This is a genomic window from Tatumella terrea (assembly GCF_039523755.1).
GTDB classification, from domain to species: domain Bacteria; phylum Pseudomonadota; class Gammaproteobacteria; order Enterobacterales; family Enterobacteriaceae; genus Tatumella; species Tatumella terrea.
The window spans coordinates 113929-171599 of record NZ_BAAAFX010000002.1; the positions used below are offsets into that span (position 1 = coordinate 113929).

At 51.2% G+C, this 57671-nt stretch carries 50 protein-coding genes and 4 tRNA genes (2 of these 54 only partly in view); 26 read left to right on the forward strand and 28 right to left on the reverse strand.

The window, feature by feature from the left end:
• Together ABD035_RS00570 and ABD035_RS00575 are read right to left on the reverse strand one after the other, a co-directional pair.
• Nucleotides 1–547, reverse strand: the 5' end (the start) of a protein-coding gene (locus ABD035_RS00570; RefSeq protein ID WP_343866840.1) for an MFS transporter. 863 nt of this gene lie to the left of the window's left edge; the window shows 547 of its 1410 coding nt (coding positions 1–547); its start codon is at nucleotides 545–547; the stop codon falls past the left edge of the window.
• Nucleotides 548–770: 223 nt separating this feature from the next.
• Nucleotides 771–1643 (reverse strand): nucleoside-specific channel-forming protein Tsx, encoded by an 873-nt coding sequence (locus tag ABD035_RS00575; RefSeq protein WP_212714113.1) that lies wholly within the window; start codon nucleotides 1641–1643, stop codon nucleotides 771–773.
• Between the two features lie 442 nt (nucleotides 1644–2085).
• On the opposite strand from ABD035_RS00575, the gene ABD035_RS00580 reads away from it, so the two are divergent.
• The 3 genes from ABD035_RS00580 (at nucleotide 2086) to ABD035_RS00590 (ending at nucleotide 4814) form a co-directional block, all read left to right on the forward strand.
• A complete protein-coding gene (locus ABD035_RS00580) occupies nucleotides 2086–2559 on the forward strand; it encodes an OsmC family protein (protein WP_343866843.1) in 474 nt (157 codons plus the stop codon).
• Between the two features lie 38 nt (nucleotides 2560–2597).
• On the forward strand, nucleotides 2598–3494 hold the full coding sequence (locus ABD035_RS00585; RefSeq protein ID WP_212714115.1) for a LysR family transcriptional regulator: 897 nt from the start codon (nucleotides 2598–2600) through the stop codon (nucleotides 3492–3494).
• Between the two features lie 114 nt (nucleotides 3495–3608).
• Nucleotides 3609–4814: an MFS transporter gene (locus tag ABD035_RS00590; protein WP_343866846.1), complete on the forward strand. Its 1206-nt coding sequence runs from the start codon at nucleotides 3609–3611 to the stop codon at nucleotides 4812–4814.
• A 35-nt stretch (nucleotides 4815–4849) separates the two neighbouring features.
• Here ABD035_RS00590 and ABD035_RS00595 read toward each other — a convergent pair whose 3' ends face one another.
• A complete protein-coding gene (locus ABD035_RS00595; RefSeq protein ID WP_343866848.1) occupies nucleotides 4850–6415 on the reverse strand; it encodes a peptide MFS transporter in 1566 nt (521 codons plus the stop codon).
• 393 nt (nucleotides 6416–6808) lie between these two features.
• Between ABD035_RS00595 and ABD035_RS00600 the strand changes: the two genes are divergently transcribed.
• Nucleotides 6809–7507 (forward strand): EAL domain-containing protein, encoded by a 699-nt coding sequence (locus ABD035_RS00600; RefSeq protein WP_343866850.1) that lies wholly within the window; start codon nucleotides 6809–6811, stop codon nucleotides 7505–7507.
• Nucleotides 7508–7648: 141 nt separating this feature from the next.
• Nucleotides 7649–8356, forward strand: coding sequence for a PilZ domain-containing protein (locus ABD035_RS00605; protein WP_212714119.1), 708 nt, complete (start codon nucleotides 7649–7651; stop codon nucleotides 8354–8356).
• A gap of 134 nt (nucleotides 8357–8490) precedes the next feature.
• On the opposite strand, the gene ABD035_RS00610 is transcribed toward ABD035_RS00605, so the two are convergent.
• From ABD035_RS00610 to ABD035_RS00655, 10 genes are all read right to left on the reverse strand, one after another.
• The gene (locus ABD035_RS00610) at nucleotides 8491–9552 is read right to left on the reverse strand and encodes a fimbrial protein (protein WP_212714120.1); all 1062 of its coding nucleotides are present in this window, start codon (nucleotides 9550–9552) and stop codon (nucleotides 8491–8493) included.
• A gap of 11 nt (nucleotides 9553–9563) precedes the next feature.
• Nucleotides 9564–12122 carry a fimbria/pilus outer membrane usher protein gene (locus ABD035_RS00615; RefSeq protein ID WP_343866853.1) on the reverse strand — a complete coding sequence of 853 codons (2559 nt, stop codon included), beginning with the start codon at nucleotides 12120–12122 and terminating at the stop codon, nucleotides 9564–9566.
• A gap of 23 nt (nucleotides 12123–12145) precedes the next feature.
• On the reverse strand, nucleotides 12146–12829 hold the full coding sequence (locus ABD035_RS00620) for a fimbrial biogenesis chaperone (RefSeq protein WP_343866855.1): 684 nt from the start codon (nucleotides 12827–12829) through the stop codon (nucleotides 12146–12148).
• Nucleotides 12830–12861: 32 nt separating this feature from the next.
• On the reverse strand, nucleotides 12862–13401 hold the full coding sequence (locus tag ABD035_RS00625) for a fimbrial protein (RefSeq protein WP_249213573.1): 540 nt from the start codon (nucleotides 13399–13401) through the stop codon (nucleotides 12862–12864).
• A 541-nt stretch (nucleotides 13402–13942) separates the two neighbouring features.
• Nucleotides 13943–14317 carry a copper homeostasis periplasmic binding protein CopC gene (gene copC / locus ABD035_RS00630; RefSeq protein ID WP_343866859.1) on the reverse strand — a complete coding sequence of 125 codons (375 nt, stop codon included), beginning with the start codon at nucleotides 14315–14317 and terminating at the stop codon, nucleotides 13943–13945.
• 250 nt (nucleotides 14318–14567) lie between these two features.
• The gene (locus ABD035_RS00635) at nucleotides 14568–14978 is read right to left on the reverse strand and encodes a DUF2946 domain-containing protein (RefSeq protein ID WP_343866861.1); all 411 of its coding nucleotides are present in this window, start codon (nucleotides 14976–14978) and stop codon (nucleotides 14568–14570) included.
• 603 nt (nucleotides 14979–15581) lie between these two features.
• Nucleotides 15582–16985, reverse strand: a complete 1404-nt coding sequence (locus ABD035_RS00640) for a uracil-xanthine permease family protein (RefSeq protein ID WP_343866863.1) — start codon at nucleotides 16983–16985, stop codon at nucleotides 15582–15584.
• A 591-nt stretch (nucleotides 16986–17576) separates the two neighbouring features.
• Entirely contained in the window at nucleotides 17577–18686 is a 1110-nt protein-coding gene (locus ABD035_RS00645; protein WP_212714126.1) for an S-(hydroxymethyl)glutathione dehydrogenase/class III alcohol dehydrogenase, read from the reverse strand.
• 32 nt (nucleotides 18687–18718) lie between these two features.
• Nucleotides 18719–18994: a formaldehyde-responsive transcriptional repressor FrmR gene (gene frmR, locus ABD035_RS00650; protein WP_212714163.1), complete on the reverse strand. Its 276-nt coding sequence runs from the start codon at nucleotides 18992–18994 to the stop codon at nucleotides 18719–18721.
• A gap of 434 nt (nucleotides 18995–19428) precedes the next feature.
• Nucleotides 19429–19695: a hypothetical protein gene (locus ABD035_RS00655; protein WP_343866865.1), complete on the reverse strand. Its 267-nt coding sequence runs from the start codon at nucleotides 19693–19695 to the stop codon at nucleotides 19429–19431.
• 436 nt (nucleotides 19696–20131) lie between these two features.
• Between ABD035_RS00655 and ABD035_RS00660 the strand changes: the two genes are divergently transcribed.
• The 8 genes from ABD035_RS00660 to ABD035_RS00695 all read left to right on the forward strand — a co-directional run bounded on the left by ABD035_RS00660 (nucleotide 20132) and on the right by ABD035_RS00695 (nucleotide 28005).
• Nucleotides 20132–21148, forward strand: a complete 1017-nt coding sequence (locus ABD035_RS00660) for an isopenicillin N synthase family dioxygenase (protein ID WP_343866867.1) — start codon at nucleotides 20132–20134, stop codon at nucleotides 21146–21148.
• A gap of 27 nt (nucleotides 21149–21175) precedes the next feature.
• Nucleotides 21176–21982, forward strand: coding sequence for a MetQ/NlpA family ABC transporter substrate-binding protein (locus ABD035_RS00665; RefSeq protein ID WP_212714129.1), 807 nt, complete (start codon nucleotides 21176–21178; stop codon nucleotides 21980–21982).
• On the forward strand, nucleotides 21975–22763 hold the full coding sequence (locus ABD035_RS00670) for a methionine ABC transporter ATP-binding protein (RefSeq protein ID WP_343866869.1): 789 nt from the start codon (nucleotides 21975–21977) through the stop codon (nucleotides 22761–22763). Before ABD035_RS00665 ends, ABD035_RS00670 begins: the two co-directional genes overlap by 8 nt.
• A complete protein-coding gene (locus ABD035_RS00675) occupies nucleotides 22751–23419 on the forward strand; it encodes a methionine ABC transporter permease (protein ID WP_343866871.1) in 669 nt (222 codons plus the stop codon). Before ABD035_RS00670 ends, ABD035_RS00675 begins: the two co-directional genes overlap by 13 nt.
• Nucleotides 23420–23700: 281 nt before the next feature.
• Nucleotides 23701–24000 carry a putative quinol monooxygenase gene (locus ABD035_RS00680; RefSeq protein ID WP_212714132.1) on the forward strand — a complete coding sequence of 100 codons (300 nt, stop codon included), beginning with the start codon at nucleotides 23701–23703 and terminating at the stop codon, nucleotides 23998–24000.
• A gap of 299 nt (nucleotides 24001–24299) precedes the next feature.
• Entirely contained in the window at nucleotides 24300–24827 is a 528-nt protein-coding gene (locus ABD035_RS00685; protein ID WP_343866874.1) for a GNAT family N-acetyltransferase, read from the forward strand.
• Nucleotides 24828–25834: 1007 nt separating this feature from the next.
• Nucleotides 25835–27085, forward strand: coding sequence for an O-antigen ligase family protein (locus tag ABD035_RS00690; protein WP_343866876.1), 1251 nt, complete (start codon nucleotides 25835–25837; stop codon nucleotides 27083–27085).
• On the forward strand, nucleotides 27085–28005 hold the full coding sequence (locus ABD035_RS00695) for a glycosyltransferase family 2 protein (RefSeq protein WP_343866878.1): 921 nt from the start codon (nucleotides 27085–27087) through the stop codon (nucleotides 28003–28005). Before ABD035_RS00690 ends, ABD035_RS00695 begins: the two co-directional genes overlap by 1 nt.
• A gap of 137 nt (nucleotides 28006–28142) precedes the next feature.
• Here ABD035_RS00695 and pgaD read toward each other — a convergent pair whose 3' ends face one another.
• The 4 genes from pgaD to pgaA are packed head-to-tail and all read right to left on the reverse strand — an operon-like array spanning nucleotide 28143 to nucleotide 34411.
• Nucleotides 28143–28628: a poly-beta-1,6-N-acetyl-D-glucosamine biosynthesis protein PgaD gene (gene pgaD / locus ABD035_RS00700; RefSeq protein ID WP_343866881.1), complete on the reverse strand. Its 486-nt coding sequence runs from the start codon at nucleotides 28626–28628 to the stop codon at nucleotides 28143–28145.
• Entirely contained in the window at nucleotides 28625–29959 is a 1335-nt protein-coding gene (pgaC, locus tag ABD035_RS00705) for a poly-beta-1,6-N-acetyl-D-glucosamine synthase (protein WP_343866883.1), read from the reverse strand. Before pgaC ends, pgaD begins: the two co-directional genes overlap by 4 nt.
• A complete protein-coding gene (pgaB, locus tag ABD035_RS00710; protein WP_343866885.1) occupies nucleotides 29952–31970 on the reverse strand; it encodes a poly-beta-1,6-N-acetyl-D-glucosamine N-deacetylase PgaB in 2019 nt (672 codons plus the stop codon). Before pgaB ends, pgaC begins: the two co-directional genes overlap by 8 nt.
• A gap of 2 nt (nucleotides 31971–31972) precedes the next feature.
• Nucleotides 31973–34411 (reverse strand): poly-beta-1,6 N-acetyl-D-glucosamine export porin PgaA, encoded by a 2439-nt coding sequence (pgaA, locus tag ABD035_RS00715; protein WP_343866887.1) that lies wholly within the window; start codon nucleotides 34409–34411, stop codon nucleotides 31973–31975.
• Between the two features lie 1102 nt (nucleotides 34412–35513).
• Here pgaA and ABD035_RS00720 point away from each other — a divergent pair.
• A complete protein-coding gene (locus tag ABD035_RS00720) occupies nucleotides 35514–35876 on the forward strand; it encodes a tautomerase family protein (RefSeq protein WP_343866889.1) in 363 nt (120 codons plus the stop codon).
• A 163-nt stretch (nucleotides 35877–36039) separates the two neighbouring features.
• On the opposite strand, the gene ABD035_RS00725 is transcribed toward ABD035_RS00720, so the two are convergent.
• The 5 genes from ABD035_RS00725 to aspA all read right to left on the reverse strand — a co-directional run bounded on the left by ABD035_RS00725 (nucleotide 36040) and on the right by aspA (nucleotide 40612).
• Nucleotides 36040–36115: transfer RNA gene (locus tag ABD035_RS00725), tRNA-Phe, on the reverse strand.
• Nucleotides 36116–36409: 294 nt separating this feature from the next.
• On the reverse strand, nucleotides 36410–36973 hold the full coding sequence (gene dicD, locus ABD035_RS00730; protein WP_212714145.1) for a division control transcriptional repressor DicD: 564 nt from the start codon (nucleotides 36971–36973) through the stop codon (nucleotides 36410–36412).
• A 50-nt stretch (nucleotides 36974–37023) separates the two neighbouring features.
• Nucleotides 37024–38763: a protein-disulfide reductase DsbD gene (locus tag ABD035_RS00735; protein ID WP_343866892.1), complete on the reverse strand. Its 1740-nt coding sequence runs from the start codon at nucleotides 38761–38763 to the stop codon at nucleotides 37024–37026.
• A complete protein-coding gene (gene cutA, locus ABD035_RS00740) occupies nucleotides 38739–39062 on the reverse strand; it encodes a divalent cation tolerance protein CutA (protein ID WP_343866894.1) in 324 nt (107 codons plus the stop codon). Before cutA ends, ABD035_RS00735 begins: the two co-directional genes overlap by 25 nt.
• A gap of 116 nt (nucleotides 39063–39178) precedes the next feature.
• Nucleotides 39179–40612 (reverse strand): aspartate ammonia-lyase, encoded by a 1434-nt coding sequence (gene aspA, locus ABD035_RS00745; RefSeq protein ID WP_212714148.1) that lies wholly within the window; start codon nucleotides 40610–40612, stop codon nucleotides 39179–39181.
• Nucleotides 40613–40983: 371 nt separating this feature from the next.
• Between aspA and ABD035_RS00750 the strand changes: the two genes are divergently transcribed.
• From ABD035_RS00750 to ABD035_RS00765, 4 genes are all read left to right on the forward strand, one after another.
• Nucleotides 40984–41448, forward strand: coding sequence for an FxsA family protein (locus tag ABD035_RS00750; protein WP_343866897.1), 465 nt, complete (start codon nucleotides 40984–40986; stop codon nucleotides 41446–41448).
• Nucleotides 41449–41744: 296 nt separating this feature from the next.
• Nucleotides 41745–42038 (forward strand): co-chaperone GroES, encoded by a 294-nt coding sequence (locus ABD035_RS00755; RefSeq protein WP_025901066.1) that lies wholly within the window; start codon nucleotides 41745–41747, stop codon nucleotides 42036–42038.
• A 48-nt stretch (nucleotides 42039–42086) separates the two neighbouring features.
• Nucleotides 42087–43733 carry a chaperonin GroEL gene (gene groL / locus ABD035_RS00760; RefSeq protein WP_212714150.1) on the forward strand — a complete coding sequence of 549 codons (1647 nt, stop codon included), beginning with the start codon at nucleotides 42087–42089 and terminating at the stop codon, nucleotides 43731–43733.
• A 274-nt stretch (nucleotides 43734–44007) separates the two neighbouring features.
• Nucleotides 44008–44361, forward strand: coding sequence for a DUF4156 domain-containing protein (locus ABD035_RS00765; protein ID WP_212714151.1), 354 nt, complete (start codon nucleotides 44008–44010; stop codon nucleotides 44359–44361).
• 73 nt (nucleotides 44362–44434) lie between these two features.
• Here ABD035_RS00765 and ABD035_RS00770 read toward each other — a convergent pair whose 3' ends face one another.
• Nucleotides 44435–44860 carry a DUF1090 domain-containing protein gene (locus tag ABD035_RS00770; RefSeq protein WP_343866902.1) on the reverse strand — a complete coding sequence of 142 codons (426 nt, stop codon included), beginning with the start codon at nucleotides 44858–44860 and terminating at the stop codon, nucleotides 44435–44437.
• Nucleotides 44861–45046: 186 nt separating this feature from the next.
• Nucleotides 45047–46075, reverse strand: a complete 1029-nt coding sequence (gene epmB / locus ABD035_RS00775) for an EF-P beta-lysylation protein EpmB (RefSeq protein WP_343866904.1) — start codon at nucleotides 46073–46075, stop codon at nucleotides 45047–45049.
• A 42-nt stretch (nucleotides 46076–46117) separates the two neighbouring features.
• On the opposite strand from epmB, the gene efp reads away from it, so the two are divergent.
• The 3 genes from efp (at nucleotide 46118) to epmA (ending at nucleotide 48333) form a co-directional block, all read left to right on the forward strand.
• Nucleotides 46118–46684, forward strand: coding sequence for an elongation factor P (gene efp, locus ABD035_RS00780; RefSeq protein WP_212714154.1), 567 nt, complete (start codon nucleotides 46118–46120; stop codon nucleotides 46682–46684).
• Between the two features lie 291 nt (nucleotides 46685–46975).
• The gene (locus ABD035_RS00785) at nucleotides 46976–47110 is read left to right on the forward strand and encodes an entericidin A/B family lipoprotein (protein ID WP_212714155.1); all 135 of its coding nucleotides are present in this window, start codon (nucleotides 46976–46978) and stop codon (nucleotides 47108–47110) included.
• Nucleotides 47111–47355: 245 nt separating this feature from the next.
• Nucleotides 47356–48333, forward strand: a complete 978-nt coding sequence (gene epmA / locus ABD035_RS00790; RefSeq protein ID WP_343866908.1) for an elongation factor P--(R)-beta-lysine ligase — start codon at nucleotides 47356–47358, stop codon at nucleotides 48331–48333.
• Nucleotides 48334–48379: 46 nt separating this feature from the next.
• Here epmA and mscM read toward each other — a convergent pair whose 3' ends face one another.
• The 3 genes from mscM to rsgA all read right to left on the reverse strand — a co-directional run bounded on the left by mscM (nucleotide 48380) and on the right by rsgA (nucleotide 53766).
• On the reverse strand, nucleotides 48380–51709 hold the full coding sequence (mscM, locus tag ABD035_RS00795; protein WP_343866910.1) for a miniconductance mechanosensitive channel MscM: 3330 nt from the start codon (nucleotides 51707–51709) through the stop codon (nucleotides 48380–48382).
• Nucleotides 51710–51726: 17 nt separating this feature from the next.
• A complete protein-coding gene (gene asd, locus ABD035_RS00800; RefSeq protein ID WP_212714158.1) occupies nucleotides 51727–52623 on the reverse strand; it encodes an archaetidylserine decarboxylase in 897 nt (298 codons plus the stop codon).
• A 90-nt stretch (nucleotides 52624–52713) separates the two neighbouring features.
• The gene (rsgA, locus tag ABD035_RS00805) at nucleotides 52714–53766 is read right to left on the reverse strand and encodes a small ribosomal subunit biogenesis GTPase RsgA (RefSeq protein ID WP_212714159.1); all 1053 of its coding nucleotides are present in this window, start codon (nucleotides 53764–53766) and stop codon (nucleotides 52714–52716) included.
• Nucleotides 53767–53867: 101 nt separating this feature from the next.
• On the opposite strand from rsgA, the gene orn reads away from it, so the two are divergent.
• The 4 genes from orn (at nucleotide 53868) to ABD035_RS00825 (ending at nucleotide 54862) form a co-directional block, all read left to right on the forward strand.
• Complete coding sequence (orn, locus tag ABD035_RS00810; RefSeq protein WP_212714160.1) at nucleotides 53868–54416, forward strand: oligoribonuclease; 549 nt, start codon at nucleotides 53868–53870, stop codon at nucleotides 54414–54416.
• Nucleotides 54417–54565: 149 nt separating this feature from the next.
• A tRNA-Gly gene (locus tag ABD035_RS00815) sits at nucleotides 54566–54641 on the forward strand.
• A gap of 34 nt (nucleotides 54642–54675) precedes the next feature.
• Nucleotides 54676–54751, forward strand: a tRNA-Gly gene (locus tag ABD035_RS00820).
• 35 nt (nucleotides 54752–54786) lie between these two features.
• Nucleotides 54787–54862, forward strand: a tRNA-Gly gene (locus ABD035_RS00825).
• Nucleotides 54863–55147: 285 nt separating this feature from the next.
• Here the strand turns inward: ABD035_RS00825 and ABD035_RS00830 are convergent.
• Nucleotides 55148–56005: a branched-chain amino acid aminotransferase gene (locus ABD035_RS00830; protein ID WP_212713208.1), complete on the reverse strand. Its 858-nt coding sequence runs from the start codon at nucleotides 56003–56005 to the stop codon at nucleotides 55148–55150.
• Between the two features lie 814 nt (nucleotides 56006–56819).
• Here ABD035_RS00830 and ABD035_RS00835 point away from each other — a divergent pair.
• Nucleotides 56820–57671: the 5' portion of an NAD(P)H-hydrate dehydratase gene (locus tag ABD035_RS00835; protein WP_343866915.1), read on the forward strand. The gene runs 657 nt beyond the window's last position; the window shows 852 of its 1509 coding nt (coding positions 1–852); the start codon lies at nucleotides 56820–56822; its stop codon lies off the right edge, out of view.

A 57671-nucleotide genomic window follows, 5' to 3' on the forward strand; every position in this document is an offset into this window, starting at 1 on the left:
CAGGGACAGAAAGAAACTGGATAAAGAAAGAGAAAGCAAAAGCCCGGCTGCGTAAATGTGCCGGCATCCATTCCGAGAGATAGGTATCAATCGTGACCAGTTCGACCCCCAGACCCACCCCGACCAGAAAACGGCAAAGAATGATGCCTTCTGCACTGTTCTGAAAGGCCATCAGCAGAGAAAACACCCCGTACCAGGCAAGTGCACACATAAAGGTCAGCCGGCGGCCAAATCTGTCTGCATATTTGGCCAGTAAACTGGCACCGAAAAATAAACCGAGGAAGGTGACCGAAGCGAAAGCTGCCTGATCAGAAATACCAAAAACACCTTCATTCCCCGTATGAAATATCTTAGCTGCCAGTAAACCTGAACTAATATATCCTGTTTCAAAGAGATCGTAGAGTTCAAAGAATCCGCCGAGGGCTAACAGAGAAATAAAACACCAGAGGCTTTTACTTGCCGGTAATGCATCAATGCGTCCGGCGATTGTCGTATTATTTCGATTGGGAGTAGCAGATATCTCTGCTGTAATACAAGACGATGACATAAATAACTTAACCCCGGGCTTACTGTATTTGCAATTCTGCTGATCCACAATTTTTATTGGAAAGGTAAGATAAGCAGTGAACGAGAATGCAGAATAGTCGAAGGAAATAAAAAAGACGAGGGTAAATTTTTAGTCATTAACCGTAATAATAGCGGGGGATGTTCCGCGAAATATTTTCCCGCGGAACAATACCGTTAATAATAATAACGGAGAGCGGAATTAATCAGAAACTATATCCGACCACCGCATAGTAGCCCCATCCGGTATTTCGGGTAGAAAAATCACCCTGACCAAAGTTAAGGGTTGATCCATCGGCCCACTGTCCGCCGTTATGGAAGTAACGGGCGACCAGAGAGTAATGCCAGTGATCATAGGACAGAGACAGGATATGGCTGGAGGCGATAGAGTTACCGGTACGCACAGGGCCAGCTTTCTCACCCAGATCAGAATCCCAGTCTACGTTAGTAAAACCAATATAGGCGAGGTTGCCGCCCCACAGGGTGGTCAGTGGTAACATATATTTAATTTTAAAACGGTAACCGTCCCAGCTATTTTCATTGGCGGCACCGTAGTTCTGCCATTGATATTTAGCGTAAACGTTCATGGATAATGCCAGTTTTGTGCCGGTATCAATATCGGTCCCCAGCCCCATATACCAGGTGTTCTGGCGGTTAGCATTATTCGGGCCCATATCGTAAATATAGTTATTGGCAAAATACCATTCTTTAAAAGGACCAAAGCCCAGGTCAGTGCCGGTCAGCTTATCAATCGAGAAGCGGGGTTCAATTTCCATAAACATGGGTGAACCTTTGTGTCTGTCCCAGATCCCGTTGTCATTCCCGTTTCCGGTCCCGAAGAATTTCGGTAAATCGAGGTACCCATAAAAATCAAACCAGTCTTTATGAGCAAAGGCTTCATATTCCAGGTAGAGATCATTATTTAACTGAGGTCCGAAACGGGTGTGATAACTGCCAACGACATTCACACTCTGATGCCACCAGTCAGAGACATACTCCGGGGAGGAGTCTGCCGCATAGGTATGGCCCGCCACAGAGCCTGCCAGAAGTGTTGCTGCCATCATTATTTTATATTTCATTTTATAGCCACCATTTGCTGAACACTGAAAGAGCGCATCTGAAGACAGACGCAAAGAAAATGGAGTCAAACCAGATGCATAAGACAGATAAACCGTTGCGTATCCGGAATGATCATGCCGGATATCATACGACAGGAAAGGGAGAATCCTCACAATTGTTATAATCTGTTTCATTTTTTAGCAAAACTAATGTGATCCAGATCATATTAGTATCATTTTTCTTAAGTCTGATGAGGTGGCCTGCGGGAATAGTTTGCCAGAAAACGCTATTTGCCGCGGGCGGGAGCCGGAGACGGATCCGCGGGAAAGCCTCCCGGGAATGCCTTAAAAGTGAACGCGGAGAAATGACTTCCCGGAAATATACATAACAAAGTATGATGATTTACTCCTGGCAGCGTCGATCAGAGGTTGTCGCCGGAAATAAAAACCTACGGGGAAGATTATGGCCGCAAGACAGCATCATTATCGTGTGACAGTTCGCTGGACGGGAAACCGTGGCGAAGGAACATCGTCTTATCAGGCCTATGGGCGTGAAGGGGAGTTGCAGGCTGAAGGGCGACAGCCGATTGCACTGAGTGCAGACCCTGCTTTCCGGGGCGACTATACCCGCTGGAATCCTGAACAGCTCCTGCTGGCATCGGTCTCTGCCTGCCATAAATTATGGTATCTGCATTTATGTGCAGATGCCGGTATCGTGGTGGAAGAGTATCAGGATGAGGCCGAAGGGACGATGGTGGAAGGGGTGAAAGGCCATTTTACCGGCATCATACTCAAGCCGCGTATCCGCCTGCAGAATGATCATGACAGGGATCGGGCCACGGCCCTCCATCACAACGCGCATGATGCCTGTTTTATCGCAAATTCGGTTAATTTCCCGGTGGAATGCCGGCCGGAATTTGTGACCAGCGGCGGGTAACGCCTTCCAGCACCGGACGACCGGTAACAGGATAACGAATGCAACAGGGTGAAAACCTGCAGGCGATGTATATTTTTGCCCGGGTGGTGGAACAACAAAGCTTCAGTCTGGCCGCGGGGTTACTGGGCGTATCCACCGCCACCGTCAGCCGTGAAATCGCCGCACTTGAAAACCGCCTGGCGATGAAATTATTGCACCGTACCACCCGCAAGGTGACCGTCACCGAATGCGGCCTGCTTTATTACCGCTATTGTGAAAGCCTTAGCCGGCAGGTGTCAGCGGCGGATGATTTTATTCACCGCATGCACAGTCAGCCGGCGGGTCAGGTCAGGCTGGTGGCTCCGGTCACTTACGGGTGTCAATGCATCGTCCCGCTACTGCAACCCTTTATGCAGCAAAATATTCATGTGCGTGTCGATCTTGACCTGAGCGACAGAGAACCGGATATGATGCATGATGATATTGATGTGGCGATCGTGGTTCGTCAGCGGCCCCCGGATCAGGGGATATCGCAGCCGCTCTCGGTGATCCATTGGGGACTGTATGCCGCGGAGAGTTATCTGGACAGGCACCCCGGGCTGACGTCACCGGAACAGCTTGGTCGTCACCAGCTACTCACCTTCCACGGACCGGCCCATCAGGCGGCCCTCAGTTTCCGGAAAGAAAAAAAACGCATAGAAGTGAATGCGGTCAGCCGGTTTCGTGCCAATAACAGCATGGCCTTACTTACCGCGGCCTGCGCCGGGGCGGGCATTGCCTGTCTGCCTTCCTATATGGTCCATCAGGCCCTGGCAGAGGGCACCTTACGTCCGGTATTACCTGACTGGCAGCTACCCGGTTATCGCAGCTACCTGCTGCGTAAGATGCAGGATACGCTCTCTTCGCCGGTTACACGGTTATGTGATTTACTGACAGAAAAACTCAGAGACGCCTGATTATTACACCTGCGTAATAATCAGGGAGCAGCCGGTAAATATCTTCCGGCTGCTATGTTTTCCCGCGGCCAGGCATTACGCTTTCTTTTTCTCTCAGCAAAGCAGGTGATTGAAATGGCAGATAACTCTGGGAATATTTCAGAAGAAAACCCCCACTGGCAACGTAATCTCTGGGTTTGTACTCTGGGGTCATTCAGCACATTGATTGCCATGAGTCTGCTGCTGCCTTTTCTTCCCCTTTATCTGCAGTCCTTAGGTGTTAAAGGCACGAGCAGTATTGCCCACTGGTCTGCCGTGGCCTACGGGGCAACCTTTCTGACGGCGGCCCTGACGGCACCGTTATGGGGACGGCTGGCAGATATCTATGGCCGTAAACTAATGCTGATCAGGGCCAGTCTGGGGATGGCTATTGCCATGTCACTGATGGGGATGGCAACAGCGCCGTGGCAGCTGGTCGCTTTACGCTTACTGGCCGGCTTACTGGGGGGTTATGCTTCCGGTTCAATGATTCTGGTGGCAGCACAAACCCCGAAAAAGAAAACAGGGTATGCCATCGGTATTCTGTCCGGCGGGATCATGGCCGGCAATATTGTCGGTCCGCTGGCCGGAGGCGTGCTTCCCGGTCTTATCGGGATCCGCGAAACTTTCCTGCTGACCGGGGGGATTATTTTTCTGGCTTTTCTGGGCACGCTGTTCTTTCTTAAAGAGGAACGCCAGCCGGCCAGACATTCCCCGTCGTCGTCTGCGGTACGACAACCGGCCCCTGTGGCGGTGAAGGTGATGTGGGTCTCTGCGATGTTACTGATTTTCGCCACGATGTCTGTCGAACCGATTATTACCCTGTATGTTGCCAGCCTGATGTCTGATCTGACGCAGGCGACGTTGTTTACCGGCATTATCATGGCATCCACAGCCTTAGGCAGCATTATCTCCGCTCCGCGTATCGGCGCACTGGCTGACCGGACAGGCCACTGGCGTGTGCTGTGCGTCGGTTTACTGGTCTGTGGTGTTTTACTGATCCCGCAGGCCTTTGTAACCGCGGTCTGGCAGTTGCTGGTATTACGTTTCCTGATGGGGCTGGCGTTAGGCGGGATGTTACCCTGTATCACGGCGATTATCCGGCATCATGCACCGGCCGGACACACCGGTCGCTTACTCGGGTATTCCACCTCGGCACAATATATCGGGCAGGTTTGCGGACCGCTGTTTGGCGGAGTGGTGGCTGGTCAGGCCGGGATGCCGGCAGTTTTCCTTGGCACGGCGATAATCATGCTGTCAGCCGCAGGGATCAACCGGGTCTGGTACAGGAAAATGGCATAAAAGAAGACCCCGGCGGACGCCGGGGCCGGAAACACTCAGGCCTCTGCACGGACCTGCGGGGTGATCATGCGACGCAATAACGGGATAAGCACGGCGATCACGACAGCGGTAATCACCGAACCCCAGCCCAGCAGATTAAAGATATGGCTGTAGCCCGGGTTGGTGGCGACAGGCGTTGTGTTACTGTTATCCGGCATCATGCCAGAGAAATAGTCTGCCAGTACCGAGGCCACTCCGGTCACCATCATCCAGCTACCCATCATCAATCCCTGATGCTGTTTCGGCGCCAGTTTCCCGATCATGGCATAGCCAATCGGCGAGATCAGCAGTTCACCGATACTCTGCAGAATATAACTGATGACTATCCATTTGAAGGCCATCAGACCATTACTGCCCGCCAGTGAGATCCCTACCGGTAAGACCAGCATGCCGAGACCGATAAACACCAGTGAAGAGGCGAACTGCATCGGAATATCAATCCGGTAACCTTTTTTACGCAGGTGGTTAAAGTACATCGCCATTAACGGACCACCGATCACAATGACGATGGTATTAATATTCTGGATCCACTGCGGGGCAACCTGCCAGCCATACACATTCAGGTCGATATTATGTTCGGAGAACAGCATCAGACCCATAGGTGCCAGCTGATAGAGTGACCAGAAGACCAGAGAACCCAGCATCAGGATCAGGTAGGCACCCATACGTGAACGTTCATCTGCCACCGGGTGTTTCAGTGTCATCAGGCACAGCAGGATAAAGATCAGGCTACCGATAGCGATAACAAAATAGCTACTGATGGCGGCATAGGTCAGCATCACACGAATGATCGGTAGCAGCACAAGCAGGATTGCAATCCCGGCCACCAGACGCTGACGGTAGGTCGACGGGCTGACCTGAGTCAGCGGCGTGTTTTTATCTTTCAGGTGACCCCAGAACATGAACGCTGCGATGATAGCGATGATGTTGCCCAGAGAAGCAAACATAAACAGAGCTTTATAATTTTCGCTAAGCTGGTAATAACCCGCGACAGTAAACCCGATAAAAAAGCCCAGGTTCATCCCGGCATAATTCCACAGGAAAGCGCTTTCACGGCGGTCATCTTCCGGTGCGAAACGCTGAGTCAGCATCATATTGAGGCAGGTAACATTCAGCCCGCTTCCGGTCAGGAACATGGCGAGTCCCCAATAGAGCCCGGTGACTCCGGCGCTGGCAATCAGGTAACAACCGATAACCTGCAATACCATCCCGAGGACAAACAGGTTACGGTTACTCAGATAGCGCCCGCCCAGGTATCCGCCAAACAGGTGGAGCCCATAGTTAAACGCGCCAAATACGCCCATGATGGCATTCGCTGAATCTTCGCTGAAGCCCAGTTTTTTGGTGGCGTACAGTACCAGTGTGGAATAAAGCACGGCAAAGCCGAGTGTGGAAAAGGTCTGGATGAAAAACAGAATGGCTGAGCCACTGATTTTCTCCGGTGTGGTTTTGACTGAAGCGTTCAACGCTTTCCCCTTATTATGCGGATGTTGTGTAAATCTCTGACCGACACCGTCGTCGCGATGCATTGGCGTTTTGTCAGGATTGTTAAAAAATGCCATCTTTCTGTAAAACTAACAACTGTTAAATCTGATTATTTATGCATTAAATCCGGTCTGATGTTCAAAAAGCCCTTGCCTGAGACGGTTATTGATAAATAACCAGAATAAAATTCCGCTGATTTTTCCTCCGTTTTTTATGCAGGGCGTCAGGGCCAGGCGTGACGATACCGGACGTCGGGGGCGAAAGTTTCTGCCTGAAGAAGATGAAAAAATTTAATTGTTTTTACCTATCTGAATGATGTTTTTGATAGTTTACTCCTCGAATAAAGGGCGAGGACCCGGCCAATTCAGCGTTATACTTTCCTGAGTAAACAAAGAGTTGAGTCTTTCATCTATGCCTGGCATGCCGTGCTGGAGATTCTGACCGCTAACCATTTTCATCTCAGGTGTGTTATGTCCCCTTTACAGCTTGCTAATTTTTCAATCAATTTTGTTTTCCAGCCGATGTTTGGTAAAACCGGAGAGTTGCTAGCGGTTGAATGTTTATCGAGGATCACCGCCAACCACCAGGGGACAGCAATCTCTCCGGAATTTTTTTTCCGGAACGTCACACCTGCGATGAGCATTGACATACTTAAAGCACAGATTGCTTTGATTGAGTCTTACCGTGACTGGTTTATCCGCCACAATGTGATTGTGACGGTGAATATCGATGATAAGTCACTGGACTTTGTGAATGCACATTACCTGTCAGAAGGTCGCTCCTTTGCCGGTTTCATCCATTTTGAAGTGAATGAGTCTTCAGACAGTCTGGTGCCTGAGCCAAACCATACTCCGGTATTCCATAAGCAGCGGACATTCTGGCTGGATGATTTTGGTTCCGGGCTTTCCGGATTCTCAGCTTTTTTCGATAATCAATTTCGCTATATCAAAATAGACCGATTTTTGTTCTGGAACTTTATGAGTAAGCCTGGCGGAAGCCAGTTGATGGGAGCGTTACTGAACTTCTTTTCATTAAATAATTGTAATGTTGTCGTCGAAGGTATCGAAACCGATCAGCATGAAAAATGGCTGTCTGAAATGCCTTATTATGCGTTACAAGGGAAGCTCTGGAAGGAGCTGACCATTGAAGAGTTGTGCTGTGCCGCCTGATACCGCAGTGTTATGTCGTCTGTGGCGCCACAGGCGGTGGAGCCCTGTCTGCTATGCCATAAAGAGAGCAAGCCTTGTGAACATTTCCCTATTTTTATATGTTATTTTACAGGTTCTCTTAAGTAAGAAGGCTTATCTGCTATGGCTGGTGTTAATACTGATCTGCGGACGCTCAGAAATGATCGTTTTGAACTGGTCGCTATCCTGCGTACTCTGCTGAAAGAAAAACATCGTTTGAGCCTCAGTTCGGAAGAGGGACACGATTTCGAATTGTTACGTGTTGAATCCAGCCGTGTTTATCTGAGCCTGCCACAGGCTGACTTTACGTTACCCGCAACACTTGAGCTCAGTGCAGAAGGGCGTGAAGCAAAAATTATTTTTACCCTGAATGCCGTGCGTGAGGAACAGACCGCCGCGGGGACGATACTGACCGGTGACCTCGGTGATGAGTTTAATTATTTTCAACGGCGCATTAACCTGCGGGTGCCACTGCCACTCTGGAAGAATTTTACCCTGACGTTGCCGTTATCAGGATTCAGTGCCCCCCAGCCGTTCATCATCTATGACTTTTCGGTGGGCGGATTAGGCGTCTATACCCCGAATCCGTTGTCACAAAAAATCAAAGTCGGGTCGGTATTTAAGAAAGCATTATTGTCACTGGGTGAATACGGTGAATTTAAAGCCAATATAGAGATCATCGCCCTCAACGAACTGGAAGAAGAACTGCCGGAATATCCGGGATATCAGCAACGTATGTCGGTCAGGTTTACCAATCTGTCACTGATAAATCAGCGTAACTTCCAGAAAATTGCGTATGCGTTTGAAGTTAACTTCAAGCGTAAGCGATAACACAGTCCTGACTTCCTTCCTGTGGCCGGCGTTTTCTTCGGTACTCTTACACCCTGCTGATTCACGATATTCCGCGTGGTTCCTGTCTCAGATGACAGGCTGCGAACGGCCCCGTTACGGGGCCGCGGAAAGGCTTATTTGAACGTAATATTGACGGTGGCAGTGGTACTGAAGGTGCCTACCGTTGGCGTATTGGTAAGCCATTTCAGATATGCGTTGTAACCCACCGGGATGGTTGTCGTAGAGCTGCTGGTAATGGCGGTGGTGGTAAAGGGATTCACCTGACCAAAGACAATCGGTGTACTGGTATTACTCTGAGTCGTCAGATAAATGCCGATGCCGGGTTTGGTGGACGGGATAAGCAGTGTGGAATCACTGGTACTCACATCATTACTGCTGAAACTGGCCACCAGCTGCTGACCGACACAGCCACCGCCAGCGACATTCGCGGTAACCGTAAAGGGTATGGTTTTGGCTATTTTTCCGACCGCAGAGGTTTCACGCATTACACTACCGAAATTAATATTCGACGGCGAAATGGTGACGGTCGGAGTACACTGTATTACATTGATATTATTGAAGTTGGTCAGGTTGGCGACATAGTTACTGTTGGGGGTGCTGTTAATGCCTAACTCACCATCCACCTGGAAAACTCTGGCCGTACCGATATCAGTAAAGCTGGTCGGCGGGGCAACCCCGGTCGCTTTCAGATAAATAGAGAAGGTAAAACTGATGGTCAGCGGTCTGGCTTGCCCGTAACGACTGTAATACTGAGAATCAGCCACCGTTCCCCGCCCGACATCCAGTGCTTTGGAGGCGACCGCGGTATTGATCGAATCATAATCTTTACCGTTAATTGTCACCCCGACACTCAGGGATGAGTTTACTTTACTCAGGTCGCCCTGAGGGTTCCAGTAGAGCCAGGCATCTTCCCCCTGGGGGTGGCTTTGCATATCCCAGCAGGTAAAAGTGGCGGTATAGGTGGAGGAACGCCACAGTACTCTGCCAGCGGTGAAGTCGGATTTAGCGAACGAGACCGAACCAATGGGAAAGTTTTGTGAAATAGAGCCGGTCGGTGAAGGCGTTCCGGCATTACTGCCCTGACGGCAGGAAAGCGCGTAGCTTTGCTGGCTGACGAAGATCGCGCAGAGCACCAGCAGAGAGCCCAATAGTTTTTTTAGGGTGTGCAATGTCATTGCCTGGCTCCTCAGGGGCGTTGGCAGGTCAGTGTAATTTCCTGATATCCGATCGTTTTGGTCTGTTTAGCCAGATTATCGGGAATGAGTAATGAACATTTATCTGTCGGGCCTTCACCCCATTTGACGGTCAGTTTCTCTCCGGAGGCAACACCGGAAACAAAGAGATCACCATTCGTACCCACCGTACCACTATTGCGTCCCTGAGCGTTAAAGACTCCGGCACCAATCTGCGGATAGCTGTGATCCGGCAGGGAAGAGTGGATCAACAGGCTGTGGCCATAGAAGGTATTAAAGTTAACCCGTACAATGGCTTTCTGCGTCGGGACGGTCTGGATGATCGATTGCGGGATATCCAGTCCCGGGCGCATATCTTCGGTATTCAGTGCGATAGTATTGTATCTGTACGGCGTCACGTTATTGATAATGGCGTAACCAAAACGGTCAATTTTAACGCCCGGCGCATTCAGAATGCCGACGCCTTCAGCGTTTTTCGCTTTGACAATAGCAAAGGTATCTCCCAGCGGTTGCGACAGCGTGACGCCGCCGGAGTGAACCACAACCCCGCCACTGGCACCCAATGAAGTCTGGGTATAATTGTTACTGTAGCTATAGCTACCGTTAAGATTACCCATACTGCCCTGATAACCCATGTTAGCGCCGCTGTTTTGTCCGCCGGATTCGGTATGTCCGGTGCTGACGCCGTAGCTCAGACGGTTATCATCCAGCAAGGTTCCGGAAACGCCGGTGTTATAACTGTCACCCGATTTCTGATCATGGGCCAGCTGAGTGGTAGAGACAATCACGTTGTTATGGTTGTTCCAGACCAGCGGGATAGAAAGCGTCATGTTGACGCTGTTGTCCGAATAACCGTACTGGGATCGGGTCGATTGCCAGTAGACACCATAGCTGACACCCTTCCAGGAGTTTGAGTACCCCAATTGCACGGTGCGGGTTTTCTCGCTGGTGCCCCAGTAACGTTGCTGGTTAGCGTTGATGTAGACACTGCCATAACCTTTAAGGTTCTGGTTAATCGACAGTTCCATGCGCTCACGTTTGTTGGCATAGATGTTCGAGTAATAGGTAGCGTTGTTAGTCTGAGCCCAGCCGGGGGTACCGATAGCCGTATCATTCGGGTCGATATAGTCGCTTTCGTACTGTCCGTCTCTCCAGTCGCGTCGTTCCTGCACGGCATCACTGAAATCATAATATCCGGAGGTCGAATACCGGTAACCGGCCAGCCTGAAATCGGTCCCCATGCTATCCAGTGATTTAGCATACAGAATACGATAGCTTTGACCTTGTTTAGTATCACCAGAGGCCAGATTGGTTTTGGCATAACTGCCATCCAGGGAGACGGCCCCCAGGTTTCCGAGGCCGGTTCCCATGCCCATCACGGCCGACTGATAGTTATCAGCGACGATGACGCCACCGTAAGGGGTCAGGTTATGGCTGATCCCGCGGGCCACGGTGCCCTGAATAAATTGCGGCTGATATCCACTGATGCCATCGTGATAGCGACCGGCGGTGACTTCATAATTCCACAGTCCGTCACGCAACATATTGGTGACAGACGAATAGGCCACGGTAAAGTTTTTCTGTGTCCCGTCGGCTTCCGTCACGGTGACATACAACGTACCGCTGGTATTCGGGTAGAGATCATGGATTGCAAACGGGCCCGGTGGCACCGTTGTACTGTAGACCAGATAACCGTTCTGACGGATAGTCACCCGCGCATTGGAGGAGGCCACCCCACGGACGACAGGCGCATAGTTACGCATACTGTCCGGAAGCATGTCATCAACACTACTGAGTTTTACGCCGCGAAACTGGATGCTATCAAAAACACTGTTGCTGGTGGAGGACTGCCCTATCAGCAACCGGCTACGCATGGCGATAATATCGGTCTCTGCCCAGCTGGAGATATTATTCCAGTGGGAACCGCTGACATTATCGTGGGTATAGTTACCGTTCTGACGTAAACGCCAGCGTCCCAGGTTAATTCCGTTATTCAGCGACAAGAAACTGTACTCACTGTCTTCAGAGGAGTAGTTTCCATGATAATTATTTTTATCATAGTTCGCTGTGTAATTAATAAAACCGGCATTCACCCCCTGATCCCAGATACGGGTCGGGATGGTTCCTAACGGCACGGTTTTCAGATGGGTTTGCGGGACGGTCAGATCGATACGCTGTTGGGTAATATCCGGGTCAACCTTACCGTCGGGGATATATTTCCTGAGGTCGACGCATTGCTGACCCGCCAGGGGGGCCGGCAGAATAATGCCATAGCCGTATAGCTGCTCAGTACTGAAACAGGGACGGACACCGTCCGGTGAACGAATAAAGGTCACCGGCAGGCTATCGACTTTCTGTGAATTAAGGTAAATATCAAACGGATAGGTGCCAGGCTGAATACTGTCACCGACCGATACCTCGCGTGCAGAATTGAGGTTAGCCGCACCATGAACAAATTGCATATTAAACTCTTCAGCGCTTGCGCCTGACACTGCCAGCAGACCCGGTAATGCAACGACAAGCGTCAGAGTGTAATTTGTCTTTTTTTTCATGGTAAGCCGTTTCCGAAGTCTATTTATTTTACCGGAAAGTCATTCACTTCAGAGGTACCACCAAAATCATTGACATAACTGAATGAGACGGTAGATCCGATCTGAGTATTTGCCGGAAGAGTGAACGTTCTGTCAGAAAATGGCGATACCATATCCAGATAAATATCCTGAGTGCTGCCCTTTTTCAGGTGCAGGCGGTTCAATGAGATATACATCGGACCTTTATTGGTCACCACTAATTTATTCCCGGTTTGTTTCCACACCAGTTTCAGGACTTCCTTATCCAGCGTCGTATTCAGCCCCTGTGGGCGATAAAAAAGTTTTAAACGACTGTGGACTGCAATTTGCAAGGTATTTGCTTCTTTTGCCGCGGGAGGAATTTCCTGAAGATTAATCCAGAATAATGACTCGCGGTCTGCCGGTAATCCATGACCGGCATAAATAAAGCGGAGTGTCGCTTCTTTACCCGCATCAATACGCATGATGGGTGGGATCACCTGCATCGGAATCGTTGCGGTACTGCTACGATCTTCATTTTCCAGCCAGCTTTGCAACATGTAATTCTGGTCGCTCTCGTTTTTCAAAGAGAGTGAAGCAGAACTGCTGTCTGAATTATAAATGACTCTGGTAGCTTCCAGTTGTATTGCTGCAAACGATGAGACTGAAAACAGCTGGATCAGTGCAAAAAAGATAAATTTCTTCATCATTACTTCCTGTTTTGCCACCAGAGTCTTGGCGATTACTGATATTCAATAGAGAAGTCAGTGGTCGCGTTAGCTGCACCGCTTGGCGTAGCGGTGGCGAATGCGTGGTATCTGGCCGCCAGTTTGATATTTAATGCGCCGGTAGAGTCAGTTGCCTGGAATGGGACTGCGCTACTGGTATCACCGATAGTATAAGCTGCGCCGCTTGCTAAATCTGTAATTTTAATACCTACAGAAGACGATGGATCGGTAGTGGTACCGGTCGGAGTCAGTTTCAGTAAGGTAGGGAAGCCAGAGACGGCGGTACCATCAAAACGGACTTTGATTGAACCGGTCGCGCACTTGGTCAGGTCGATTTCAAAAGGACGTGGACCCGCTTCCTGGTTAGCCGTGGAAAGTGCTGAACTTGAATAGTTCCCCATGGCAACGGTAATCGTTTTGTTTGTGGCGTTAGTTACAGAACAGCCTGACTGCGTGATGTTTCCGGTAAAGGAAACGGTTCCATCCGCAGCAAATGTCTGAACTGATGCCAGAGTTAAGGTCAGAGCTGCAATTGGTAACAGAACTTTTTTCATTTTACTACCCCATGACTGATTAAAAATAATTATGAAATGTAAGGCGGAGTTCCTCAGAGAACCGATAAAGGCTCTGCCATTCTGATAACCAGCCTTGAGGGCAAACACATCAGGGAGCATCTCCGTGAAAAAAATATATCACTTCAGATGTTCTTCATTGATAGATGGTGGTAATGGATAAATGTTCTTTGATAGTTAAAGATGCGTTTACTTTTAGCTGTGAATGAACGTTAATTTTTTAACATATGTCGCTAAATATTTTTACAATTTGCAGGGCATAGCACCGCAGGCAAATATCTTGCTGAAATACTGAATGTTATTGCTTTTCCTCTGCCGGCATCCGTCCGGAGATCATTTCCCTCCCGCTTCGGGGGGAAAAGATGAAATAAAACGAGGGGCGACAGTGAGATCTGAAAAAAAAAATCAGATTGAGGTGAAAATTTTTATCAGAGAAGGGAAAAGGGAGAGAAATGCTTCACGAGTATAAGGCGTGGAGACGTAAATTCACCTGAAACAGCCCCCGGTAACGGGGGCTGTAAAATCACTTCAGGGTAAAGGTATAAGACCCGGTAGTTCTGTGACCATCGACAGACAGTGCATGCCAGGCTACCTGATATTTTCCCGCGGACAGCGGCGTATCAAGCGGGAGCACCAGCGTATTTTTCCCCTGGCTGCTGAGTGAAGCCTTACCGGTACTGACCGTTTTATCGCCCTGATGTGTCAAAGTGGCGCCACTGAAGGACGGCTCCAGATCTTCCGAAAAATGCAGGGTTAACTGTGCAGGTGCGACGGTGATCTGGCTCTGTGGTGCCGGTTCGGCGGAAGTCAGGTGCGCATGGGCCAGTACGGCCGTGCTGGTCAACGCAGAGACAAGCAGGGTTGCTGCGACGGTCAACGTTTTTACTGAAAAAGACATGGTTAATTTCCTTGTAATAATCTCAGCGTGTTCCGGAGCCTGATGACGGGAGCGACATCAAAGGGGTGACTCCGGAACCCGTATGCTGCTTTTGCAGGGAAAATCCCTGGTCTGCCGGTAGTCCCTGAACAAGCGCAGGGCATCTGGCTGTGAAGGGGTTTCCGGCAGGCAAACACTTCCCCCGACGCCGGAACCCGGCCTTAACGGTGACCGGTCCCGGAGATTTTTCGGGGGATGGCGTATCAGCCTGCTACTGACAAGAAGGAGGCGCCCGTGGCTGCAGTTCACCGGCAAAAAAAAGACCGGCAGGCATCGGTAACGTCCGGCGCACTCTGGCCGGTGGTCGTAACAAGGCTAACCCGCAGAGACTGAACTGAACGACTAACAGCAGTGGCATGTGCACAAGCAGAGCGCAATACCCACAAACGGCGGTCTCCATTCCGTTGCCCTGTGTATGAGGCGTTACCGTGGCTGCCGTAGCGGAAGTGATATCTCCGTCCGGCATAGTGTGCATATTTCCGCTGGCGAGGGCGGGCGGCAGATGAGCTGGCTGAGACTGCAGATGACGGGACAGATCGGGCGCAATAAACATCATCAGTATTGCCAGTAAGGCAATCACTGCAGGAGATTTAGCCTGTGAGAAGCGGATAATAAATGCCAAAAGAAGTCATCCATCATTGACCAGTCGCGCTATTGTAATAACTTTTCCGCAGGCATGTTAATTATTATTCCTTTTAATTTACATTATCTTAGCACTTGCATTGCACGAAAAGTCATTAGGGGCATCCCTGTCCTGCCTCCGGCTGAGATCCTCCCGATAACCTGATGTCCCGGTAGCGGGGGACGCACTGTCTGGTCTGGTCCGTGACGCTTTCCCGGGGTTCCCTGCACTCTGGCGTAAACGTTGCAGATAACCGTCTGACGGACGTCGTACATTATATTTCAGGTATCGTCAGACACAGAGCCAGCGGCTTTGGCGTGCCGCGGCCTGCATCATCCCGGTTGTGACAGAAAACAGGGTCCAGGGCTGGCCGACTCTTTACCCTTCCTGCCGCTGGGGATAACGGGCAATCAGATGTGCTCTGTCCTGCAAAATGGTGGCAGCAGATAACTCGCTTACTCAGGCAGCCGCCGGAACCTCGCTGATCACCTCACTTTCAATGACTCACCGTCCGCGCGGGGTATCGCTGCCGCCTTCGGAAAAACGGAGGCGCGGTGGCTTTATCCGCAGCGGTCCCCGGCTATTTTCTGCTGGCAAAACGAATCAGATATGGGATTCTCCTGAATAAGCCGCGCTTTCGTCCGTCGGCGCAGGCGCAGGCGCAGCGACGGGGCGGGTCCGGCGGGGCAGGATCAGGTTAAGCAGAATCGCCAGCATACCTCCGCTGGTAACCGCACTCTGGAACATATTGCGTATCATCGCAGGGAAGGCCTTCAGCACCTCCGGTTGCGATTCAATCCCCAGCCCGACGCCAAAAGCAATGGCAATAATTAACATGCCCCGGCTATCAATGGGTTCACGGGTCATGATCCGGATCCCGGCAGCAACGACATTACCGAACATGACCAGCGTGGCACCGCCGAGGACAGGTTTGGGTAACTGCTCCAGTACATGGCTGAACATAGGAAAGAGCCCCAGCAGCACAAAAATACCGCCAATCCAGAAACCGGCATAGCGACTGGCGACCTGGGTCATCTGGATGACACCGTTGTTCTGGGCAAAGGTGGTGTTCGGAAACGATGAAAATGTCGCCGCCAGCAGACAGCTCACGCCATCCCCCAGGATGCCGCCTTGAATACGTTTTTCGAATTCCGGACCTTCAACCGGTTGTTTTGACAACATACAGTTCGCCGTCAGATCCCCGACGGCCTCGATAATAGAGATAAGCGAGACCAGAGCCACCGGAATAAACAGAGACGGTGTAAAGTCCAGACCGAACCGGAAAGGGATCGGCTGGGTCATCAGTGATCCCGGAGTGCTGAATTGCGGGTGAAAAGTGCCGGTAAGCCAGGCTACCAGACTGCCGGCCACAATACCGGTGACAATGCCGGAAAGCCGCAGCCAGGGGGAGCGACTGCAATTCATCAGTACAATCACCAGCACCGTCAGGGCACCGAGCCCCAGGTTTGCGGGGGAACCAAAGTCGGCCGCACCGAAACCGCCGCCCCAGTCACTGATACTGACGTTAATCAGACTGATACCGATCAGGACAATGACACTGCCGGTGACCAGCGGGGTCAGTAAACGTGAAAACGTATGAATAAACCGGCTGACAATCAGCGGGATGATCGCCGCCGCCAGATTGCAGCCAAAGATCATCGCTAACATCTGTTCAGGGCTGGCCCCCTGGCCCTTGAGCATTAATCCGCCAGAGATAATGACTCCCAGAAAGGCAAAGCTGGTGCCCTGCAGGCAGATCATACCGGCACCTATCGAGAAAAAGCGACCTGCCTGCACCAGGGTGCCCAGGCCTGAGGCGAAGAGCGACATACTGATAAGCCAGGGCAGGTATGAATTCAGCCCGAGTGTGGAGCCGATGATCAATGGCGGAGTAATGACACCCACAATGCTGGCCAGCATATGCTGGATGGCAGCAAACAGTGCAGGCACTGCCGGGATCTTCTCATTCAGGCCATACAACAGCTCGGTATCATGCTTATCATTCATCGGGTGCACTCCGGGAAGAAACAAAAGTTTTATTTCTCAAGCAATATTCAGGCCATATCACGGGGGAGTGAGCCTCTCCGCTCAGGGGATTCCTTTCAACGTATCGAAATTAAAGGGAATTAACCCGCAGAGGTTGAACAGGAAGGTAACAGGATGCCCACGAGACTCTGGAACGATTGTCTCAGGATCCTCCGCCGGATGACCCTTTTTTGTGCAACCACCGTGGTAACTTAACGCCGCAGTGCATGAGGGGAAACGGAAATCGCCGTTCTGACGGACAGGAGAAAGCGATCAGACCGATGACTGACCGCAGTACAGAAATATTGCTTCTGCTGAATGTAAATTTGCCAGAGGAAAATCTGTGACGGTCAGCGGCAGGAAAACCCTGGCAGCAGTATCGAAGGGAAATCCTTCAGAGCGTTGTGCTATGCACTTGGCGGTCTGGCTGGCAGTGGCGGGTGAGTCAGGCAGGGGAGTATCGTGCTCAGACTGCGGGGGAGGCTCTGTTGACAGGGCGGCCGGGGGGAAGGTGCCCGGAGAAAGCACGACACTGACGAAAAAACACCCCCTCCGGACGAGGGGGCAGAGGGATTAGTAATGAATAACCGTACGGATAGATTTGCCTTCGTGCATCAGGTCAAAGGCTTCATTAATCTTGTTCAGTCCCATGGTATGAGTGACAAACGGTGCCAGTTCAATATCACCTTTCATCGCGTCTTCTACCATACCCGGTAACTGAGAGCGGCCTTTCACGCCACCGAACGCTGAGCCTTTCCAGACACGACCGGTCACCAGCTGGAACGGACGGGTAGAAATTTCCTGACCGGCTCCGGCAACCCCGATAATGACCGACTGACCCCAGCCACGGTGCGCACTTTCCAGCGCAGCGCGCATCACATTGACATTACCGATACATTCAAAGGTGTGATCAACACCCCATTTGGTCAGTTCAACGATGACCTGCTGGATAGGTTTATCGTAGTCGTTCGGGTTCAGGAAGTCCGTCGCACCAAACTGTTTAGCCAGTTCGAATTTTTCCGGGTTGGTATCAATGGCAAAGATGCGGCCGGCTTTTGCCTGACGGGCCCCCTGAACCACTGCAAGACCAATGCCTCCCAGTCCGAAAACGGCGACAGAATCGCCAGGCTGAACTTTTGCTGTGTTATGAACGGCACCGATACCGGTAGTCACGCCGCAGCCTAACAGACAGACCTGTTCAGGGTTCGCTTCCGGGTTAATTTTTGCCAGTGAGACTTCTGATACTACCGTGTATTCACTGAAGGTTGAGCAGCCCATATAGTGGTAGAGAGGCTGTCCCTGATAGGAAAAACGGGATGTGCCGTCCGGCATGACACCTTTCCCCTGCGTTTCACGGACAGCGACGCACAGGTTAGTTTTGCCGGACTTACAGAAGTCACACTCCCCGCATTCCGCCGTGTACAGTGGGATCACATGGTCACCCACCTCGACACTGGTCACACCTTCTCCCAGTTCGACGACCACACCCGCCCCTTCATGGCCCAGTACCACAGGGAACAGCCCTTCAGGGTCATTACCGGACAGGGTAAATGCATCGGTATGGCAGACACCGCTATGGGTAATTTTAATCAGCACTTCACCTTTTTTGGGGGGAGCGACATCGATTTCTACAATTTCCAGGGGTTTGCCCGGGCCAAAGGCGACGGCAGCACGTGATTTCATAACATTATTCCTGTGACTGAGGGCAGATACGGCTATTTAAGGTAAGCGCGAACCAGCCCGATGGTATCGTTAACTGACGTATTGAGTGACCGGCTATCGGTCTCAGTACCGTCAAAGGTTTCTCTGATATGGCTTTCCAGCACTTCGGCCATCAGTCCATTGACTGCGCCCCGCACGGCGGCGATTTGCTGCAGAATAGCCCGACACTCTTCCCCTTCATCCAGTGCTCTTTCCAGGGCATCGATTTGCCCGCGGATACGCCGGACCCGGGTCAGGGTCTTCTTTTTTGCTTCCGGAGTGGATGGCATGTTGAATACTCTCACTGAGATTACCGGCACAAATATACTATATGGGAGTATAGTATGTGAAGTGTGATCCGTAATTTTTCCTTCTGTTTTGGTCCCTGAAAGTGTAGGTGTCTGATAAATCAGGAATGAAAAATAATCTTTACCAGGATGCTTCGTCAGTCGACCTGCACCGGATTCATCCGGAAAAACTCAGTAAAATGATATATGATTTTTAACTGGGCGGGGCGGGGGGATCACAGGAATAAAAATTTAAGGAAGTCGTCCGAAGCAGCGTTGATACCGTGAACGTTTAAATAATAATTTTATTTTTTATGATGCTGTTGTCTGCATATTATTAAAGCAAAGCCCGGTGGGGGATTACGGGCTTTACCTGAATTATCGTAGCTCTTTAGAAAAGGCCATTAAATTACAGAATAAACATCCTGTTCTGAAAATTAACTTTCCTGCTCAGTATGATTTACGGAGATTTCAATATCCTGAATAACCGATTCCAGTTCATCAAGCAGTTTGCCTTGCTGGTTTAATAACGTGTCAATACGTTGTGCAAATTTCTTATTCTTATACTCACCGGCATCGAAGGCCAGCCATTGTGCTGACAAGGTTTCACTGTTTGTCTGTGCATAATGACGCATTTCTTTTAGCTGTGACGTAACGTCCTGCAGAAATTCCACCTGTGTTTTCTGAACCTGATGATCACTCATTGATGCACCTCTGTTTTAATGATGAATAATGATTCACTATTAAGCGTAGCAGGGAGTTTTTCGTTATCATTAAGAATATTCGTATAACCCGAAAAATATAATAAATCACGTGATCATTAGTGCTTGATAATATCTTAACGTTAAGCGTGGCATCATTATTATTGGATGGGGGGTGGTGAGGCTAATCAGCAGTGCTGATGCCGGGGATGTGATATTTCCTGGCGACTCACAGGTAATGGCAGCGTGTAAATCAATAGTCTCTGTTTAATATGTTCTGACGTTTATTCTTCTGCTGTGGACATGATATGGCAAAAGGGTACCAGAGGCCGGGCACAGACTTATTATCTTTTTTGCATATGGTCAGAAATATTAGTTGGTAGAGCCAGTAGATCGGCAATGGCATGATGCTCTGAGTTCCCAGTGGCAGGCCAGGCTTATGACATCTACAGACAAAATACGGTTACCGGTGATCGATCTCTCTCTGCTGCAGGGTGACCCCTGCCAGCAGAAACAGTTGTCTGAGCAATTACGAAAAGCAGCACGGGACATCGGTTTCTTCTATCTCCGCGGACACGGAATTTCTGACGATCTCATCCGGACTGTACAGCAAATAGCACGGCGTTTTTTTGAGTTACCTGAAGCCGATAAACTGACGGTCAGGATGGCGAATTCCCCTCATTTTCGCGGATATAACCGTGCCGGAGTAGAAATCACCCGTGGACACCCCGATTACCGTGAACAATTTGATATCGGCGCTGAACGGGTTGCCGTAAATACTCCCGACGGACCGGCATGGCAGCGACTGCAGGGGCCAAACCAGTGGCCAGTGATGTTACCGGCCTTAAGAGATGTGCTGACCCGCTGGCAGCATGAAATGACCGCAGTCGCCCTGAAATTATTACGCGCTCTGGCCGTGTCGTTATCGCTGCCGGAGCAGGCATTTGATGCGTTGTACGGTTCCCTGCCGAACGAGCATATTAAGCTCATCCGTTACCCCGGACAGCCGGTAACCGCTTCCGGACAGGGAGTGGGCGCACACAAGGATTCCGGATTTCTGACCTTATTGTTACAGGATCAGCAGGGGGGATTACAGGTTGAAGTCTCTCCGGGGGCCTGGACGGACGTCACCCCTATGGCCGGGACCTTTGTGGTCAATATCGGCGAATTACTCGAACTGGCCACTAACGGGTATCTGCGTGCCACCGTACATCGTGTTGTTTCACCCGCAGAGGCCCGGGAAAGGTTGTCGGTCGCCTTTTTCCTGGGAGCACAACTGGATACCACGGTACCGGTTTACCCGCTTCCCGATGCGCTGGCACAACAGGCCAGGGGAGCTGCCAGTGACCCTCTGAACCCACTGTTACGGGATGTCGGCTGGAATTACCTGAAAGGTCGTCTGCGCTCACATCCGGAAGTCGCTAAACGCTTTTATCCCGAATTTAACACTGAATAACTTTTGTCTGTCAGGAGAGTGCCAACAATGATCAAAAAAACCAGTATCACGCTTGCCGGGTTAGCTTTACTGCTGTCCCAAAACCTGTACGCCGCGCCTTTACGGGTGGCTGCGGATCCGGTTCCTCACGCCGAAATACTGGCTTATGTGAAAAAAATTGATCCGAAATTAGATCTGAGCATTGTTCAGATGAGTGGCGGAGGGATTAACCCGAATGAATTACTGGCCTCCGGCGATGTGGATGCTAACTATTTTCAGCACCTTCCTTATCTGAAAGATCAGGAAAAAGCACTGGGGAAAAAATTTGCGGTGGTGGCGGCTGTTCATATCGAACCGCTGGGGATCTACTCTCATAAGTATAAATCCCTGGCGGAACTTCCGGTCGGCGCCACCATCGCTGTTCCTGATAACGCTTCTAACCTCAGCCGTGCGCTGCGGTTGTTGCAGGATAAGGGAGTGCTGAAACTTAACGCCACCGGTGACAGCACATCAACCCTGCTGACACAGGCCGATATTATTGATAACACGAAGAAAATTAAAATTATCCCGGTAGACTCACCGCAGATCCCTCGCTCACTGGATGACGTGGATGCGGCGGTCATCAATGGTAATTATGCGCTGGAAGCCGGGCTTGTACCTGCCCGGGATGCGCTGGGATTGGAATCGGCGAAAAATAATCCCTATGCCAATCTGCTGGTCACCCGTCCGGAACTGGTGAATGACCCGCGAATTCAGGAACTGGCAAAAGATCTGACCTCACCTCAGGTCGCCGAATTTATCAGAAAAACGTACCAGGGATCGGTGATCCCGGTGGCGGGTCCATCGCATGATTAGTTTTCAACAGGTCACCAAACACTATCCCGGTGCAGACCAGCCTGCGCTGAATAATGTGTCGCTGGAGATCGGCAAGGGGACGATTTTTGGCATTCTCGGACGCAGTGGTGCCGGTAAAAGCACACTATTGCGGTGTATCAATCGCCTGGAATCTCCCGGCTCGGGACGTGTGCTGATTGACGGGCAGGATATTGCGGCGTTCAGCCCGACCGCCCTGCGGCAGTATCGGCAGCAGACGGGGATGGTGTTTCAGCATTTTAATCTGCTTCATTCTCGTACGGTCAGTCAGAATATTGAACTGGCTCTGAAGATTGCCGGGATGGATAAGGTGAGGCGGAAACAGCGGGTCACAGAGTTATTGCAACTGGTAGGGTTGGAAGACTTTGCCGGCAGCTGGCCTGCGCGTCTTTCCGGGGGACAAAAACAGCGGGTGGGGATTGCCCGTGCGCTGGCCGCCAACCCCGGATATCTGCTGTGTGACGAGGCAACCAGTGCGCTCGATCAGGAAACTACCTGCTCGGTACTGGATCTGCTGGCGGAAATTCATCGAAAACTGAATATCACTATCGTGCTGATCACCCATGAATTAATGGTCGTTAAACGCATCTGTCACGAGGTGGCGTTACTGGAACAGGGGGTATTGCAGGAGAGCGGTTCGCTGCCGCAGATCATGGCGCGCCCTGACGGAAAACTCCGTCACCTGTTATTGCAGGACGGTGAAACGGATCGGGCATTCCGTGCCAGATACCTCAGTGAGGGAGAAACGAGATGCGTAGCGTAGACTGGCAGCAGTTTCAGGCGCTGATGCTTAGCGGTACCTGGGAAACGGTCTATATGGTGATGGTGGCTGCGCTGTTTACGGTCGCGATCGGCTTACCGGTCGGGGTCCTGCTGTTTCTGACCCGTCAGCACGGGCTGCTGGCGAATCGTTTTATTTCTCTGCTGCTTAACTGGATAGTCAATATTGGCCGGGCCTTACCGTTTATTATTTTACTTATTGCAGTGATACCGGTGACACGCTTTATTGTCGGAACCACTCTGGGGACGACTGCCGCGATCGTGCCGGTAACCCTGGGGGCTTTTCCTTTTTTTGCGCGGATTGTGGAAAATGCCTTAGCCGACGTCGATGCCGGGCCTGTTGAAGCGGTCGAATCGATGGGCGGAAATCTCTGGCATATTGTCAGCCGTGTTCTGTTGCCTGAGGCGCTGCCTGCGCTGGTTGCAGGGATCACACTGACCATCGTGATGCTGATCGGTTTTTCAGCCATGGCAGGGGTTGTCGGAGGCGGGGGACTCGGTGATCTTGCTATCCGGTATGGGTATCAGCGTTTCGATCATAATATCATGGCAGGGACGGTTGTTATGCTGCTGCTGATGGTCCTGGGAGTGCAGAAAGTCGGAGATTCCGCGGTACGGTTTCTGGCTCGCTGGCGCTGATGCCTGACTCAGTGACCAGGGCATGCTGGTTCTGCCGGGCAGCAGGATAGGGTGCCAGGTACACGTTGGTCCCGTTCCGATCACCACAAGGTAAAATGATGCCCGGCGCCTGAAGACCACCGGTTGACTGACGGTAACAGCCCATGGCTGAGTCTGCCTGTCTCCTGACTCGCGCCGATGTATATCATCGCGAGCGACAGAATAAAGACTGTCCTGCAATAAGCGTTCTGTTGTACAGTGGTATCAGGAGTAACACTACGTAAATAACTCACGGGGAACTTATGATCAGACTGACAGGCCGGCTGATAGCGAAAACAGCGGAGGATTCTGCGATTATTCGTCGTTATCTTCCGGAACATCAACGATTATCACGTGCAGAGGATGGATGTCTGCTGTTTGAAGTGGTTGAAAGTGACGATCCGTTGATCTGGCAGGTGGAAGAGCTGTATACGGATCAGCGGTCGTTCGACGGTCATCAGACCAGAACACGCAACTCTGAGTGGTGGGAGAAAACAGCTGCTATTTCAAGAGAATACAGTATCCATGAAGAATCTGACATCCCGGTGACTCCGGCGCTCTGATATAACGGTGTCACTGCCTCTCATCTGACAGGCCATTGGCCTCTCAGATGAGCTTACCCCGCTGTGCTGTATTACTGCCATTCCCCTTACGCCCCGCAGTTGTTGTCCGTCAGGCGATTTCTCCCGTTACCAGAGGGGCTGCGGGCAGACAAAACCGTGACATCTTCGTCGTATCTGCTTTACAAAACAGTGGGTTGCATAGCATATTGGTGTAAAGCATCAACGTAAATCGGGGCGGACGGTGCAAAGTATCGGCCCGTCTGACGGTATTATTGGCTGCAAAACGTCGCAAAATCACTATGAATATAAAAATCAGAAGTACAGAGGCAGGAGATGCGGCGCGGTACCTGACGATCGCTTGTCAGCAAAGTGTTCAGGAAAATACCCTGGCGATGCCCTGTCAGTCACTGAATGACTGGAATGAACGATTAGCCGGTAACGGCCGTGATGGGATTTATCATTTTGCTGCCGAAGCGGACGGAGAATTAGCCGGCATTATTACTGTGCGTAATCCTCAGCATCCCCGGCTCAGGCACACCACGAATCTGGGCATGTTTGTTGATGAAAAGCATACAGGTAAAGGCGTAGGTTCTGCATTAATTGAATTTGCTCTCCGGTATTCTTTTCACTGGCTGGGGGCGGTCAAAGTTGAACTGGAAGTTTTTACCGATAACCAGCCGGCCATCGGGTTATATAAAAAATATGGATTCCGGGAAGAAGGGGTCAGAACGAAGTCTGCGCTGAGAAACGGCCAGTATGTCAATGTCCTGATGATGGGACTGGAAGTTCAGGAGGCCGGGGGCCTGTCGGTAAGTGGTCACGAGTGATCTGTCAGTAAGCTGTTTCATCGGGCGGTTATGCCATGCGGGGAAGAGCCGTACACCCAACCATAGACACAGGATTCGACATTACAGCGGGTGCGCCAGGGTGATAAGGCTGCATGCCTCAGGGGGCCGGGACGGACCCGGCTTCAAATCATCTGCTGGTCTCCCTGCTTACAGCTTATCCTGCGGGCGCCGCTTTACCGATGTGCCTTCTAAGACCTTTCTGCCGGGGCTGTAGCAAAACAGACGTTATGCCCTGACGATAAACGATGCCGGGGCAGGGCGGATCCCTCTGAGGTACAGGCCGGTACGACAACCGAAAATACCGGAAACCCCTGTCCGCCGGGAGATCCATGTTCGGCTCCGCCTGTTTTCTTTTGCCGGCGCCGGCTGAGCAGACAACTTCTGACGGCTAACTTCTTACGGCTAACCCCTAACCCCTAACCCCTAACCCCTAACCCCTAACTCCTAACTCCTAACTCCTAACTCCTAACTCCTAACTCCTAACTCCTAACTCCTAACCCCTAACCCCTAACCCCTTCAGTGTTGCTGGCACTACGAAAGAGGATGATGTTCTGTGTCACGCTGAACATAAATGGCCCTGTGTTATGATCCTGTTTACTGTCAAAGGGATAATATCATTATGGGGTGGGTTTTCAGGGCCGCCCTCAGGTGAACACGAAGTGTCATAGATAATGATTATTATTTTACCTGGTAAAGGTATCTTATTGAAAAATCGCAGCACGCTGGTTTACTTTTTTCGGTCAATAATGTTGCAGTGATCTGCAGATATTGGGTAAATCATCCCATTATTGTAACAGAAGATTCAGGATGTTTGCTTTACGCAGTAATACTGCGGGTGTTATGATTCTGTTTTTCCTGGTATTTGTTTCCGGTAACGAGAGCGGGAACTTTCCATTCTGACCTGATGTCAAATCCTCATCTTAATAACTATTTTTAGTACCAGGGGTGTGAGGATTACTCGATGTTTCTACAGGAACTTATTGAAAATGAGATGTAATTCAGCAGTGATGACTAAGATGTCTTTAGCCGCTTTCCTGTTACTGTTATTAACCAGCGTCACTTTTTTTGTTGATGGAAAGTTAAGCAGGTATTTTTTTTATTTTTGTGGCTATGTTTCTGTTCCGGGGTTTATCTTATTTACTTTCAGTCAGGGAATAAAGAAAAGTCTTAATAATCTTTCTCTGCCTTTCCTGATCATGGGAGTCTTATTTCTTCTCTGGTCATTGTGGTGCGCTGTTTCCGGTGAGGGCGATTATCTGCTTTATACGCCGGCAAAAAGAATGATTCTTTCCTTCTTTATTATCAGCTTTATCTTATCGACCTACCGAAACGCATTATTCTCAAAAGAGAAGCTGCAACGTTATGCCTTAGTTGCCCTATGGATAACTTTCCTGGCAGCGTCACTGTCAGGTATTCATCAGGCGCTGAACTCCAGCGACAGAGTTCTGTTAGGGATTGACCGGCCTACAATGAGTGCTTATGCCTATTCTTTTGTTTCTCTGACGTTAATGATGGCGCTGGCCTATGATAAAAACCGGTTGAGAAAAAATATTACTTTTTTCTGTACGATTATTATTTCTACTTACGTTATTTTCCATACCCAGACCCGCGCGGCGATGGGGATTCATACTTTTCTTATCGCAGTGATTACTTTTCATCTTTTCCAGGTAAAGAAGGAACCCCTGTCCTGTCTGGCTTCGTTACTGCTTCTTGCTATTTCTGTCTCATCTAACCACCATATTATTGATCATCGCACCGATGAAGCTATCAGGGATGTTCAGTTCTATAAAAACGATAATGACCGTACATCGCTCGGCGCCCGATTCAGTATGTGGAAAGTCGGATTACTCTCGTTTGAGCAACGTCCGTTTGGTGAGACACTCCATCAAAGAAACGATTTTATACGCGGCTACCTGCGCTCATCCGGAGAGGAAGACTCGGATGTGAACAGATATCTGGATGTGCATTTGCATAATGAAGTGATTCAGTATTTATCAGTGTTTGGGATTTTCGGACTCCTGGTGCTGTTATATTTTTATTATGTATTTACCCTCGGGGTCAGAAAACAATTCGGTTTAATGAATGGTATCTCTGTACCAATGGTTGCAATGATATTTTACGGATTAACAGACGTACTCTTTATTGCTGATGAAATAATTTTACTCTCTTCAGTCGTCATAGTACTAAGTGCTGTCATTATGTCAGGTAAAGAGATATCCCGGATGAGGGGGGACTAATGAACCCTGTATTAAGTATTGTTGTCACTGCACACAATGCAGAAAAGACATTAGAGCGCACGCTGGACAGTATCGTGAAGGCTATCTCTCCGGGGGAGGACGCCTGCGAGATTGTTATTATCAATGATGCCTCTGAAGATGGGACATCCCGTATTATCAGCGAGTTCGCGGCTAAAAATGTCGCATCCACCCGCTACTATGAAGTCAGTTTCCGCAATATCGGGCTGGTCAGGAATTTTGCGGTCCGCCATTGTCTCGGTGATTATATTACCATGGTCGATTCCGATGATATCGTCTCCGGACAGGCATTTTTTAACGCGCTGACGCTGTTAAAAGAAGAAGCACCGGATGTCTTTCTGACCCGCCTGCTGGAGTTGTATGAGGGGGATGAACCCCCGGCCGGGCCGGTTGTGTTCGAACCAAAAAGGATCAGCAGAGAGAAACTGATCAAAAAGTATCTGGTTCACAAAGAAATCCAGGCCCATTTTATTGGTCAGTTTATCCGTCGGGATCTCCTGTCAGCGATCCACTTCCCGGATTTCACCTGTTATGAGGATTCATTTACCTTTCCGGAGGTGATGGCAAATGCAGAGAAGATCCTGTATTCCCGTGTGGGCTTCTATCAGTACCTGAAGAACCATAACAGTCTGTCTAATTCCATGAGTGCAGAGAAGCTGGGCTGTCTGATTGAGGCCACAAAAAAACTCGATACGCTGTTTTATAAAGCCTATAAAAATCTGGTGATATGTCACTGGATAGACATCCTTGTCAGATACGGCGACCGGATTAAAGACACCGATACCCTGACATTGCTCAGAAAGCATATTGCACGGGTGAGCTATTTTTCATTTATTACCGACCCCGGGATTCGGGTGAGCTATAAACGAAAACTACTGACCCTCGACAGGGTCAGGCAGTAACGTGGCGGTCACAGAGTCTGTACTTTGTGGCCCTCACTGTATTCAGAGTGCCACGGGCGTCACGCTATGGCTGCCGGAAGCCAGCCCGCGGCACAGATAAGGCTCCGCGTGGCCGGATACCGTCAGCGGCCTCTGCGTCAATGATAAAGCGACGCACTGTGGCTGCAATGATTCTCAGCCTGAGGAGCTGACCCTGATTGCCGTGCCGCCTGACTGAGCTTATCAATACGGGCAATACCTCCCCGCGGATCATGGTGTACCCGCAACATCCTGTGATGATTCAATATTTCAAGTTCGTTAACCGTAATACTAAAACTCTGTGCCAGGGTTCGTTCATCCGGAACCTTCTTTCTCTGACGGCGTTCTTTAGTGAAAAAATGCTGGTTATATTTCGCCCACAGAATAAATATCGCGATATAGAGAAACGCAAAAAAACCGTAATACAGCAGGATCACCGGACCGGACGATGCCGGGGATGAACCGTCACTGATGTCCGGGAATAAGACGTAATATTCCCGATAAATCAGATAGATAAATCCTACCCAGGCGAGCAGGGTCAGTAAGGCATCCATCATACGCAGAACCGGCCGGGGTTCTGTAATAATAACAGGTTGTGGATTCATTTTGATGACCTCTCCAGTCCACGATCTGAGCCATTCCAGCGGGCGCGCTGGCGTTGACGTCTGAGCATCACTTTCGGGAAAGCGACAAGCGTGGTAAACAGGCTCAGCATCCAGTAAATCACCGGGAACCAGATCACCCAGAAAAGTGAGCGAAAGATATTCTTCTCATAACGGTGCTCAATCATCACACTGACCATAAACTGGATCAGGCATACGATAGCCAGTGTGAGTCCGGTAAAGTGCGGGGGAAAAATACTTTCTACCTGTAAGTTTTTCGGTAACGTAAAGACGAGCCCGAGCAGGAACAACAGAACGCTCATGGCGTAGGAAAAAGCCCACAAGGTGGAAAGCATAAACTCGGCGAAGAGTACCCACATCCGCTTATACTCCAGTGACCAGATATGCTTCATATTTTTAACAAAGACTTCCGCGCCCCCCTGAGCCCAGCGCAGACGCTGTCGCCATAAGCCCTTGATCGTCTCCGGCATCAGGATCCAGCATACCGCGCGGGGTTCAAAAAACACCGACCAGTGCTGTAGCTGTAACTTCCAGCTGATATCAATATCTTCGGTGATCATATCCGGACTCCAGTAACCCACCTCTTCCAGTGCGGTACGACGGAATGCGGTGATCACCCCGGAAACAGTGAAGACATGGCCATAGATCCGCTGGGTCCGTTTAATAAGCCCGATAATGGAAGAGAATTCACCGACCTGAATACGGCCGACCAAAGTGGAACGCGTTCTGATCCTGGGGTTACCGGTGACAGCGCCGACTCTGGGGTAGCGGATAAGCGGAGCCACCAGAAACGCGGCCATATCGGGCGCGGGCAACGCATCTCCGTCAATACAGACCAGAAAGTCGCTCCTTGCCGCTGCGGCGCCGGTCCGTAATGCGATAGCTTTTCCCTGGTTTTCTGCCAGATGGATGACCCTGAGTTGCAGATACTCAGAAGCGAGCTCATCCAGCACCTCCGCGGTATCATCGGATGAACCATCATTAATAGCGATAACCTCAATGTTCTGATAGTTCTGCTGCAGGGCGGCGGTAATGGTTTCTCTGACATTCGGACCCTCGTTATAGCAAGGGATCAGCATCGAGATAAGCGGCGGAGGCTCCTGACCGTTGCTGAGATCTTCCGGTATCGCGGACCAATGCCTTTCACGATGCAGCCAGAAATAGATCCCTCCGGTTATCCAGAGTGCTGCCATAAAAAGCGGCCACAGAAAAACAAAATTCAGCATGATTTCGCCGGTAAATGTGGCAGCAAATCCCAGCGGAAAACTCAGCACCAGGCAAAGAATAACGAAAGTAATAATGCGATCAGTCATGAGCAGGGTACCAGGCCGAGGAAATATAAGGTCGAATCACTGACATCCCGGGTTGATTACGCAAAAAGTTGTCCGGGTAATAGCCATAATTTTTTACGCCCAAAAGCTGTAGCTGTTTCATCCAGTCCGCCAGGGTCTGATCAGTGAGCGTTTGTTTCTGCGGAGGCTGACGCCAGTCAACGCTTTGCAACTCGATAATCGTTTTATCTTTAGCCCCGGGAATGGACTGGACTTTTTCCACCAGTCGCTGCAACCAGAGTGATTGCTGGTCAACCGGAATATTTTCCATCGCCGGCATGGCCATCGGTACCGTCCAGCGATAAGCCGCTAAAAATTGAGATAAATTTTGTGCATACCAGCTTTCACTTTGCGGATTCAGTACCGGTTCCGCGTAAATATTACGGGCAGATTCAATTTGCGGCCCGCGTATTGCTCTGACGGCCTGAAGCAGAGATAAGGTAAAGTCGGTCAGCGTGCGGCTTTTATATTCAGTCCAGCGTTGGAATTCGACCGGAGACTGACGGATGGCCGGAATATCCCGACCAAAACCAGCGTTCTGATAGGCGGCAAGTGCGGGCGGGCTGGCATCTTCATAATCTGAGAGCAGGGCATCATCGTGGAATAAAATACCGCTGAAAGAGGCATGTGCAGCGAGGTCCTGATAAATTTCGGTGATCTGTTGCCGTGCGGCCGGACTCCACGGAGACAGGCGCTGGTACTGATCCGCCTCCGTTTTTGCCAGTCCTTTTTTATCGGACCAGGCAGTGACCCGCGGGATCGTTTTATCTAAATCAAAGGACAGTACCGGCATCCAGGCATACACTTTGACATTCGCCCGGTTCTGAAGCTGCCATGAGACAAAATTAAATAAATCCGCACGGACCGGCAGGTGGCGGTTGGGGAAATAAAGGGAGCGGACCAGACCATCCCCTTTGGGGTCGGCGAAGGCCTGCAAAAAAACATGACTGACCCGCATGTCGTAGATCCGCTGGATCAATTGATCGATATTCTTTTGCTGCTGGGCCGGGTTCGGATCATAAATATAATCAAGATCGACCTGCACCATCCGGACGGCGGACTGGTTGCGGGTTTCCGAGATAGCCGATACAAAGCTTTGCAGTGAAGGGTTACCGGAGATCAGCACCCGCGGGATACTGTTCAGTCTGGCAGCATTCCCCAGCCCCTCAGACAGGGTAAAAGCCATTTTATAACCTTGCTGCTGAGCCAGACGAAAGCTCATGCCGCTTTCAGCCCCGTAAGGCCAGACCAGCACTTCGGGAGTCTTACCGGTTACCTGACGAATCTTACGGGTCACTTTATCAATATCGAGACTGATACGCTGTTGAAACTGAGCTTCAGTTTCATAGGTTTTAGTTTGCGGATGATAACGGCGGGTCGTCATGGCCGGCTCAAGGCTGCCTTCAGGATTGGCGGTTAACCCGAAATGTGCATCCCAGGTATGGGACCCGATGTCTACCAGTCCGGAGTCGCTGACTTCTTTCACCATCTGCCAGGTGGCGAATTTCTCCCGGGGTGTTTTCAGTCCGCCAAAGTCGATGGCTTTATCCGCAGGCGTACTGATCCAGCTCCCTACCGGAGCCCATAACGCCGGCCAGTTCCAGGCCTTAAGGAGTGGCCAGACGCGATCATAGAAACTCCGGTAACCGTCATCGAAACTCAGGAGTACAGCTTTCGGAGGAAGGGGGCGCTTATTGTCATGGGCATCAAGGATCTGCCGGATACTGACCGGATGGTAACCGTTATCGTGTAACCAGTTCATCTGTTCAATCAGTGCGCTGGTTCTGACGGCCAGATAGCGCTGATCCGCCCCGCCATCCTCCACATCATGGTAGGCAATCGTCAGAAAACTATTGGCAGGCCAGGGCTGTTGTGATTCGGGATGGCTACGTTCTGACGGTGGGGTAAATTGCACCGGCGCGGCAGTCGCACTACCGCCGAAGAGAGCACTGCTCACGGTGAGTAATAACAAAAACTTTTTAACGTTAATCATCCTTAAAACCTCAGAGTCATATCAAACTGTGCAGAAAGCGTATTTTCATACTGACCGTCCCAGGGCTGACGTCCCCAGGTCAGCATGGCACCTGTTTCAAAACGCTGATTCCATTGCACACGCTGCCCGTAGCCCAGACGGAGCAGGGTTCCGCGGCCGTAGTGGTCTTGCTGATAAACGCCGGCCCCGGCGACGATCTGCTGGGTCCATTCGGTGTCGTAGTGCTGATAAATCTGATGGTTTAAACTCAGTCCGGGAAGTACGGCCAGGTCTGCATCAGGGCTGTAATAGGCAACCTCCTGTTGACTGTTCCGGCTGGCGCTTACCTCCGGCGTAAAATCCAGACTGAAACGGGGGGCGGTCCATAACCGTTCTTTCCCTGCCAGCTGAAACTCCAGACGACGGTTGCCGTCAGAGAATTCGGAGGGCTGTAGTGAAAACTGATATTCACGTCGTTCATTCTGGTACCAGCGCAGGGCGAGGCCGGCACTGTTGGCAGTCACGTTATTCCGTCGGGCGCGCAGAGGAGCTTCGGTGGAGAAACGGGCGGCCTGTGCAGACAAACGCCAGTGATCATCAAAATCATGCCAGCCATACAGGCGAAAGCCGGTGCGCGACGGGACTTTTCCGGTCTGATGGTTTAGTTCCGCCTCCAGGTGATTATCCCGTCCCCGCCACTCCAGCCCCAGTAGCGGGGTTTGCGCGCGACCTTTTCCTTCTTCAAAACGGCTCTGTTCCGTCTGCACGCCGGTAAAGAGACGGTAGTTGGTGGCGATGGGCGGCGTATAGAGCCGTGCGCTGACGGTAAGGTCATGACTGCCGGTCACAGGGTTATCAGAATGCAAACCTTTCCCTGCCTCTGCCCGCAATTCCCAGAGGTGGTGCAACTGACGATACTGATCCAGCTGCCGGACGGCTGTGGCGCGTGGGGCACGGGAAAGGACATCATCGGTCAGGCTTTCCATCTGTGACCACTCCTGAAGGCTGCCGGCGTTGTAAGCCTGCGCGGTTTCCAGAGAAAGATTATCCGGGCTTAAACTTTCTGCCCGCTTAAGCACCTGTTCGGCATGACGATCCAGGCCGCGTGCAGAGAGGACTGTGGCATAACGGATGGCTAAATCCTGATTCCCCGGGGCACTTTCCGCCCTGCGGCGACTGGTGTTCAGAGCCGCGGGATAATCGCCGGTGGCTAACAGATAATCGATATTGAGCGCCTGCAGACTCAGCCAGGCATCGTTGGGCTCCTGCACGGGCAGTCCCCAGACATTTTTTTTCCATGGCGTATGGGCTGACTGCCTGGCCAGTAATTGTTCTGCGGCCGGATAATCGCGGTTTTCTGTCATCGAATAAAACAGTGTTTCTACCTGATCATCCGCGACCGGGTCCGGTAATATCCGCGGATATAAGGCCCTGGCATGGGCAGGTTGCTGGCGGGCAAGCAGGGCAGAAGCGACCCAGGGCTTCGCGTAATCCGGAATGGTGTGGCCCTGGCCGATGATTTCGCGGTAGTCGCGGATCACCTCGTCATATTGCTCCCGGGCCAGAAACGCACCCAGCCGGTCGATCCTGGCCCGTAATCGCTGCTCCCTCGCGGCGGGCAGGTCACGCCATGCGGTCAGTCGTTGGTGATAATACTGCAGTGCATAGTCTGCAGTCCGGAAACGTTTTTTTTCGTCAGAGGCAGGGATTAATGCATTACGCACCAGGCCGGCGGCATAATCGAGTTCTTTCTCCCGTAGGACTGCCGGCGGTAACGCGAGTTGTTCAGCATTTTGTAACGCAGGGAGCGCAAGGCGAGTCGCAGAGTACAGACCGGTCAGGTTTTTTTTGATCTCCGGATCCTCCGGCGCCAGTTGTTCTGCTTGAGTTGTGTAGAACAACGCATCATAAGGTTTTTGTTCACGGGTCCGGAGATACGCTAAGGCTAACGGGTACGGTATCTGAGAGGGCTGATGACGTAACAGCGAAGCGGTCTCTGCTGCTGAACGGTACTGACCGGCATCCGCTTCTGTCATTGATTTTGCTTTAAGGTAATCGGCATTACCCGGGGATTGACGCAGGGCGAGATCCCAGTAGTGAATTGCCCTCGCCCACTGTTTCCTGTTACGTTCGGCCGAAGCGATAGCCGCATAGGCACGGGCAGGGAGATCGCTGCGTAAAGAATATTTATCACGTATCTGTTGTACCAGAAGATCATTATTATTCCATCCGGCGACCTGCAGCCAGTCTGCAATTTCATTGGCCGTCAGTGTCCCTTGTGTGGAATATTCAGCCAGGTAGTTCAGGAGTTCGGTGGAATTACCTTCCCGGGCCTGAATGACCATTCTGTCATAATTATCAGCCTGGCCGGTCAGCGGAAAAAATAGCGGTAAAGAGCAAAGGTAAATCACCCGTTTTTTATTTTTTATCATCAGCAGTGCTGTTCGGATTTGACTATCCATCCTGGCTTTTTTCCCTGAAGTCGGCATACTCAGGTTGTCTCCGGATTATTTGTGAATGGCTATTAAAAGCCAGTCATATTCTCTTTTTATGCAGGCTGTCTGATTAGAAATAGTTTTATTGATAGGTGAAAACGATTATTTAATGTTTTTATAAATCCGGAAATACTTTTTTACTTTTGTAAAACAGTCGCTTATTCGGATTTTTTCAAACAGTAAATAAAGACATGACACTCCCTTCACCCGTCGGTTTCATTCCGGAAATTAAGACAACTCTTATCTGATGGCAGATAAATGATGTCATCGTAAATATTAAGCTGGCTATGTAGTTTTATTTAATATTGATCGGAGGTTAATCGTAAGAATAATACGTTCCGGTCAGGAGATAACAGAACGAAGGCGATAGGGGACTTTCAGCAGACAGAGCGTAATGACATCGCATAATAACAGGTTGCTATGGCGGTTGAACCGGAAATTCAGACCAGAGAGTCTTATTTTTTCCTGAACGTCATACCGGCGAATATCCCGGAAAAGGAAGGAAGATTGATAAATATTAATTACAGATACCAGAATTACTTACTGAATAATAAGACCGGGGGAATTCACGACTGTCGTACAAAACGGAAGCCCGAAAAACCGTATGTGACGCGGTCATTTATCGCCTGCCTGGCCCGCGCGGATCACTATCCGGCCGACAGACGGGGCCGGGTGAGGAGCCTGACAGGGGAACGCCTAAGTACCATGCTCCTGCGGAGAGACCTGTGAAGGGCGGACGGTTGCTTATCCTGCCCCACTTACCCCACGGGTATCCGCAGCGACCCCCGGGGATTCAGGATGCTCTGTCTATGCTCCCTGGCGTATAACGCTCCCTGACGTATAACGTATTGCCATTCGTCACAGAAGATTTTTTCTGGCATAGAGGGCGTATCACAAAATGATCAATAGACTCTCTGTCGTATAGAGCAGTGACAGTGAGGACGGCGCAGGTAAAAAATTAAAAAACACACATAAACAATTCCCCGGAAGATTACCCGTGGTTAATTATTGATCATTTGTAAACAATGTGTATTGTGTATGTAAAACATGATTTGCTTAAGGAGGGGTTATGCGCTTTCCGGTAAGTGTCAGAGAGTGGGAAGGGGTTGCACAAAGAAAACTCACCGCCGATGTTTACGACTTTTTCACCGGCGCAGCAGGTGACGAAGCAGGAAAACAAGCTAACTCCGACGCTTTAAGCGCAATTAAGCGATTAAACACTCTCCGCGAGGGAAATATTATGCCTGTGATTACTATTCAGCAGTCACCCCGTTCCGTTGATTTAAAAAGAAGGTTAGCGAAAGAACTCACCGGGATTTTTGTCTCGGTCTATGAAATCCCCCCGGAGGCGGTGCAAATATTTTTTTCCGAAGCGAGCCATGAAAACTGGGCTAAGGGTGGGGTCCTCGCCGCAGATAATCACAAGAAATAACACCTGTCGGGCGACGCATGTCGGAGGGGAATTATGACCCGGCGCAGGGGCAACACCGAAGAAAAGGACAACAGGGAGCTGGCGTCAAAAGGGGCGTTATCCACCCGCATAGCGAAGGGCAGAAACGAAAAAGCCCCGCTTTTCAGCGAGGCCTTAGAAAGAGTGGTGCCCGAACTCGGAATCGAACCAAGGACACGGGGATTTTCAATCCCCTGCTCTACCGACTGAGCTATTCGGGCAACGGGGCGCATTAAACCGTAATGGCCCTGAGACGTCAACTCTTTTTACCTGACAAACACAGAAAAAGGCACTGACTGTCTGCTTAATAGACAAAATGCACAGGGTTGCTGTTTTTTACGCCGGGTCGCGGGTCTGCTCACCCGCTACCGCTATCAATTTATGCCCGGCCGGTCATCGCGTTGATACGGCGTCAACGCTTGCTGTCTTTCAGCGATGAGCTGCCTGAAAAGATCACCTCATCAACGTCAGCCGGGGCAGGGGCTGGCTACCATCAGCTTCTGCCGGTCACGCTGTTATCCCAGCGCGCCGTTTTTACGGCACAGCGCGACCTGCAAAATATCCTCAGCCAGACGGCGGGCGATGGCGATGTCCTGTAAATTTCGTTTCACCAGAAGTTTGCTCAGACAACCTTCCAGTATCAGTTCCAGCTGGTCGGTGACCATGGTCGGGTTATCGGTTTCCAGAGACAAAAGGTACTGATGCGTATACTGCCATGATGCCTGTTTTTGTTTTTCGGCCTCCTGATGGATAGGATGGTGAGGCGCAGGAAAAGCACTGCAAGCCGCAATAAACAGGCATCCCGGGAAGCGACCGCGCTGGACGTGTTCTGATAACAGATCGTAACGCTTAAGTATTTTTTGGCCGGTGGTCAGTGAACTGTCCTGGCGGATGCTCTGACGCCACCCGCTAATTTGCTGCCCGTGGAATGCGAGGGCATCGCGCATCAGCTGCTCCTCATCGGTATCCCCGACTGTTATCCCGCGTTCACTCAGTTGCTGCTTCAGAGTCCCTGCGGCAGCGAAGCCCTGCTGTTCGAGCAAATGTAATACCTGTTCAGATATGTTTTCCGGTGACACACGAACCTCCAAAAAAGCGATACCGGCTTGTGCCGGTATCGTCAGAGTAATCAGGGTTGAAGTTTTTGTAAATGCGCCGCGAACTCCCGGCCATTCATATATCCGGTGACGCGTGAGCCCGGGATTTCCTGACCTTCGGCATCGAAAAAGAGCAATGTGGGCAGCCCCAGCACCTTCAGATGGCTGAGCAGGGCATTATCCTGTGCGCTGTTAGCCGTCACATTGGCCCGCAGCAGTTGATACTGTGTCAGGCGCTGCGCTACCTCCGGGGCAGTGAAGGTATATTTGGCAAACTCTTTACAGGCTACACACCAGTCAGCATAGAGATCCACCATAGTGATCTTCCCCTGAGACTGCTGCAGACGCTGGTCGAGTCGGGCAATCGTGCTGACATCGTCGAAAGGCAGTTCACGGCTGTCTGCGCTCAGGGCCCCCGGCGATGCAGAGGGGAATACCCAGTCCTGAAGCGGACGTGCGGCGATTATCGCCACCCCTAACCAGACTATCTGCAGGACACGCATACCCTTCTTGTGACTTTTGAGGCTCAGACTAAAGGCCCAGCCACAAAATGCGACAGCGAGCAGACTCCAGAGACGCAGTCCCCATAAATCCCCAGCCACACGTTCAATAAGAAACACCGGCAGTGCCAGGATGACAAACCCGAACCCCTCTTTGACGGCCTGCATCCAGGGACCACTTTTCGGCAGTAACCGGTTGCCGAACAGTGTGACCAGTATAAGCGGCAGGCCCATCCCCAGAGCGTACAGATAGAGCGTTCCACCGCCGGCCAGCAGATTACCGCTTTGGGCAATATAGAGCAGGATGGCACTCAGCGGCGCCGTGGTGCAGGGGGAGCAGATTAATCCGGCCACCGCTCCCATCAGAAAGACCCCGGCCAGCGAGCCGCTTTTTTGCCGGTTGCTCCACAGAGTGAGCCGGGTTTGTAACGCGGACGGCAATTGCAGTGTAAACGCCCCAAACATGGAGAGCGCCAGCAGGATAAAAACCCCGGCCAGCGTCAGCAAAACTGCAGGGCTTTGCAGGGCGGCCTGAAAACGTAAACCCGCGGCCGCCACGACCATGCCCATCAGCGTATAGGTCAGCGCCATCCCCTGGACGTAAATAAACGCCAGCAGAAAGATACGTGAGCTGCGAATAGTACGCCGGTCCCCCAGAATAATCGCCGAGATCAGCGGATACATAGGGAGGACACAAGGAGTAAAGGCCACGCCGATACCAATCAGCAGCGCCCAGAGGGGGGAAAAGGGCAGATGTGTTGCCTGTCGGGCCGGTTCACTCAGTGTGCCGGCCGCGACGGCTGGCGTAACTGTCGTGGCGACGGCACCGGAAGGGCTGGTCTGAGAGAGCGGGACATTCCGGGTTTCCGGAGGATAACAGAATCCTGCCGCCGCGCATCCCTGGTAAGTGACGGTCAGGCTGGCTGCAGGCCCGATATCATGCAGTGAAACCGGCACCCGGAGATCCTGAGTGTAAATCTGGCTTTTACCAAAAAATTCATCTTCGTGGGGCTGACCGGCGGGCATCGCGATATGAGTGATATCGGCCTGGCTGGCGGTCAGAGTGATTTTTTGCTGATAAAGATAGTACCCGGGTTTGATATTCCATTTCAGCAGTAACTGATTGCCGTTCTGACTGAAGTCGAAACCGAAGGCCTGATCCACCGTCACAAAATGGGGGGATGTGGCGGGGCCACTGAATAATGAAGCCTGAGTTTGCAGACTGAATAATGTCAGTGCCAGAACAATCAGGCGAGCGATGTGTGCAACCATGACAGGTACTCATTCTCTCCGTGTTGGACAGGGATCACCAGCAATTCAGGGACATCATAGGGATGAGCCTGTTTGAGCAGTGACAGTAAGGCGTGTTGATGTTCGGTATTACTTTTCAGGATAAGCTGGCACTCTTCGGCGCATTCGAGCTTATCCTGCCAGAGATAATAAGATGTCATCCCGGGGAGGATATTCACGCAGGCCGCCAACTGGCTACGGATAGCGCATTCAGCCAGAGTGGTTGCGGAAGCTTTATCGGGTGTGGTGCATAACACAATGACAGCGTCTGATGTTTTCATGACTCACTCCTGAAACGGTCAGGCATGATAGCACTATTTTTCATCAGTACAGAACCGCGTAGCCACAGAATGGCACGGGCAGGGAAAAGACAGGGCCTGTGCAGGCCCTGATAGTATTACTCGCTATCTTCGGTATAGCGTTTTGCTTTGTAAACCGGATGCATCAGGTTTTCAACCGAGAAAATATCATCCAGCTGGGCTTCGCTGAGCAGTCCCCGTTCCAGAACGACTTCCCGGACACTTTTACCCGTTTCAGCACAGATTTTACCGACGATATCGCCATTATGGTGGCCGATATACGGGTTCAGGTAGGTCACGATCCCGATAGAGTTAAAGACATAGGATTCACAAATTTGCTGGTTTGCGGTGATCCCGCCGACACATTTTTCCAGCAGATTAAAGCAGGCATTACTGAGGATAGAGACCGATTCAAACAGTGCCTGTCCAATCACCGGTTCCATCACGTTGAGCTGCAATTGCCCGGCTTCTGCCGCCATCGTGACGGTAATATCATTACCAATGACTTTAAAACAGACCTGGTTGACGACTTCAGGGACTACCGGGTTGACCTTGGCGGGCATAATGGAAGAACCGGCCTGAAGCTGGGGCAGGTTAATTTCGTTTAATCCCGCGCGGGGGCCGGAAGAGAGCAGACGCAGATCATTACAGATCTTCGACATCTTAACCGCCAGCCGCTTAAGGGAAGAATGTACCATCACGTAAGCGCCACAGTCGGAGGTCGCTTCAATCAGATCTTCAGCGGCAACGACCGGCAGGCGACTGACCTGGGCCAGATACTTTACTGCCAGCGGCTGATAGCCGTCCGGGGTATTCAGCCGGGTCCCGATAGCGGTCGCCCCGAGGTTAACCTCAAGCAGCAGTTCAGCGGTACGCAGAATGCTGCGGGTTTCTTCTTTCAGCAGAATACTGAAGGCATTAAATTCCTGACCGAGGGTCATCGGAACGGCATCCTGAAGCTGCGTGCGCCCCATTTTCAGGATACTTTTAAATTCAATCGCTTTACGTTGAAAGCCGTCAGCCAGTGCGTTAATGGCATCGACCAGTTTCAGCACAGAGTTGTAGACGGCAATACGAAATCCGGTCGGATAGGCATCGTTGGTTGACTGACACATATTGACGTGGTCATTAGGGTTAAGATACTGATATTCCCCTTTATTATGCCCCATCAGCTCAAGGCCGATATTCGCCAGTACCTCATTCGTATTCATATTCACCGAGGTCCCGGCCCCTCCCTGATAGACATCGACAGGGAACTGATCCATACAGGTTCCGTTATTCAGGACCTCATCACAGGCCTGGATAATGTGGTCGGCAATGTGGCGTGGAATGGTTTGCAGCTCTTTGTTGGCCAGGGCCGCGGCTTTTTTCACCATCACCATTCCGCGAACAAACTCGGGGATGTCACTGATTTTACTGCTGCTGATATAAAAATTTTCTATCGCCCGTAGCGTATGAATTCCGTAATAAGCATCCGCAGGAACTTCACGCATGCCGAGCAGGTCTTCTTCGATACGAATGTTGTTAACCATGGTAACCTTCTTAGAGTGACTGTCTTGCCGGAGGCAATGAACACAGGTGACGTGATCGTGTGTGTTAAGAGTGCCTGGTCCCGGAATTTTATCCGTATATGATCCGTGCTGCACGATCATATCCGGTTTATGTTATAAATAAGCAACACAGGTCACTTATTTTTTACATGGTGGCAAAAAAATGTTCTGCATTATACGCAAACTTTAACGTTAATGACGTTCCGGCAGAATCAGGGGTTAGTTATAACGAATTTCTGCCTGCTGGTTGAAATCACTTTTTATTATACCCATCTTCATTATTCCATCTTTGTGATGTTATCTATTTTCGTCGTCCTGCCCGGGAGCAGGAGGCCAACTGACAGGAGACCGCCGTGCGCTGGTTACCGTTTATTGCTTTTTTCTTACTCGCCTGGATTGAAATTTCATTATTTATTCAGGTCGCTCACGTGGTGGGCGTGTTAATGACCATGGTACTGGTGATTTTTACTTCCGCTATCGGTATTTCGCTGGTGAAGCATCAGGGGATGAAGAATTTCAGATTATTACAGGAAAAAATGTTGCGGCAGGAAAATCCGGCGGCTGAAATGACGAAAAGTGTTTCGTTGCTGATTGCCGGTATCCTGTTAGTTCTGCCTGGCTTTTTTACTGACTTCCTCGGTCTGCTGCTGTTATTGCCTCCGGTACAAAAGCATCTGACCCTGAAGCTAATGCCTTACCTGAAGGTCAGACGTGGCGGAACTGCTGAACCGAATGGCTTTACCGTGGAAGGGGAATTTGAACGTAAAGAGTACGACGTTATCGAACATAAAGACGATTCATCCTCTCACCCCCGTTAAGTCCCGGAAAGCAGGGGGCTGTGTGTCTGCATAGCCCCCGTATCCACCCCTTACATCTTCTTTCGTTTTCCGCCCTCTGCTCAGTGTTTTGTTTTATGTAACTGGCTGAAAATCCGGATATCCTGCTGCTGTACACCCGGAATGTGGCGACTGCCGACAAAATAAAAAATATTTTTTTTTACCACTTGAAAGCCCTTCTTTAAGGCCTTATCTCTGAATGCACGAAGCCGATGCCCCCGGGCCGGTATTCAACCCTAAACAACCTGTGACTGAGCATTTCGAAGGAGAGCTATCAAATGACTATTCGTCCATTGCATGATCGCGTTATCGTCAAGCGTAAAGAAGTAGAAGCTAAATCTGCTGGCGGCATCGTTCTGACCGGTTCTGCTGCGGGTAAATCTACGCGTGGTGAAGTTCTGGCCGTAGGCAATGGCCGCATCCTTGAAAGCGGTGAAGTGAAACCTTTGGATGTGAAAGTGGGTGATGTTGTCATTTTTAACGAAGGCTACGGCGCTAAAACTGAGAAGATTGATAATCAGGAAGTCCTGATCATTTCAGAAAACGATATCCTGGCCGTTGTTACTGAGTAACCGGGCAACCCATTCCACTAACTTAAATAAATTTAAGGGAAATCTCAAATGGCAGCTAAAGACGTAAAATTTGGTAATGACGCGCGCGTAAAAATGCTGCGCGGTGTTAACGTACTGGCAGATGCAGTAAAAGTTACCCTGGGCCCGAAAGGCCGTAACGTGGTCCTGGATAAATCTTTTGGTGCACCGACTATCACTAAAGACGGTGTTTCTGTTGCCCGCGAAATCGAACTGGAAGATAAGTTCGAAAACATGGGTGCGCAGATGGTAAAAGAAGTTGCCTCTAAAGCAAACGATGCTGCCGGTGATGGCACAACCACTGCGACCGTTCTGGCTCAGGCTATCGTTAATGAAGGTCTGAAAGCTGTTGCCGCGGGTATGAACCCGATGGACCTGAAGCGCGGTATCGATAAAGCAGTTATCTCTGCAGTCGAAAAACTGAAAGCGCTGTCTGTGCCTTGTTCAGATTCTAAAGCGGTTGCTCAGGTAGGGACTATCTCTGCGAACTCTGATGAAAGCGTCGGTACCCTGATCGCACAGGCGATGGAAAAAGTGGGTAAAGAAGGCGTTATCACCGTTGAAGAAGGTACCGGTCTGCAGGACGAACTGGACGTGGTTGAAGGTATGCAGTTCGACCGTGGTTACCTGTCTCCTTACTTCATCAACAAGCCGGAAACCGGTGCCGTTGAACTGGAAAGCCCGTTCATCCTGTTAGCTGATAAGAAAATCTCTAACATCCGTGAACTGCTGCCGGTACTGGAAGCCGTTGCTAAAGCCGGTAAGCCTCTGCTGATCATCGCTGAAGATGTCGAAGGTGAAGCACTGGCAACGCTGGTGGTTAACACCATGCGTGGTATCGTGAAAGTGGCTGCGGTTAAAGCCCCTGGTTTTGGTGACCGTCGTAAAGCCATGCTGCAGGATATCGCTATCCTGACCGGAGGTACTGTTATCTCCGAAGAAATCGGTATGGAACTGGAAAAAGCTGTCCTGGAAGACATGGGTCAGGCTAAGCGTGTTGTTATCAATAAAGATACCACCACCATTATCGATGGTGTAGGCGAAGAAACCGCTATCGGCGGTCGTGTTTCCCAGATCCGTCAGCAGATCGAAGAAGCCACTTCTGACTACGATAAAGAAAAACTTCAGGAACGTGTGGCTAAACTGGCAGGCGGTGTTGCCGTACTGAAAGTCGGAGCCGCGACTGAAGTTGAAATGAAAGAGAAAAAAGCACGCGTTGAAGATGCGCTGCACGCGACCCGTGCTGCTGTAGAAGAAGGCGTTGTTGCTGGTGGTGGTGTGGCTCTGGTACGTGTAGCTGCACAGATCGCTGACCTGACCGGGCAGAACGAAGACCAGAACGTAGGTATCCGTGTTGCACTGCGTGCGATGGAAGCTCCTCTGCGTCAGATCGTCGCCAACGCCGGTGAAGAGCCATCAGTTATCGCTGATAAAGTGAAACACGGTGAAGGTAACTTTGGTTACAACGCTGCGACTGAAGAATACGGCAACATGATCGACTTCGGTATCCTGGACCCAACCAAAGTCACCCGTTCAGCGCTGCAGTTCGCTGCATCTGTTGCTGGTCTGATGATCACCACCGAATGTATGGTGACTGACCTGCCAAAAGAAGAAAAAGCTGACTTAGGTGCTGCCGGCGGTATGGGTGGCATGGGCGGAATGGGCGGAATGATGTAATTCCCCCGGACGGCAGGATTAACCTCTGCCGTTCGCTCGTAGTCTGCAGACCCGGCTCTAAGGAGCCGGGTTTTTTTTTAGTCTGCAGACAGTAAATACGAAGAGAAATCCCGGGGATGGGTACACTTCCGGCAGAGCGCATCTGCCGCCAGGTTTTTTAATTTAGCCGATGCTATGGTGTAATATGTCTTTGCAGATTATATTTCACTCTCTTCGGACAGATGGTTGCCACCCGAGCGGTGACTGGCATGATGAATAATAATGAGGAAGAATAATGCGTTTACAAATCTCTGCGGCACTCTTTTTTGCGGCTGCAATACTGACGGGATGCAGTACTGCCGGTAATCAATTGACATCAGGCGGCCAGGATGTGCGGTTTGTTGATGAACAACCTGCCGCGCAGTGTCAGTTCCTGGGCACCTTAACCGGTGAACAAAGTAACTGGTTATCGAATCAGGGAACGGAAGGAGGGAGTTCTATGCGGGGTGCCGCGAACGATCTCCGTAACAGAGCGGCGGCAATGGGCGGTAACGTGATCTATGGTGCCAGCACACCGGGCCTTTCAGTGATCTCTAATTTTGTCCCTCTGGCGACGAAAATGTCGGGTCAGATCTACAAATGCCCTTAATCCCTTCCTGAGGTCTCCGGACAGAAGCCAAAGGATCAGGCAGAGCTATCAGGCTCTGCCTGCGGGAGAAGGCTTATTTCAGTGCCGATAAGTCAGTACGGCTTTGGTCCAGCTGGCGGTTAAGGGTGCGGAGATCCTGTTTTTTCTCAGCCACTTTATCCTGATATTTCATGATCTTATCTTTATTACCCCGGCTGACCGCCTGCTGTAATTTCTGTTCTGCCTGTTTGAGATCATCCTGCTTTTCAGACTGCTTTTTCTGCAGCTTTTCGATCTGTGCATGGATATCCTGGCGAACCGATTCCGGAGAGCAATGGCGATTCACCTGATCTAATGCCTTTTCTAATCCCGCCAGTTTGCCGGGATTATTGTGCTGGCGCGCGTATCCTATCTCTTTTTCAATGGCAACGCGTTTGTCGTTACAGGTTTCAGCGGCTAACGCATTCATTGTCAGTAATGAGAGAACTGACAGGCTCAGTACGGTCATGACTCTTTTCATAAAAGCTCCTTGTAGATCGGGCTGTGCCCGGATGACTCATAGAAAGCTACCCTGAATGCCCGGTACGCCTCCGGGGGGCTGGACTGCTGAAACACGCAGTACACGCACTCCCCATGTGGCGTGCCGGGCAGTATCCTGAATCCTTTCACTGCCAGTCATGCTGAACCTGATCAGCGAGTGATTATCTCAGTCCTGCCGGAGCTGTAAATCGAGGGGGGTCTTACTGGGCTCACCGCCAATTTCGCGGGCCAGTTTCGGTACCAGATAGCCGGAGATCATCGCCAGCAGCTCGCGCATAATTTTTCGGGCTTCCTCATCAGACACGTAGAAATGAGCCGCTCCCTGCACTTTATCCAGCACATGCAAATAATAGGGCAGGATCCCTGCGTTAAACAGTGCATTACTAAGGGCGGCAAGGGTGGCTGCGTTATCATTAATCCCTTTCAGCAGCACCCCCTGATTGAGCAGCAGAACCCCGGCACGTTTCAGCCTGGCCATCGCTTCCGTTAAGTCCGCGTCAATCTCATTGGCGTGGTTGATGTGAGTTACCATAATGACCTGTAACCGCGTCAGGGATAACCGCTGACATAATCCCGGGGTGATCCTGTCCGGGATCACGACCGGTAACCGGCTATGGATACGCAACCGGAGAATATGAGGGATAGCCTCAAGCTCACTGATCAGCCAGTCCAGTTCATGGTCTTTTGCCATCAACGGGTCCCCGCCGGAAAAGATAATTTCATCCAGTTCGGGATGCTGGCGAATATAGTCGAGGGCGGCCTGCCAGTTCCGCTTATTTCCCTGATTATCCTGGTAAGGGAAATGCCGGCGGAAGCAATAGCGACAGTTCACCGCACAGCCTCCTTTTACCAGTAATAACGCACGGTTACGGTACTTATGTAGCAACCCCGGCACAGCACTTTGCTGTTCTTCCAGCGGGTCGGTACTGTAGCCTGGCGTGGAAATAAACTCTTCCTGTTGGGTGATCACCTGTAGCAGCAGCGGGTCCTGTGGATTGCCTTTTTCCATTTTACGGATAAATGCCCGCGGGACGCGCAGGGCAAATAACCGGCGTGCGCCGGCTCCGGCCTGTAATGCCGGCAGATGCTCCAGATCTAAAAGCTTCAGTAATTCATCAGGTTCGGTGACAACTTCCGTAAGTTGTTGCAACCAATCTTCTCTGGAGGGGGTATTTAGGGTTACAATGTTTGCCATTTTTTTGGCTTTGTCCAGTATCCATATTTGTCGAGGGCCTTCATGGCAACATATTCTAGCAACGATTTTCGTAACGGTCTTAAAATTATGATTGATGGCGAGCCTTACGCCATTGAAGCCAGTGAGTTCGTAAAACCAGGAAAAGGGCAGGCATTCGCACGCGTTAAGATGCGTCGCCTGCTGACCGGCAAGCTGATCGAGAAGACCTTCAAGTCTACCGACTCTGCTGAAGGTGCGGATGTTGTTGATGTGACTCTGACTTACCTGTACAACGACGGTGAGTTCTGGCATTTCATGAATAACAACACCTTTGAACAGCTGGCGGCTGACGAGAAGGCGGTCGGTGATACTGCGAAATGGCTGCAGGACCAGGCGGAATGTATCGTCACTTTATGGAACGGTAACCCGATTGCGATCACTCCTCCAAACTTCATTGAAGCTGAAATCACCGAAACTGACCCGGGTCTGAAAGGTGATACCGCCGGTACCGGTGGTAAACCAGCAACTCTGAGCACTGGCGCTGTGGTTAAAGTTCCGTTGTTCGTTCAGATTGGCGAAGTCATCAAAGTTGATACCCGTTCCGGTGAATACGTTTCACGCGTGAAGTAAGTGATATCAGGCACCTCCTTCCCGGGGGGTGCCCTCAAAGAGTGTGATGGTGCAAAACCGTCTGCTCCCTGTCTTTATCCTGTGCGCGGTCACGTCACTTCCTGGCGGATGTAATGCCTGTCGTGGTTTTGGCGACGATATTTCGCACCCCGGCCATGTCCTCTCCCGCGTGGCAAGCTAATCAGTTAATTATGTGAGCTTCTTCACTGTCCGGCCTGCTGCACTATCAAAAAAACGACTATGCTTACAGTGTTGTCTCCCTGGTGCCGTGACTTTGATGAGGACCTCCCTATGCGATATAAAAGCGTGTTAGCTCTTATCCCGATAATTGTGCTTTCTACCGTTCTGACAGCCTGTAATACCACCCGCGGTGTCGGTGAAGATGTTGAGGCTGGAGGGAAGGCCATACAGCGTACAGCACAGTAACCTGCCACTCGCCTTTATTCAGGGGGATGAGTCTGTTGGCCGTCTCCCTGTCCTGTATTCTCCTGGCCCGCCATGCCTGCTTCCCCGTTGAAACTTCGCATCTTTTTCTGCCGGACAGAGTAACCGACACGGACAACAAAAATTATCCTCTGCCTCAAGGACAGTATTGTCCCTGCATGACGTCATTGTTTGTCGGTGATGTTGCATGTAGACTGCACCACTTTTGTCATCCCGGGAGTACGACAATGAACGAAACCACACACTGGCAGCCGAGTGCACCGATTGCCAATCTACTGAAACGTGCGGCGATAGTGGCAGATATCCGGCGTTTTTTTGCAGATCGTGGTGTCCTTGAAGTAGATACTCCTGCGATGAGCCAGGCAACCGTCACCGATATCCATCTTGTGCCGTTCAAAACACGGTTTGTCGGGCCGGGCGCGTCTCAGGGGCTGGATTTATGGTTAATGACCAGCCCTGAGTATCATATGAAACGCCTGCTCGCTGCCGGTAGCGGTCCGATTTACCAGATGAATCGCAGTTTCCGTAATGAAGAAGCAGGACGACACCATAATCCTGAGTTCACCATGCTGGAATGGTACCGGCCGCATTATGATATGTACCGGTTAATCAACGAAGTTGATGATCTGCTGCAACAGATCCTGGAATGTGGTGAAGCGGAGACATTATCTTATCAGCAGGCATTTTTACGTTGCCTGAATATCGACCCCCTGACCGCAGAAAAAGAGGCACTGGTTGCCGCGGCCGCGACACTGGGCGTGGGAGATTTAGCCGCGTCCGAGGATGATCGCGACACTTTGCTGCAACTGCTGTTTATGCTGGGTGTGGAGCCTAAAATTGGTCAGGATAGACCTGCTTTTGTCTATCACTTCCCAGCGTCTCAGGCTTCGCTGGCAGAAATCAGCACCGAAGATCATCGGGTTGCGGAGCGCTTTGAGGTTTACTACCGCGGAATTGAGCTCGCGAATGGCTTCCGTGAACTGACCGATGCCAGAGAGCAGCGTCAGCGCTTTGAACAGGATAATCGTCGTCGTGCAGAAAAAGGATTACCTGAACAGCCTATCGATCAGTTACTGCTGGCAGCACTGGAGCATGGTCTGCCTGATTGCTCCGGGGTCGCGTTAGGCATCGATCGTCTGATTATGCTGGCGTTAAAAGCCGACTCTCTGAGTGATGTGATTGCTTTCCCTGTCGAACGCTGCTGATCCTGCCCGGCCCTGTGCGGTACAGGGCCGCACAGAGCCACCTTTCTTACAGCCCTCCGGACTTATAAACTTTCGCCTGCGGCGTACCCTGCGCGCCCGGTAATGGCGTGCTGACTTTCTCCATACGGACCTGGAAAGGCGGGAAAGGCATTTCGATATTATTATCTTTGAAGCCTTTCAGTATCAGCTGATGGAGCTCATGACGTAGCGGCATCCGATGGCCCATTTCTGCGGCGTAAATCCGTAATTCGAAGAGCTGAATACCTTGCTGCAGATCCACCAGGAAAGCTTCAGGCAGCGGGGTTTTCAGCACGTAGCTGCAGCGATCTGCCGCTTGCTTCAGGACCCCGGTGACCAGTTCACTGTTGATATGTGCCGGGGCCGGGATGGTCAGTACGACACGGGTGACAGCATCAGAAAGTGACCAGTTAACAAACTGCTCGGTGATAAACGCCTTATTTGGCACAATAATTTCTTTACGGTCCCAGTCTGTAATGGTGGTGGCGCGGGTATTGATTTTTGAAATCGTACCGGTCAGCTCACGAATAGTCACCGTATCCCCGATACGTATCGGTTTTTCGAACAGAATGATCAGGCCGGAAATAAAGTTTGCGAAGATCTCCTGTAACCCGAAGCCCAATCCGACGCCCAGTGCGGCGACCAGCCATTGCAGCTTAGCCCAGTCAATGCCCAGCATTGAGAAGGCCGTCATCACCCCGATAATCATCAGGATATATTTGGTTAAGGTGGTTATCGCATATCCTGTGCCTGGCGCCAGACTCAGATGCTGTAATAAGGCCAGTTCCAGCAGGGCAGGCATATTTCTGACCAGTTGCAGGGTGATAATCAGTACCAGAATAGCGATCAGCACCGCGCCGAGAGTTACCGGCTGGATATTTTCCCCGCTCGTCGAGGAGGCATCCCATAACGGAATATTTTCCAGAAATGCGAAGGCAGAATGCAGCTCTGACCACAGTAAGATCAGTGATACCAAAGCAACCAGCGTCAGTAAGGAGCGCACCAGCCGCAGAGACTGGGCACTGATGGTATCGAGGTCGATGACGGGCTCTTCAACTTCATAAGACTCGGTACTGAAGCCGCTATGTTCTTTTTCCTCTTCACCGCTACGGGCCCGGCTGGCAAGCATATCTGCGCGTTTCTGACGTGCGCGGTCAAACTCAATTCTGCGCCGCTGGATAAGCATCCAGCGACGTATAATATGATAAATCACTAACAGCACAAACCAGATGGCCAGCGAGCTCTCCAGGCGTGCCAGCAGGGCCTGCGCCGTCGCCAGATAGCCGATACAGGACGCAAGCGCAGCAATCAGAGGGATTGCCATCATCACATCCCAGAGAATGGTATTGGTCATGTTGTTACTGTTGCCCTGACGATCGAAATATAACGGCAGGCCGGCCCGTTTCAGGGCGTTTGTCACGACGGTCAGAGAGATACAGATAAGAATGAAGCACAGTCTGCCCAGCGACGCAGAAAACTGTCGGTCTTCAAGGTTATCAAAGGTAATCAATACCATAATAAGCGGCACAATGACTCCCACCGTCAGGGAGTAGTAGCGCATCGCTTTGGCGACACTGGCCTGCGGCCAGCGGAAGTGCGTAATAAACAGCCCATGCGGTCTGGCAAAGGCGGCACTGATCATAAATGCCCATAATACCGGCAGGGTCGCGGTGACTCCGTCGCCAATCGCCACGGCGATAGGATAGGGCCAGGCATTCTGCAACCCATAGCCGAGGGCCGCCCATAACACCGGCAGAGGAAGGGCCACCAGAATCGACCAGAAGACGGTGCGCACGGTAAGGCTGAACTTATCCAGGGTCACTTTGCCGACCTTGCCGGCCGAACGCTCGAGGAAAGCCTGGTAGTGACGGCGTGAGCTGATACTGATGACGACCAGGAAGAATGCCCCCAGGATCGGGATAATCGTCTCTCTGCTGGTAAACATCATAATACTGGCTTTACCCAGCTGTCCGAAGGTATCCAGAGAAATCAGGCGTGACAGATCCTGGACGACCTGGAGCGGGTAATGGAAGGTGATTGGGCCAACATCCGCCGTCCAGAACAGATAGCGGTGGGTGGCATCTTTTACGTCATCCAGCGCATCCTGCAACTGGGTATTGGCCACTTTAAGTTTGGTGATCTCCAGAATCAGCGAATCACAGCCGGAGATCAGCGAACCGAGTAATTCACGCTGAGTACGTAGCTGGGCATCCAGAATACGTATCTGACTGGCGGTCAGGGGAGTGCCATCCTCCTGAGTCAGTGAGTGCAAACTGCCTTGTCTGCTCAGCAGATCTTCATAATGCAGTCGCTGCACCCGCAGTTCACCCATTTCACTGTCAATCTGCTGCTGTTTCGGCACTTCCGGCAGGCGGGCAACCTGAGCACGTAGTGCTTCTCCCAGCAGATTAGATTCACCAAGCCATTGGGATTGCTCACGCAGTGTGCTGAGCGCCTGTCTGACCTGCAAGGTCTGTCCGGCGGCAAGCCGTTGCTGGGAAGCCACCAGATCCATCCGCTGAGCCTGCTGATTCAAATCGTTGGAAAGATCGCGGTTGATACGGAACTGTTCACTGATACCGGGCGGGAGTTCGCCACTGTTTTCAGCCAGTTGCTCGGTACGCTCCAGAGCCTGTTGCGCTTCCTGCTGACGCAGGGTGTTGAGCTGGTTTCTCAGTGCCTGCAGATAATTGTCCAGCTGAGTCATGGTCTTCTGGTGTAACTCAGCCCGTAAGCGCGCCAGTTCCTGGCGGTTGCTCGCGGACAGCTGAGCCAGTTCCAGTTCATTGACGCGGGCCTTGCTGGCGGCGTTGCCGGTTTCCCGTGCCCAGGCACTGGCCTGTCCACGGGCGGTGGCGGAGGCGGAAAGACTTTGCAGACGGCGATCGCTGTCAGTCAGTGCCCGTCTGGCCTCGGTTTGCTGCTGGGGTAATTGCGTGATGGAATCACTGATTTCACGGACCCTGTCCTGTTCCTGCTGGGCCTGACGGCCTTCTTCCAGTAACTGACTGCTGACCCGTAAAATCTCCTGCTCCAGCTCATTGCTGCTCAGTGACGGATTGACCGTTTTCGGGGTATCCGCCACCGACACAATTTGCTGCTGTAATTCCCGGGATAATTTCGGGAAATTATCGATAACAGACTGATACTGACGTGCCTGTTCGATCGATGCGTTACGCTGATCGATAAAATCCAGGGCAGTCTGTAACGTCTGAACCAGTTCTGCCTGCGCCGGGCTGGCTTTACTGCTCTTAGCCGTTTCCAGCGCCTGTTTTATCTGTGCGGCATCCGGAGGCGTGGCCGCATACAGTGAGAAGCTGAGCCCGAGGCTCAGCAGTAAAGCCACAATCACGCGCACGTCATCGTTCTCCGGGCTTACTCAGTGACAGGACTGACTGACGGAGTGTCAGAGAAGATACTGGCCAGAGGCTGACCCAGACGGGTTTTTGCTTCAGCTTCCAGAGACTCACTCAGCATGACTTTATTTTTTGCAAACAGGTTTATGACCGTGGAACCGAGTTTGAAGCGGCCCATTTCGTCACCTTTCAGCAGTACCACTGCACCATCCGTCTCAGCGGCAGGGTAGTGCCAGCGCTTGATCACCCCTTCGCGAGGTGGCGTAATGGTGCCGGCCCAGACCGTTTCGATACTGCCGACAATGGTCGCTCCGACCAGTATCTGGACCATCGGTCCGAAATCGGTATCAAAGTAGCAGATTACGCGTTCGTTACGGGCAAACAGGTTGGGGATATTACGCGCAGTCAGCGGATTCACTGAGTACAGGTCTCCCGGCACGTAGACCATTTCGCGCAGGATACCATTACACGGCATATGCACACGGTGATAATCACGCGGAGCCAGGTAAGTGGTTACAAACTGTCCGTTGTAAAAATCTGCGGCACGGCGCTCATCCCCGGCGAGTAACGCCTCCAGGGTGTACTGGTGACCTTTGGCCTGAAAGATCTGATTTTCTTCGATACGTCCGGCCTGACTCACGGCCCCGTCTGCGGGCTGAATCAGCAGATTAGGATCATTATCTATCGGGCGGGCACCCTCTTTTAACGGACGAACGAAGAAGTCGTTAAAAGTCGGGTAGGCCGATGTTTCTTTCTTCACCGCTTCAGACATATCCACTTTGTAGTACCAGACAAACAGATCTATCACCGAGCGGGTCAGCCAGCCCCCGCGACGGCTGGCAGCCCAGCCCGCCAGTTCTGTTAACGCTTTTTTCGGTAAAACTGCATTGATGCCAAGTTTGAATTTTTCGAGCATGTTGCCTCCTGGCATTATCACGAGATAGAGATAAAAAACGGGCGCAACTCAGGCGACCCTGGTAAATTGGCGATCCCGCCAGTATGTCAGTTAGTCCTCACTGACAGAAAAGTTTTTCCGGACTTTGACCTGTGCCATGCTTTCCAGAATACGGTGGTAACTTTCGAAACGTACTTCGTCAATCCTGCCATCTTCTACGGCCTGACGTATTGCACACCCCGGATCGTTATCATGTTTGCAGTCGCGGAATTTACAGTGACCAAGATAGTCCGCAAATTCGACAAATCCGCGGGTAATTTGTTCCGGTTCCAGATGCCAGAGACCAAACTCCCTGACCCCCGGGGAGTCGATCACATCTCCGCCATGCGGGAAGTGATACAACCGGGCGGCGGTGGTGGTGTGCTGGCCCAGACCGGAGTTATCTGACACATCATTGGTCAGAATTTCCTCTTCACTGGCCGCATCCAGCCCTAACAGCCGGTTAAGCAGGCTGGATTTACCCACCCCTGACTGGCCGGCAAAAATACTGATCCTGTCAGTCAGTGCCTGCTCCAGAGGGGCCAGCCCCTGACGTTCGTGGCTTGATACCATTAATACCGGATAGCCGATCCTGCGGTAGATATCCATTTGTTCGTCCACAAAGGCCCGCGCAGCATCATCCAGCAGATCGGTCTTATTCAGCACCAGCAGTGGCGCTATTCCCAGTGTTTCGCAGGCCACCAGATAGCGGTCGATAATATTCAGCGACAACTCCGGTAAAATTGCGGACACAATGACAATCTGATTAATGTTAGCGGCAATCGGCTTCAGACCGTCGTAATAATCGGGGCGGGTCAGCATCGATGTTCTTTCGTGAACGGCTTCGACAATGCCTTTCCCGGCGCCACTCTGCGGGGCGCGCCAGACCACACGGTCACCGGTTACCAGCGAACGGATCGTCCGGCGGATATTACACCGCAAAATATTCCCCGTGCTGTCTTCCACATCGGCATGCATACCAAAGCGGCTGATCACAATACCTTCTTCCGGCTCGCCAAAGAGGCTGTCATCAGGCTCTGCTTTTTCCGGTCGTGTTTTCAGGCGTCGCTGATGGTTAGCATTAACACGACGCTGCTGACCTTTTGACAGTTTATTTTTGCTCACACTTCCTCTCATGATTTGCCAGACTTCGCCCGGCGGGACAAAACGTCTATGATACCATTATTAGTCATCAATAGACGATTTTAGCAACGGTGAGAGAGTGTATGGCAACTGCAAGTGAAAACAATCTGATTTGGATTGACCTCGAAATGACTGGCCTGGACCCGGAAAGGGATCGGATCATAGAAATCGCAACGCTGGTGACCGATGCGGACCTGAATATTCTTGCCGAAGGGCCAGTGATTGCGGTTCACCAGTCCGCCGAACAACTGTCTCTGATGGATGACTGGAATGTTCGTACCCATACCGGCAGCGGCCTGGTGGACCGGGTTAAACAGAGCCAGTACGACGACCGTGCAGCAGAACTTGCCACGCTGGAGTTCTTAAAACAATGGGTCCCCGCCAATGCCTCACCGATCTGCGGGAACAGTATCGGTCAGGACCGCCGTTTCCTCTACAAGTATATGCCTGAGCTGGAAGCATGGTTCCATTACCGGGCTCTGGATGTGAGTACATTAAAAGAGCTGGCCCGTCGCTGGAAACCGGAAATTCTGCCAGGTTTCCGTAAAGCAGGAACGCACCAGGCACTGGATGATATTCGTGAGTCAGTAGCCGAATTACGCTACTACCGGGAAAATTTCCTCAGCCTTTAAGTAAAATTGTCTAATCTGACAACAAGATGATGCTTTAATCGTCAGTCAGACGAAAAGCTGCAAAAATATTGGTAACGGGGCTTGCGTAGCGGAATTATTCTCGTATAATTCGCACCCCGTAACGATGAAGAATTTATGTCGTTGCCGGCGCGGGAATAGCTCAGTTGGTAGAGCACGACCTTGCCAAGGTCGGGGTCGCGAGTTCGAGTCTCGTTTCCCGCTCCAGATTCAAAAAGTAGTTGCAGTAGTATCCTCCGATGCGGGAATAGCTCAGTTGGTAGAGCACGACCTTGCCAAGGTCGGGGTCGCGAGTTCGAGTCTCGTTTCCCGCTCCAGAGAATATAAGTAGTTGCAGTTGTACCTCCTATATGCGGGAATAGCTCAGTTGGTAGAGCACGACCTTGCCAAGGTCGGGGTCGCGAGTTCGAGTCTCGTTTCCCGCTCCAGATTTTCTCCGGTATTTTCTTCCGTTTTACACTTCGCTTTTTTATCCTTTGCTGATTTGCTGATTTGCTGATTTGCTGATTTGCTGATTTGCTGATTTGCTGATTTGCTGATTTGCTGATTTGCTGATTTGCTGATTTGCTGATTTGCTGATTTGCTGATTTGCTGATTTGCTGATTTGCTATGCCTGCAATAGCGGATAAAAAAATCAGCGCACCAGGTACGCTGATCGATATCACCGCAAAACAGGCAAGGCCAACGTTTGTCGGACCTTATCTGCAGTGTCTTCAGCCCTGAACTTTCTCTGAGGCTTCGGTAAAGGCCTGATATAACTCGCGGGCACGGGCACTGACAGGGCCACGGGTCAACGCTCTGTCTTCGATACGGTTACAGTGCAGAACCTTACCATGGTTGCCGGTACTGAAGATTTCGTCCGCATTCAGGACATCTTCCGGGGTTAACGTCACTTCCTCTACCGTAATACCGTCTTCACGTAACAGGGCAATGACCCGCTGACGGGTGATCCCGTTCAGGAAAGTCCCGTTAGGCACCGGGGTATAAGCGATCCCGTTTTTGACGATCCACAGGTTAGCAGCCGCAAATTCTGCCACATTACCTTCACCGTCCAGCACCACCGCGGTGTAAAAGTCACGCTGGCTGGCTTCACGGATAATGCGTTGTGTGTTCGGATACAGACAGGAGGCTTTGGCTTCTGTCGGGGCCATGGTGGCATCCGGACGACGGAACGGACTGAATGTGGCGCTGAATCCGTTATCATCCGGCAGGGCCGTTTCAAAAATATGCAAAGCGAAAGTGGTACTTTCAGGATCCGGCAGCAGGAACCCGCCAGGAGAGAAGAACAGGACTTTAATATAGTAATCGGTATCGTGAGGAAGCTGTGCCAGTCCCTGGTGGACTAAACGAATGATTTCGTCAGCGGTAATTTTAGGTTCCATTCCCATAGAAAGCGCAGAACGAATAGCGCGCTGACAGTGGGCTTCCAGGTCAGGAAGATGGCCTTTCACAGAGCGTGCGCCGTCAAACACGGTAGAGGCCATCCATAATGCATGATCGGTAATCCCAATCGCAGGTTTATCTGTTGTGCTCCATTCGCCTTTGAACCAGATAATTTCTTGGTTATTCATTGTTTTCCTCAATACCCATAATGCCCTGTTACCAGGTGGCCGATATAATTAATGTTTTTGTGAACTGTCTTTTGGAATGCCAGACGCCAGTACTAACAGTTAAGCTCAGCTTAGCAAGAAATCAGATATAGCTGAATAACTTCACCCCGCCAGCGGCGTCACTTTTTTTTAACACCTGCCGGACGATCGGTAAAGGATCCTGATTTCTGTAAAGGATCCATTTAGCTTATTGATATTTATGATCTCTCAGGGACGGGCGGTTTTCATGGTCGGGTCAGAGTTTGCAGGGTTTGTACAAATAACCAACGGTCGGTATTTGTTAGTGGATTTGATGGTTGCTATCACTGTGTGTTCTCTGCATAATACGCCTCCCCGAAATACCGCGCCGATGGCATGCTATTTCGCGGCGCATTACAGGAAGCCTTTATTTTTACAAAGGATTCATCCTGGCGTGTCATTAACGGGCTTCACTACTGTAGTCTGTAAACAGAGTTATCCACAGTTTTATCTTTTTTTTACCCCCGCTTTTTTGCGCACAGTGATCATTCACGATAGTTAGCAAGCAACTGATTTAAATAATAATGTTTTATTTTTTCTGCAATGTGACTTTAGTCATGTTCTTTCTGTATGCCTTGAATAAAAAAGATATTTTTATTTTTATCCACAGACAGAAATTCTCTGCAAAAAGAAACCCGGTAAAATGATTTAGCCCGGCATTTGTGTGGCAGACAGGTGCCGGTCAGGGGCTCACTCCCTATTTTTTCCCGCTATGTTATTCTGTCGCCCTCTCTTTCCCGCGATTAAGAGGTCGTCAATGTCTGAGTATGATCAGGATCTTTCTTCATCATCATCGTCTGTCTGGCCGGTGAAAACCTTCCCTGAACTGGAACGCGCGCTGTGTGAAAGTCGTGGCATTACCTGCTGGCAACTGATGCAGCAGGCAGGTATGGCGGCGTTTACGTGTCTGCGGCAGACCTGGCCCGAAGCACGGCATTTACGCATCTTATGCGGATCCGGAAATAATGGCGGGGATGGCTATATACTGGCGACCCTGGCAAGCATGGCAGGCTATACCGTGAGTGTGATGGCCTGTGATCAAAAGGATCCTCCAGCGGAAGCCGCGCAAGCCAGAGAGCAGTGGCTGGCCTGTGGCGGTGAATGCCAGCCTGCTGAGGGGGAGTGGATCGGCAAAGAAGATCTGATCGTTGACGCCTTGCTGGGGATCGGGCTGAATCGCGCGCCTGAAGATCCTTATCTGTCACTTATCGAAAAAACCCAACAGCGTCAGGTACCGATCCTGGCTCTGGATATCCCTTCCGGTGTGATGGCGGATAGCGGGGCAGTCCCGGGAGCGGCTATCAAAGCCACCGTGACGCTCAGCTTTATCGCGCTGAAAGCCGGACTGCTGACCGGGAAAGCCCGCGACTATTGCGGTAAGGTCATGCTGGATCTCACCGGACCGTTACCCGCGCGGGAACAGGCTACACCGCCAGCCTGGCGCAGGACAGCCGGTGATCTTTCGCGATGGCTGCAGCCCCGGCAGGGGACCGCTCATAAAGGCAATAATGGCCGGTTAGTATTGATCGGCGGCGCCGAAGGGACCGGGGGGGCGATACGTCTGGCTGCAGAGGCCGCCTTACGCAGCGGAGCGGGCCTGGCCAGGGTG

What these genes read in the sequence shown, in the direction of transcription:
- ABD035_RS00655 (WP_343866865.1), bottom strand. Translation starts at nt 19,695, where the DNA reads ATGAGTGATCATCAGGTTCAGAAAACACAGGTGGAATTTCTGCAGGAC.
- pgaB (WP_343866885.1), bottom strand. Translation starts at nt 31,970, where the DNA reads ATGATTAACGTTAAAAAGTTTTTGTTATTACTCACCGTGAGCAGTGCT.
- ABD035_RS00765 (WP_212714151.1), top strand. Translation starts at nt 44,008, where the DNA reads ATGCGTTTACAAATCTCTGCGGCACTCTTTTTTGCGGCTGCAATACTG.
- frmR (WP_212714163.1), bottom strand. Translation starts at nt 18,994, where the DNA reads ATGCCATCCACTCCGGAAGCAAAAAAGAAGACCCTGACCCGGGTCCGG.
- ABD035_RS00625 (WP_249213573.1), bottom strand. Translation starts at nt 13,401, where the DNA reads ATGAAAAAAGTTCTGTTACCAATTGCAGCTCTGACCTTAACTCTGGCA.
- ABD035_RS00660 (WP_343866867.1), top strand. Translation starts at nt 20,132, where the DNA reads ATGACATCTACAGACAAAATACGGTTACCGGTGATCGATCTCTCTCTG.
- aspA (WP_212714148.1), bottom strand. Translation starts at nt 40,612, where the DNA reads ATGGTTAACAACATTCGTATCGAAGAAGACCTGCTCGGCATGCGTGAA.
- ABD035_RS00595 (WP_343866848.1), bottom strand. Translation starts at nt 6,415, where the DNA reads ATGGCATTTTTTAACAATCCTGACAAAACGCCAATGCATCGCGACGAC.
- ABD035_RS00785 (WP_212714155.1), top strand. Translation starts at nt 46,976, where the DNA reads ATGCGATATAAAAGCGTGTTAGCTCTTATCCCGATAATTGTGCTTTCT.
- ABD035_RS00575 (WP_212714113.1), bottom strand. Translation starts at nt 1,643, where the DNA reads ATGAAATATAAAATAATGATGGCAGCAACACTTCTGGCAGGCTCTGTG.
- ABD035_RS00675 (WP_343866871.1), top strand. Translation starts at nt 22,751, where the DNA reads ATGCGTAGCGTAGACTGGCAGCAGTTTCAGGCGCTGATGCTTAGCGGT.
- ABD035_RS00640 (WP_343866863.1), bottom strand. Translation starts at nt 16,985, where the DNA reads ATGAATGATAAGCATGATACCGAGCTGTTGTATGGCCTGAATGAGAAG.
- ABD035_RS00680 (WP_212714132.1), top strand. Translation starts at nt 23,701, where the DNA reads ATGATCAGACTGACAGGCCGGCTGATAGCGAAAACAGCGGAGGATTCT.
- ABD035_RS00585 (WP_212714115.1), top strand. Translation starts at nt 2,598, where the DNA reads ATGCAACAGGGTGAAAACCTGCAGGCGATGTATATTTTTGCCCGGGTG.
- ABD035_RS00615 (WP_343866853.1), bottom strand. Translation starts at nt 12,122, where the DNA reads ATGAAAAAAAAGACAAATTACACTCTGACGCTTGTCGTTGCATTACCG.
- ABD035_RS00665 (WP_212714129.1), top strand. Translation starts at nt 21,176, where the DNA reads ATGATCAAAAAAACCAGTATCACGCTTGCCGGGTTAGCTTTACTGCTG.
- ABD035_RS00685 (WP_343866874.1), top strand. Translation starts at nt 24,300, where the DNA reads ATGAATATAAAAATCAGAAGTACAGAGGCAGGAGATGCGGCGCGGTAC.
- ABD035_RS00830 (WP_212713208.1), bottom strand. Translation starts at nt 56,005, where the DNA reads ATGAATAACCAAGAAATTATCTGGTTCAAAGGCGAATGGAGCACAACA.
- ABD035_RS00670 (WP_343866869.1), top strand. Translation starts at nt 21,975, where the DNA reads ATGATTAGTTTTCAACAGGTCACCAAACACTATCCCGGTGCAGACCAG.
- ABD035_RS00720 (WP_343866889.1), top strand. Translation starts at nt 35,514, where the DNA reads ATGCGCTTTCCGGTAAGTGTCAGAGAGTGGGAAGGGGTTGCACAAAGA.
- ABD035_RS00770 (WP_343866902.1), bottom strand. Translation starts at nt 44,860, where the DNA reads ATGAAAAGAGTCATGACCGTACTGAGCCTGTCAGTTCTCTCATTACTG.
- efp (WP_212714154.1), top strand. Translation starts at nt 46,118, where the DNA reads ATGGCAACATATTCTAGCAACGATTTTCGTAACGGTCTTAAAATTATG.
- ABD035_RS00755 (WP_025901066.1), top strand. Translation starts at nt 41,745, where the DNA reads ATGACTATTCGTCCATTGCATGATCGCGTTATCGTCAAGCGTAAAGAA.
- ABD035_RS00735 (WP_343866892.1), bottom strand. Translation starts at nt 38,763, where the DNA reads ATGGTTGCACACATCGCTCGCCTGATTGTTCTGGCACTGACATTATTC.
- ABD035_RS00695 (WP_343866878.1), top strand. Translation starts at nt 27,085, where the DNA reads ATGAACCCTGTATTAAGTATTGTTGTCACTGCACACAATGCAGAAAAG.
- copC (WP_343866859.1), bottom strand. Translation starts at nt 14,317, where the DNA reads ATGTCTTTTTCAGTAAAAACGTTGACCGTCGCAGCAACCCTGCTTGTC.
- ABD035_RS00580 (WP_343866843.1), top strand. Translation starts at nt 2,086, where the DNA reads ATGGCCGCAAGACAGCATCATTATCGTGTGACAGTTCGCTGGACGGGA.
- pgaA (WP_343866887.1), bottom strand. Translation starts at nt 34,411, where the DNA reads ATGGATAGTCAAATCCGAACAGCACTGCTGATGATAAAAAATAAAAAA.
- ABD035_RS00605 (WP_212714119.1), top strand. Translation starts at nt 7,649, where the DNA reads ATGGCTGGTGTTAATACTGATCTGCGGACGCTCAGAAATGATCGTTTT.
- ABD035_RS00590 (WP_343866846.1), top strand. Translation starts at nt 3,609, where the DNA reads ATGGCAGATAACTCTGGGAATATTTCAGAAGAAAACCCCCACTGGCAA.
- ABD035_RS00645 (WP_212714126.1), bottom strand. Translation starts at nt 18,686, where the DNA reads ATGAAATCACGTGCTGCCGTCGCCTTTGGCCCGGGCAAACCCCTGGAA.
- ABD035_RS00690 (WP_343866876.1), top strand. Translation starts at nt 25,835, where the DNA reads ATGAGATGTAATTCAGCAGTGATGACTAAGATGTCTTTAGCCGCTTTC.
- orn (WP_212714160.1), top strand. Translation starts at nt 53,868, where the DNA reads ATGGCAACTGCAAGTGAAAACAATCTGATTTGGATTGACCTCGAAATG.
- ABD035_RS00610 (WP_212714120.1), bottom strand. Translation starts at nt 9,552, where the DNA reads ATGACATTGCACACCCTAAAAAAACTATTGGGCTCTCTGCTGGTGCTC.
- asd (WP_212714158.1), bottom strand. Translation starts at nt 52,623, where the DNA reads ATGCTCGAAAAATTCAAACTTGGCATCAATGCAGTTTTACCGAAAAAA.
- groL (WP_212714150.1), top strand. Translation starts at nt 42,087, where the DNA reads ATGGCAGCTAAAGACGTAAAATTTGGTAATGACGCGCGCGTAAAAATG.
- cutA (WP_343866894.1), bottom strand. Translation starts at nt 39,062, where the DNA reads ATGAAAACATCAGACGCTGTCATTGTGTTATGCACCACACCCGATAAA.
- ABD035_RS00620 (WP_343866855.1), bottom strand. Translation starts at nt 12,829, where the DNA reads ATGATGAAGAAATTTATCTTTTTTGCACTGATCCAGCTGTTTTCAGTC.
- ABD035_RS00600 (WP_343866850.1), top strand. Translation starts at nt 6,809, where the DNA reads ATGTCCCCTTTACAGCTTGCTAATTTTTCAATCAATTTTGTTTTCCAG.
- pgaD (WP_343866881.1), bottom strand. Translation starts at nt 28,628, where the DNA reads ATGAATCCACAACCTGTTATTATTACAGAACCCCGGCCGGTTCTGCGT.
- pgaC (WP_343866883.1), bottom strand. Translation starts at nt 29,959, where the DNA reads ATGACTGATCGCATTATTACTTTCGTTATTCTTTGCCTGGTGCTGAGT.
- epmB (WP_343866904.1), bottom strand. Translation starts at nt 46,075, where the DNA reads ATGGCAAACATTGTAACCCTAAATACCCCCTCCAGAGAAGATTGGTTG.
- epmA (WP_343866908.1), top strand. Translation starts at nt 47,356, where the DNA reads ATGAACGAAACCACACACTGGCAGCCGAGTGCACCGATTGCCAATCTA.